This is a genomic window from Actinokineospora pegani, from assembly GCF_009745975.1.
GTDB lineage: Bacteria > Actinomycetota > Actinomycetes > Mycobacteriales > Pseudonocardiaceae > Actinokineospora > Actinokineospora pegani.
On the sequence record NZ_WHOL01000126.1, the window covers coordinates 92,423 to 146,608 of the forward strand.

The window sequence follows — 54,186 nt, forward strand, 5'->3', positions numbered from 1 at the left end:
GATCGGCGCGGGCCCTCGACCTGCCGCAAGCCCGTGGCCGGTCAGGACTTCTCGGCGCTGTCCGACTGCTCGGCGTTCCCCGCGCCGCCCGCGGGATCGGCTTCCCGCGCGGGCTCGTGCTCCTCGATGGCGGGCAGGGTGAAGCGGATCGTGGTGCCGCCGCGCTCGCTCTCGGCGTGCTCGGTGTCCAGCCAGATCCGCCCGCCGTGGAATTCGATGATCTTGCGGCACATGGCCAGGCCGATGCCGGTCCCCGGGTAGGCGTCCTTGCCGTGCAGGCGCTGGAAGATGACGAAGACCCGCTCGGCGAACTGCGGCTCGACACCGATCCCGTTGTCGGACACGGCGAACACCCAGTCGGCGCCGTCGCGCTCGACGCCGACGCGCACCACCGGCGGCGCCTCGCCGCGGAACTTCACCGCGTTGCCGATGAGGTTCTGGAACACCGCCGTCAGCAGCGGCACCTCGCCGCGCACCGTGGGCAGGCCGTCCGGGCGCTCGACGACCGCGCCGGTCTCCTCCAGCACCGCGGTCAGGTTGTGCTCGGCGGACTCGATCAGCACGGCCACCTCGACGTCGGCGTGCTTGCCGGTGTGCCTGCCGACGCGGCTGAACGCCAGCAGGTCGTTGATGAGCACCTGCATGCGGCGCGCGCCGTCGACGGCGAACGAGATGTACTGGCGGGCGTTGTCGTCGAGCTTGTCGGCGTAGCGGCGCTCGAGGAGCTGGCAGAAGCTGGCGACCTTGCGCAGCGGCTCCTGCAGGTCGTGCGAGGCGACGTAGGCGAACTGCTCCAGCTCGGCGTTGGACCGCTTGAGGTCCTCGGTGCGCACGTCCAGCTCGACGTTGGTCCGGCGCAGCACCTCCAGTTCGTGCAGGATGCGCGCCCGCATCACGTCCACGTCGTCGGCCAGGTCGGTGATCTCCGACGGCCCCTGCACCTCGACCTTGTGCTCGAAGTCGCCGTCGGCGACCAGCCGCACCTGCCCGGTCAGCCGCGACAGCGGCACGACGACGGCCGAGCGCAGCAGCACCGCGGCGAACACCACGAGCAGCAGCAGCGCGCCCAGCGTGACCACGGTGGTGAGCACGAGCGACGCCGAGGAGTCGTTGAGCGCCGTGCGGCTGGCGAGGCGGTCGGCCTCCAGGGCGGCGCGCAGGGTGGTCAGCGACTGCCTGGCCTGGTCGAAGAGCACCTTGCCCGCCTCGGCGTCGGTGGTCACCGCGCCGTCGCGCGCCCCCTCGACGGCGGGCAGGGCGAACTGCGTGCGCCACGCCTCGATCCGCCGGATCGACTCGTCGAACTCGGCCTGCGCGCGCGGGGTGGTGCCGTCGGCGAGCAGTTGGGACAGCGTCGCGCGCGCCTGCTCGAAGCGCTCCTGCCCGCCCGCGAACGGCGTGAGGAACTCCGACCTGCCGGTGAGCGCGAACCCGCGCACCCCGGTCTCCTGGTCGACCAGGGCCGTCGTGAGCTGCTCGGCGGCCACCACGGTGGGCCCGGCGCGGTCGAGCAGCCGCAGCCGGGCGTCGGAGAGGCCGCCGATGGCCACGGCGACCGCCCCGATGGCCACCGCGAAGATGCCGACGACGATGACCGAGGCGATGGCCGACCGGCGGCGCAGCGACCACCGGCCCGCCCGTTTCCGTCGCCGTCTCGGGGGCTGCTGGCTCATGGGCGGTCCTCGCCTCGGGTTGGCGCGGGCCGGGGCCCGCCTGGTCGCAGGCGAGCTTACGGCCGGAGCGGGCGGGCGCCTTGATCGCCTCCGGGGGGCGGCTCGGCGGGCGGCGCGGTGCCCGGCGCCCGAGCCGCCACCCGGGGGCGGGGGACGGTCGCCGGGGTGGGGGCATCACGCCGGTTCCGTCCGTATTCGGGTGGTCTTGTGCGGTAGTCCGAATGGGGTAAGCGATCCAAGAGGCGCCTACCGTACATCGGGGCACAAGGGCTCGCTTTCCCTTCGCCGCAAGGGAAAGGGCCGAGCGGACGGGTACCGTGGAGTAGGAACCGCGTTATTCACCCGAACGTGTAAGGCGATGCCGGTAACCCCCGGTTGGCCGATGACGCAGCCTGCCCGGGTCCGGCCGGGGCGCGGCCGTTCGGGGGAAATAAGCCCGGCCGGCCCTCTCGCGGTCCGAGGTGGACTGTCAAGGGCCGACCGGGCGAGTCGAGCACGGCGGGCGACAACGGTGCGTGACGGGTCAGGCGCGTGCCGCAGCCGGGCGCGGCAGGCGTCGCGTCAGTAGCTGTCGCCCCCGAAGAACATCTCCTCGATGGAGTCGGCCGTGCCCGCCAGCAGCGCCAGCGGGTCCTCGAACTCGTGGATGTCCAGGTCGCGCAGCGGCAGCGAGTGCCGCAGCACGACGTGCTCGCCCATGATCGCCGCGCCGCAGGCGACCGAGCCGTGGCCGACCTCGCGCAGCAGGGCCGCCAGGTCGACCTGGGCCGCCAGGCCGACGGGGCTGGCGATCTGCACCCACTCGTGCTGGTTGTCGAGCACCTCGCGCAGCAGGACGATGACCTGGCTGCGCTCGTCCTCCTCGTCGTACTGCTCGAACTTGAACTCGATGCGGATCTCGTCCTCGTGCTCTTCGAGGACCGTGTGCTGCTCGCGGACGTATCGGACGAGGTCCGCCCAGTGCGACTCCATGCGACCAGCCTACGCCGAGTCGATCACCGGCAGGGACCGCAGGCGGGCTTGTGCGCGGTGTGCCGATCGTGTTGAGTCGGAGGGGGAAAGGACCTCGACGTGGGCGGACCGTCCACTGGGGAGGCTCGATGTCGAACGCGCCCGGACTGCCCGACCGGCTGGACCACCCCTCGACGCACACCGCCGCCGTCGTCCTCGGCGCGGCCCGCCGCTGGGGCGCCAGGACGGCCTTCGCCAGGGGTGCGGACTCGATCACCTTCGCCGAGCTCGGCGCCGCCGCCGCCCGCACCGCCAACGGCCTGCGCGCCCGCGGCCTGCGCCCCGGTGACCGGGTGGCGCTGCGGATGCCCAACTGCCTGGAGTTCCCGGTCGCCTACTACGGCGTGCTGCTGGCCGGGGCGACGTTCGTGCCGGTCAACCCGCTGCTGCCGGAGCGGGCGGCGCGCGCCCAGGTCGAGGACGCGGGCGCGGCCATGGAGCTGACCGCCGCCGAGGTGCCCGGCCTGGGCGTGGACATGCCGGACGCCCCGCCCCCGCTGGCCGTCGACCCGGCGGCCGACCTGGCCCACATCGCCTACACCGGCGGCACGACCGGGGTGTCCAAGGGCGTGCGGCTGCCGCACGCCGCCGTCGTGGCGAACCTGCTGCAGTACGCGTGCTGGACGACCGGGTCGGTGCCCCGGCTCGACGGCGACGGCGGGCTCACCCTGGACCAGGTGGGTGATCCGGCGGAGTGGCCGGTGCGGCTCGGCTCCGGCATCGCGATCAACCTCACCCCGTGGTTCCACGCCATGGGCACGATCGCGGGCCTCAACGCCCCCGTGCTCACCGGGACCACCGTGGTCCTGCACGACCGCCTCGACCCGGCGGCCTACCTGGCCGAGGCCGAGCGGCTGCGGGTCACCTCGATCGGCGGGGCACCCGCGCTGTTCGCCGCGCTGCTGGCCTGCCCGGACATCGCCGGGCGCGACCTGTCCTCGGTGCGCGCCATCGGCTCCGGCGCGGCCCCCATGCCGGTGGCCATGGCCAGGCGGCTGGCGGAGCTGATGCCCGCGGCGGTCATCGTCGAGGGCTACGGGCTCACCGAGGTGACCATGTGCGCCACCTCGGCGCCCGCGCACCGATCGGGCCTGCGCAAGACCGGCTCGGTCGGTGTCCCCCTCCCCGGCACGCAGGTGCGCGTCGTCCCCGTCGAGGGCGGCGCCCCGCTGCCCGCGGGCGAGCGCGGCGAGGTCTGCGTCCGCGGGCCCCAGGTCATGCGCGGGTACCACGGGCGCCCGGACGCGACCGCCGAGACGATCGTCGACGGCTGGCTGCACACCGGCGACATCGGTGTCCTCGACGAGGACGGCCACCTGTGGATCGTCGACCGCAAGAAGGACATGCTGCTGTACAAGGGGTACAACGTCTACCCGCGCGAGCTGGAGGAGCTGCTGGCCGCCCACCCGGACGTGGTCGCCGCCGCGGTCGTCGGCAGGCCCGACCCGGACGTGGGCGAGCTGCCGGTGGCCTTCGTCGTCCCCCGCTCCCCCGACGTCGCCGCCGAGGCGATCCAGGAGGCGGTCAACGCGCGAGTGGTCCCGTACAAGCGGCTGCGCGAGGTCCGCCTGGTGCCGTCGATCCCGGTGTCGGCGGCGGGCAAGGTCCTCAAGCGCGAGCTGCGCGACCAGCTCTCGGCGGGGTGACCGCGAGGAAGCCGCGCAGCGAGTCGACCAGGGCGGCCACGAACGCCTCGCGGGTCGGCCCGGGGACCCGGTCGAGGGACAGGTACGGGTTGTGGTCCTCCAGTTCGACCAGCAGCAGGTCCCCGTCCCGGGTGCGGCAGGCGTCGACCCGCTGGACCCCGTGGGCGAGCGTGTTCCACTCGATGAACCGCTGCCCGAACCCCAGGTCGGCCGCGCTGGCCTGGTAGGGCTCCAGCACCCAGCGCCTGGCGGGGTCCGGCGCGTGCAGGGCGTACTGGAACCGGTGGTCGACGTAGTAGAAGGACACCTCGTACCGGAAGTCGACCTCGGGCTGGATCAGGACACCCCGGCCGACCCGCTCGAGTTCCGCCCGGGGCAGGAACTCCAGGCCGATCGAGTCCGCCCCCGCCTTCGGCTTCACCGCGTACGACGGGCTCTCCGGCAGGCGGTCGACGTCCTCGACGCGGTCCACGGTGGGGATGACCGGGTGGCCCGCGGCGGTCAGGTCGACGAGGTACTGCTTGCCCGCCATGTCCCCCCGCCCCGTCAGCGGGTTGTAGACCTTCACCCCGGCGGCCAGGGCGGCGTCGCGGAACGCCTGGTGCTCCTCGCGGTGGTGCAGGGAGGGGCCGCTGTTGCGGACGACCACGGCGTCGAAGCGGTCCATCATGGCCCGTGCGTCCAGCGGGTGGCACAGGGCGAGGGTGAAGTGCTCGCGCAGCCGGGCGGTCAGGAAGACGTCCTCGTCGCCGTAGCGGCGGCCGCGGGCGGGGTAGGCGAGGTCGGTGACGTACAACAGCTCCGCCATTCCGGCTCCCTCTACTGTGGATGATCCAACACGATGACCTCGGCCGCGCCGACGGTCAGCACGCCGTCGTCGAGGGGGACGCAGCGCACGCCGCCGCGGTGGCGCAGCGCGCGGAAAGCGCCTTCGGCGAGGCGGGTGTCCATCCAGCGGCAGGGGCTGGCGGGGCGGTGGGCGCGGAAGCGGACGGGCCCGGCTCCGGTGTCCACGCTGAACACCGCGCCCGGGCGGTCGCGGGTGGCGGCGAGGGCGTCCACGGCGACGCCGCGCAGGATCACGTTGCGGCGGGTCAGGAGCGGGTCGAACGCGGGCACGCCGAGTTCGGCCGCCACCTCGTCGAGGGCGTCCGCGTCGAGCAGCGACACGGCGGCGAGCCGGTGCGCCCGCTGGTTGAAGTACCGGTCGCCGACCAGGCCGAGGCCCGCGCGGACCTCGCCCCGGTCGACCGAGATCGGGCACGGGTCAGGCGCGGGCGGCTCGGTGGGCCTGCCCGCGTAGGCGTGCACGGGGGTGACTGCCAGCGCCACCACCCGTGCCGCTAGTCGCCGAGCCAGCCGTGGCCCTCGGCGAGCTTGACCATCGCCCGGCGCACGCCGAGGATCTGCTCGCCGGTCAGGCTGCCCACCGAGTTCAGCAGGGCCTCGGTCACCTCGGCGGAGAACTCGCCCGCCGGGATGAAGTCGCAGAGCACGTCGTCCTCGCCGCCCGCGGCCGAGACGCGCTGCGGCGCCGCGGTCGAGCGGCCCACGAGGCTGACCCCGAAGGCCTTGGGCCCGCGCGGGCTGTCCTCCACCTCGAACTCCACCAGCGAGCCCGCGTTCAGCAGGTGCTTGTCGAACTCGAGGTCGTTCACGTGCAGGAAGATGTCGTCCCCACCAGCGTCGTTCGCCACGAAGCCGTACCCGCGAACCTGGTCGAACTTCACCACTGTGCCTGTCGCCACGTCACCCACCACATCACATCGCTCGGGCGCGGCCGCTCACCGGGGCCGCGCGCCACCTCTGGTCGCCTCCCTGACCCCGGCACGTCGAACACCCGCCGGGACGGCGCCTGCGCTCATTGTGCCACCCCCCGCGTGCGCCGCCACGCGACGGCCAGGAACGCCACCAACCCGACCAGCGGCAGCGTGCTCACCGACCAGCTCAGCGCCATCGGCGGGCCGGGCTGCTCGAGCACCCGCAGCCCGGTGAGGGCGCCCTCGCCGGGCCCCTGCGGGCCCTCGACTCGGAAGCGCACCGTCCAGTCCCCCGGGCTGTCGACGGACTTGATGTCCAGGCCCCACACCTCCAGCTTGCGCGGGTGCTTGGCCAGCGGCCGCTGCCTGCCCTCCTTCGCCTGGCCGGGGGCGGTCATCGTGAGCGTCCCCGACTTGTCCGCGATGCCGCCCTCGGGGGCGAACGTCCAGTCCAGCGACTGCATCGCCCGCAGCGGCCACGTGCTGAACCCGATGGTGAGGGCGTACGGGCCCGCCTGCACCTTCTCGGTGTGGACGATGTTGACCGGCTCGTAGGCGCCCGCCTGCGGGGCGGACGCGACCAGCAGGCCGACTGCGGCGGCGAGTGCGGTGAGCGCGCGACGCATCACGCCTCCTTGCTCGTTGACGTGGTCCGGGCGGGGTTGACCAGGCGCAGCATCCGGCCGAAGCGCCAGCCGAGGACGCCCGCGAGGGCGCCGAGCAGCAGCCCGGCCGCGGCGGTGGGGGCGATCGCGGCCAGGCCGGGCACGGCGTAGCCGTAGACGAGCGCGTCCTGCACGCCCTGCAGCCCGGCGACGAGCGCGCCGGCGAGCGCCCCGGTCGCGGCGGGCAGCCACCGGGCCCCGGTCCGGCGCGCCCGCCCGACGAGGACCTCGACGAGCGCGGCGATGGGCAGCAGCGCCATCGGCATCAGCGCGGGCATCACCGGCACGCCCCGGATGTAGTCGCGGATCGGCAGCCCGACCGCCTCGGCGTAGACGTGCGTCGCCCACGGGGAGAACCACCAGCCGACGAGCTGGATGACCGCGAGCGCGCCCGCCACGGCGACCGCGATCCCCGGCCGGGTGGCGAAGCCCGCCGCGGTGAGGACCAGCAGCACGATCAACCAGGCCAGTCCGGCGCTGACGGCGTCGACCGCGCCGCCGACCCCGGTCAGCCCCAGGACCACGATCGTGGAGAACGCGGCGAGCACGCCGAGCGAGACCACCGTGCCGACCTGGCCCCAGCGCCGGTCCTTGGCGGCGGCGAAGACCATGACGGTGCCGACCATTGTCGCCATGACCGACAGCAGCAGCCCGATGTGCGGCGGCGAGTCGATCACCGCGTCGAAGCCGTAGAGCCCGTGCCACCACTGGTCCCACAGGCCGTAGAGCAGGAACGAGGCCGCCCCCGAGCCCGCCACGAGGTGCCCGATGGGCGCGGCGAACACCCCGCGCAGCACCGCCACCGCGCGCCCGCCCACGGCCGGGTCCAGTTCGCGCCCGGCCCGCTGCGCCACGGTCGCGGCCAGCACCACGCCCAGGCTGGACAGCCCGGCGAGGGCGCTGCCCGCGTAGAGGAACAGATGCGGCAGCGTGAAGAACGTGTCCGGGCCGACGTCGGTGTGCCACTGCACGTCCCACGTCAACCCGATGAGCGTCAACAGCGACCCGCTGAGCAGCGCCAGCGCGCTGGGCAGCCCCTTGGCCACCACCAGCCCGGCGCTCGCGGCGCGCGGCGGGGCGAACCCCGCCGCCGCGTCCCCTGCCGTCATCTTGGCTCCTCTCTCACGGGTCGACCCGCACCGGGAACACGGCCGTCCGCTCGGCCCCGTCCTTGCGCACGGTCACGGTGAACTCCCAGCCGCCCGGCATGCTCAGCCCGGCCGCGGCCGCGCGGTAGCGGCCCGGCCCGTCGGCGCCCGCGCGGACGGACCGCGTGGCGTGGCCCATCTCCGGCATGACCGCGGTGAGGCTGACCTCCGCGCCGTCGACCGGCGCGCCGCCCGCGCCGGTGACCGAGACGGTCACTGCCGGGTCTCGTGTGGACAGCCCGGCGGAGTCCAGCGAGATCGCGAACCCGGCGGCCGTCGACGTGCGCTCGCCCACCTGGATGTCGGTGGCGGCGGTCAGGACCCGGTAGTCGCGCTCGGCCTGGAACCAGGCGCGGTAGCGGCCGGGCTGGGGGAAGGTGAAGGTGAAGTCGACGACGGGCTCGTAGGCGGCCACCGACTCGTCCGGCGTCCCCCCGACCGCGCCCGGCGTCGGGTCGACCATCGCGTGCCCGTGCGCCCAGACCGGGGCCTCCAGCGCGGCGGCGCCGACCGGGCCCGCGCGCAGCGGGCCGACGACGACCAGGTGCCCGCGCATCCCCAGCCAGGGCTGCAGGTCCGCCGCGCCGCCGAAGTCGGCCGTGAGCCGGGCGGGCTGCCCGGCGACCGGTTCGCCCACGTCCAGGTCGGCGGCCGCGGGGGCGGGCCTGGGCGAGCGCCCGGCCAGCTCGACCGAGGAGCGGACCTGCTGGACCCCGGCGCCCGCCCGGGACAGCTCCGCGGCCAGGGCGTGGCGGCCCGGCGTGGTCGCGGGGATGGTCGCGGCGTAGGCGCCCGGCGCGGTGCGGACCGGGTGCAGGTGCAGCAGGTCCCCGTCCGGGGTCACGACGGTGAGGTGGATGAGGGCGGCGTGCTCGACCCGGAGGTCGTCGACGGGCAGGCCGGTCGAGCCGTCGGTGAGCCGGAGCACGACCCCGTTGTCCGCGGTCTGCTCGACGGCCATGTTCACCGGCGGGCGGACACCGTCCAGCGGCGGGGCGGCGACCGGGATCGTGGCCGAGAGCAGCGCCGAGGTGACCCCGACCGTCAGGCACACCACGACGCCCGCGACGGAGACCGCCGCCGCGGGCCCCGCGCCCCGGCGCACCGCGAGTCCCAGCGACAGCAGGAGGAACCCGCCCGCGCCGACGAAGCCGCCGTAGGTGAAGCGCTCCCACGCGGGGGTGATCCGCTCCGGCACGGTGAACGGGATCAGCCCGGTGTGCTCACCGTCGCTGATCTCCAGTTCCCAGGCCCCGAAGGAGTCAACGTCCAACCGGGTGGAGGCAGGACCGTCGCTGACGGTGAGCGCTGCCCGGGAGTGCTCCCGCCCGGCCGACAGCGTCCGCAACCGCAGGTCGGTCGAGGCCTCCGAGTGGCCGAACACATCGACCACGACCGGCGCGGGCGCCCCGTCGACCCGGCGGACGACCACTGTGAACTCTTGGGCCCCAAGCGTTTGCGCGATGTGCAGGTCCGCCCCGACCGGGCCGCCGTCGGCCACCGCCACGGTCCCGGCCCCGCAGAGGAGGAGCACCCCGAGGAGGAGGGTCGCGGTCAGCGCGCGTCGCAGCACACCGCCGACCATAGCGACGGCCGGTGTGGGTCTCGTCCCGGCGGCAGGGGATCTTGGGTCCCTCGTGCGAGGGATGCGGGGGGCTCCGCGGCGCACCCGGTCCGTGCCGGTGCCCGCCACCGGCGAGCGGGGCGCCGTGACCGAACCAGGACGCTCAGCGGCGCACCAGCCCGCGCCGGTGGGCGTAGACGACCGCGTGCACCCGGTCGCGCAGCCCCAGCTTGGCCAGCACCCGCGACACGTGGGTCTTCACCGTCTCCTCGCCGATGTGCAACCGCGCGGCGATCTCGGCGTTGCTCAGCGCGTCGGCGACGAGCAGCAGCACCTCGTGCTCGCGCGAGGTCAGCCGGTCCGGGACGTCCGGGAACGGGGCCGGGGCCAGGGTGGCGGTGAACCTGGCCACCAGCCGCCGGGTCACCGAGGGGTCGATCAGCGCGTCGCCGCGGGCGGCGACGCGGACCGCGGAGGCCAGTTCCTCCGGGGGCAGGCTCTTGAGCAGGAACCCGCTGGCGCCCAGGCTCAGCGCCTTGTACAGGTACTCGTCGAGGTCGTAGGTGGTCAGCACGAGCACCCGGGTCCGGTTGCCCGGCGCGGACAGGATGGCCTCGAGGGCGGCGAGCCCGTCGAGCCGGGGCATGCGCACGTCGAGCACGGCCACGTCGGGCTTGAGCCGCGCGGTCTCGCGGACGGCGGCGATGCCGTCGGAGACCTCGGCGACGCACTCGAGGTCGGGTTGGGTGTCGAGCACGGCGCGCATGCCGGAGCGGAACATGGCGTGGTCGTCGGCGAGCAGGACGCTCGTGGTCACCTGGCCTCCAAGGGAACCGTCACGCGGACGACCCAGTCAGGCCCGTCGGGGCCGCAGGTGACCGCGCCGCCGAACAGGGCGACGCGGTGGCGGATGCCGGTCAGGCCGCGGTGGACGCCTGCCTGGTCGGCGCGGGGGACCCGGCTCATGTCGTTGGCGACGGTGAGCACGACAGTGGTCTCCTCCCTGGCGAGGGTGACTTGCGCGGACTCGCCGCCGCCGTGGCGCAGCGCGTTGGTGAGCGCCTCCTGGGCTATGCGGTACAGGGCGACGTCCACCGACTGGGGCACGGGGGTGGCCGGTCCCTCGGTGGTGAGGCGGGTGCGCAGTCCCGCGGCGGTCGTGCCCGCCACCAGGCCGTCGAGGTCGTCGAGGCCGGGTTGGCGGGTGGCGTCGTCGCCGTGGTGCAGGACGTCGAGCAGGCGGCGCAGGTCGGCCATGGCCGAGCGGCTGGCGGTCTCCACCGCGACCAGCGAACGGCCGACCGGTTCCGCCGCCGCGCCCAGGCCGAGCCGGGCGGCGCCCGCGTGCACGCCGATCGCGCTGACGTGGTGGGAGATCACGTCGTGCAGGTCGCGGGCGATGGCCGTGCGCTCGTCGGCGACGGCGCGGCGCACGGCGGCCTGCTCCTCCCTGGCCCGGGTGGCCGCCCGCTGCTCGAGTTCGGCGAGGTGGCCGCGGCGGGCGGTGGTGTTGCGGCCCACCAGCCACGGCAGGCAGACGGTCGTCAGCGCGTGCAGGGCGATCAACCGCCAGTCCGCCGCGGTCTCCGACTGCGGGTAGGCCCACCGCCCGACGACCGACCCGGCGAGCAGCACCGCGAGCACGGTGGCGGCTTGGCCCAGGCCGAGCCACGCGCCCGCCCGGTACCCGGCGACGAGCAGCCCGGTCTCGTTGCCGCCGCGGTACCAGCCCACCGGGGACAGCAGCATCGGTCCGAGCACCAGCAGCGCGGCGTGCGCGGCGGCGACCCAGCCGGAGAACCGGTCCGGGGTGGCCAGCGCGAGATCGGCCAGCACCACCGCCGCGACGACCGCGGGCCCCCAGCCCTGTCCCAGATCTGGACACAGCAGCAAGAGCACGCCCGTGTCGGCGACAGCGCAGAGCACCGCGACAACCAGCGATTCCCGCCGCAGCACAACAGCCGTATCCGTCACGGTCTCAGCTTGGCACCCCGCGGCGGTGCGCGGGTTCAGAACACCTCTTCCCCACCCGGCGCCCCCGCCGACAGCAACGGCCCGCCCCCCGATATCGACCGTCGAAGCCACGCACCGGCATCTGAGATCAGAACAGCTCCTCGCCCCACGCGACGCGACCGCCGACAACGGTGGCGCGGACCCCGATGTCGGCGGGCGGGGCCACGTGCGGGTCGGCGGAGAGCACCACCAGGTCGGCCAGGCCGCCCGGGGTCAGCGCGCCCAGGTCGCGTTCCCAGTGGCAGGCCCAGGCTGCCTCGGTGGTGTAGGCGCGCACGGCGGTGGCCGGGGAGACCGCCTCCGCCGGGCCGACCCGGTGCCCGCCGCCGGTGGTGCGGTCGAGCATGAACTGCATGGCCCGCAGCGGGGCCCCGGTGGTCACCGGCCGGTCGGAACTGCCGACCAGACGCACTCCTTCCTCCACAAAGGATTGTCCTCTGTAGAGCCAGGGGGCCCGGTCGGGCCCCATGACCGCGGCGTAGTCGTCGCCGAAGGACCACAGGAACGCGGGCTGCACGACCGGGGTGACCCCGAGCGCGGCGAACCGGGCCAGTTGGTCGGGCCGCACCAGGCCCGCGTGCTCGACCCGGTGCCTGGCCTCGGGCCGGGGGTGGGCGGTCTGCGCCGCCTCCACCGCGTCCAGCGCCACGTCGACGGCGCGGTCGCCGATGGCGTGCACGGCCAGCTGCCACCCGGCCCGGTGGCCGTCGACGACGACCGCGCGCAGGTCGGCCTCCGGCGCGTACAGCTCCCCCGCCCCGTCGCCGCCGACGTACGGGGCGGTGAGGGCGGCGGTGCGGGCCATCATGCCGCCGTCGGTGAAGACCTTGAGCGCGCCGATGGACAGCCGGTCGCCGCCGAAGCCGGTGCGCAGGCCCAGGTCCATCGCGCGGGCGACGCCGTCGCCCGCGTGCGCGCCGACCGGGCGCAGCAGGGCGCCCGCGACCATCAGCCGCACCCGCACCGGCAGCCGGTCGCGCTCCTCGGCGCGCTGGTAGGCGGCCAGCTCGACCGGGCTGTGGGTGATCAGGCCGCCACCGATCCCCGCCTCGGAGACCGCGGTGACGCCCTCGGACAGGCACTGGCGGCCCGCCCGCTCGATCGCGTCGACCAGCTCGGTCACGGCGTAGGGCTGGCGCAGCGCGCGCACGGCCCCGGCGGCGGCCTCGACGAGCAGGCCGTCGCGGTGCGGGGTGCCCGCGGGCAGCCGGGCCAGCACCGCGGAGTCGACGACGCAGGCGTGCCCGGAGTCGTGCACCAGGTTGACCCACCGACCGGCGGCGACGGTGTCGAGTTCGGCGGCGGTGACGTGCCTGCCCAGCCTGCGCTGGTCGTAGCCCGCGACGTCGACCCACTCCCCCGGAGCCCTGGTCGCCGCGGCGGCGCGCACGGCGGCCAGCAGGCCCGCGACGGTGGTCTCGGCGGCGACCGAGGCCGACCCGGCGGCCAGGCCGGTCCAGGCCAGGTGCACGTGCGGGTCGAGGAAGGCGGGCAGGACGACGGCGCCGCGCAGGTCGACCGTGCGCCGGGCCGGCAGGCCCGCCACCTGCTCGTCGAGCCCCACGACCCGGCCGCGCCAGATCCCCAGGCTGCGCGCGTGCGGCCTGCCCGGGTCCAGGGTCGCGAACCGGCCGCCCACCAGCAGCAGATCCAGCATGGCGGGCAGCCTAGCGGTGGATTCCCGGCGGAAATCAGGGGTGCGGCGAAACCGGCGGACCGGCGTATTCCATGCTGAATCGGCCCGGGAAAAGCCCGTTGCCGACCGCGGTCGGGCGCCGCCGCACTGGCCGCGGCGGCGCGGTCGGGCGTCGGTTTCGTCTGGCGCCGGTCGCCGTTACCCCCGGCATCGGAGCGGCCCGGCATAGCGCGCGGGCATAGCCGATGATGACCCGACCGGCCCATGAGCGGTCGCGGGAACAAGCCACGGGGAACAGCGGTCGATCCGAGTCGACCCCGGAAGCGGCAGCGGATGGCGCAGTGCTATAAGCAGGGCCGCCGTGAACAGAATTCCGGCCGGACCCGATGGCTGCCGAGGGTCCGGCCGGAAAGCCGAGCGATGTCCGCGCCCGGGTCAGGAGGCCCGGCGCTGCTGCTTGGCGTGCGCGGCCTCGAAGGCCTCGACGACGGCGGACGGGATGCGACCGCGCTCGGAGATGTCGTGGCCGTTCTGCCTGGCCCAGTCCCGAATGGCCCTGGTCTGCTCCTTGCTGCGCGCCTCGCCGACGCCCTTGGCGGGCGCCCCGCCCCGGCGCACCCGGCCACCCGTGCGGCGCGCGGCGTTGACGAACTCCGCCAACTCCTCCCGCAGCCGGGAGGCGTTGCGCTCGCTGAGGTCGATTTCATAATGCACGCCGTCGAGGCTGAACTCGATCGGGCGAATGTCCTCACCCGGCGAACCGTCCAAGTCGTCGAACAGCTGCACGATCGTCTTCTGCGCCATGACACACCCTATTGCGGAAACGGTCGGATCTCTTCGGAATATTGGAGCACATCTCAGCGCAAAGCGCCATGCGCGGATCGGTCGACTTCCGCACCGACCGACTTCGACACCGACTCGGCGTAATCCCGATCACGCTTAGTCGAACCGGGCGGTCTAACACGCGGGAATAAGCGAAACGGATTGGCTCACGCCCTGGCCGCGACCCAGGAGAGCTGTCCCATCGCCCAGACCGCGCCGATCGCCAGCGTCGCGGACCCGGCCGCGCCGCCGCTCATCGCCCACAGATCACCTGCCGCGAGCGCGATCCCGGCCACCGCGCAGGCCACCGCCCGCCGCTGGTCGCCGCCGCGGCGGAAGTGCCGCGCGAGCACGAGGCAGGCGGCGGCGAGGGCCAGGAACGAGACCGATCCCGCGGCCATGTGCCCCACGCTGTGCCACGACATCGCGGTGGGCGCGCCCGCGCCGACCGGGAAGCCGTTCCCGGGGTCCATCGGCAGCAGGCCCGCGGCGACGAAACCGAGGCCAGCGACCAAGACCAGCCGCGCCGTCCACCGGCTGCCGACGGCGGCGCGCAGGCCGACCGCGCCGAAGGCCATGAGCGCGCCCGCCGCGACGAAGTTGGCCACCTGCAGCCAGCCGAGCGAGCCGGTGGCGAGCTGGCTGAGCGGGTGCCGGGTGAGGTCGAAGCCCTCGCGGGTGGCGGCCTGGGCGAGCGAGACACCCGCCCAGAGCGGGGCGGCGGCGGCGAGACCGGCCAGCGAACGGGTGGTCGTGCCGCGGGTGGCGGGCCGAGCTGCGGGAACGGCGGTCTGAGTGGTCATCGTGGTGCCTTCCTGTCCGGGGATCTGCACCACCGTCGTCCGGGTCCTATGACAGGGAACGCACGGCGTTCCCTGTCATAGGCTTCGTTCGACGTGTGGGTGTTCGGCGGAGATGCCGCCGGTTGGCGAGAGGCACATGCGATGCGGTTCCTGATGATGTCGATGGCGGACGACTCCACCCCCGACGAGGCGCTGATGGTGGAGATGGGCAGGTTCGTCGAGGAGCTGTCGGCGGCGGGCGTGCTGCTGGCCACCGGCGGGCTGGACCCGGCGGCGATCGAGGTGCGCTCGGTCGGCGACGAGATCACCGTGACCGACGGCCCGTTCACCGAGGCCAAGGAGGCGGTGGGCGGGTTCGCGCTGGTCGAGGTGGGCTCGGTGGCCGAGGCCGTGGAGCTGACCAGGCGGTTCCGGCGGATCGTGGGTGACGGCAAGAGCGTCATCCAGCAGGTCTTCGGGCCGTGACCGACGCCCGCCGGGCGGTCGAGGCGGTCTGGCGGCTGGAGTCCGCGGCGGTGGTCGGCGCGCTCACCCGGGTGGTGCGCGACGTCGGCCTCGCCGAGGAGCTGGCCCAGGACGCCCTGGTCGCGGCGCTGGCGCAGTGGCCGCGCGCGGGCGTGCCGGACAACCCGGCCGCCTGGTTGGTCACCACCGCCAAGCGCCGCGCCGTCGACCACCTCCGGCGGTCCCAGCGGTTCGAGCGGGCCAAGGAGCACCTGGTCCGACCCGACCAGGTGGCCGGGTCGGACCAGGACGAGCGGGACGGGCCCGAGCAGGACGACGCGCTGCGCCTCGTCCTGCTCACCTGCCACCCGGTGCTGCCCACCGAGCAGCGGGTGGCGCTGACCCTGCGGCTGGCCGCGGGCCTGTCCACCGCCGAGATCGCCCGCGCCTTCCTCACCACCGAGCAGCGCGTCGCGCAGCGCGTGGCGGCGGCCAAGGAGGCGCTGGCCGGGGTGCCGGTCGAGGTGCCGCGGGACGCCTCGGACCGGGTCGCCGCCGCCCTGGAGGTCGTCTACCTGACCTTCAACGAGGGCTACTCGGCCACTGCGGGCGACGACCTGGTGCGCCTGGACCTGGTCCGGGAGGCGCTGCGGCTGGGCAGGCTGCTCGCCGCGCTCGCCCCGCGCGAGCCGGAGGCGCACGGGCTGGTGGCGCTGATGGAGGTCCAGGCGTCGCGGTCGGCGGCGCGCACCGACGCGACCGGGGCGCCGGTGGCGCTGCACGAGCAGAACCGGGGCCGGTGGGACCGGCTGCTGATCCGGCGCGGGTTCGCCGCGCTGCTGCGCGCCCGCGACCTCGGCCGACCACCGGGCCCGTACGTGCTGCAGGCGGCGATCGCGGTCTGCCACGCGCAGGCGGCCACGGCCGAGGACACCGACTGGGCCAGGATCGCCGGGCTCTACGACGCGCTGGCGCGGCTGCTGCCCACCCCGGTCGTGCGGCTCAACCAGGCCGTCGCGGTGGGCATGGCGCGGGGCCCCGCCGCCGGGCTGGACCTCGTCGACCGGCTGCGCGCCGAGCCGTCGCTGCGCGACTACCACCCGCTGCCCGTCGTGCGCGCGGACCTGCTGGCCCGGCTGGACCGGCCCGCCGAGGCCCGCGTCGAGTTCGAGCGCGCCGCGGCGCTGACCGACAACGCCGCCGAGCGCGAGTTCCTGCTGCGCCGCGCCGCCGACCTCCCGGCCCAGGACCGCCCCACCCTGGGCGCCAGCGCCGAGGCCTTCCTGGCGCGCACGGACCTGGACCCGACGACGTTGCGCTCCTACGGCCAGACGCTGGGCCGGGTGCGCCGCGCGCTCGGCGACGCCCACGCCGTCGACGCGATCACCGCCGGGGACCTCGCCCGGGTGTTCGACCTCGCGTGGTCGGGCGCGGCGGCCAAGACCTGGAACCGGCACCGCTCGGCGGTGCGCACGTTCTGCGCGTGGGCGCGGCTGCCCGACCTGGCCGCCGACATCGACCGCAGACCCGAGACGCGCCACCGGGTCCCGCCGCTGCCACCGGAGCAGGTGGCTCTGTTGTGGACGTTGGACGTCCCGGTGCGGGAGCTGGCGCTGTGGCGGATGCTGCACGAGTCCGGGGCGCCGGTGCGCACGGTGCTCGCGCTCGACGTCGAGCAGCTCGACCTCGACGACCGCAGGGCCCGCGTCGGCGCGGGGTGGGTGTCCTGGCGCGCGGCGACCGCGCGGCTGCTGGCGGAGCTGTTGGCGGGCAGGGAGACCGGGCCGGTCTTCCGCTCCAGGCGCGGGGCGGGGCGGTTGTCCTACGAGCGGGCGGAGTCGCTGTTCAAGCAGGCGACCAAGGCGCTGGACCCGGCGGGGCTCACGCTGGGCCTGCTGCGCCGGTGACCGCGCCGGGGGCGTGCTCGAAGAACAGCATCGCCGTGTCGGTGAACATCGGCTCGAGGTCCGGCAGCGCCTGCGCCCCCTTGGTGTGCAGGCAGTCGCGGATGCGTTCGGCGGTGCCGCCGATGTAGAGGTCGAACGTCGCGGGGGTCACCTGCCGCACCCTCGGGTCGCTCTCGCGGGCGCGGCGGTGCAGCTCGCGGAAGACGTCGGCGAAGGCCCGGTTGACCGCCGTGGTGCGCTTGACCAGCTCCGGGCCCGCGCACAGCGTCTCGATGTAGAGCGACCACGCGGCGTCGGGGTCCTCGGCCAGCGCGGCCAGGAAAGCCCGCCAGGACAGGCTGACCCGGGCGGGCCAGTCGTCGCGGGCGACGGGGTCGAGCACGTCGCGCAGGGAGACGCTGACATCGGCGACAGCGGTGTCGAACGCGGCCAGGAAGCACGCCTCTTTGTCGTGGAAGTGCTCGTAGAAGGTGCGGCGCGACACCTCGGCCCCGCCGACGATGTCGTTGACCGTGGAGTTGGCGTAGCCCTTGGCGGCCACGACCCGCAGCACGGCCCCGATCAACCTGCCCCGCTGGGAGGCGGCGATGTCCTCCCGGCTGAGCCCGTGCCTGCCCCTGGGTAACTGGCGCGGGCTGCGCCCAGCCTGGCTGGAATTCACGCTGCGCACTTTATCACCGCCCCACAGCGGCCGTCCCGCATGTTTTCACCATGGGACAACTAAATTTCTCACATTTGCGCCCACGTCGCACGACATGCTTTCCTCTCTTGGAAACATGGATGTTTCCAAGACGACAGGAGCAACGAGAATGCGCGTGCGTAGTGTGCGATCGGCGGGCGTAGCGGTCGCCAGCGTGGCCGCCGTCGGGGCGTTGTTCGCCACGGCCACCCCCTCGAGCGCCGCGCCGGTGGAGATCAGCTACGACGCCACCGGCTCGACCGACCTGACCGGCCTCGGCGCCACGCTGCCGCTGGGCCCCGGCACCGCCACCGTCGAGACGGACCTGCAGCAGGGCAACATCACCGGCTCGATCGACCTGCCGGAGACCAAGACCAAGTTCCTGCTGGCGGGCATCCTGGACACCCACGCCAAGGTCAAGGTCACCCAGAACGGCCCGCTCTCCGGCACGATCAACGCGGGCGTCGTGGACGTGTCCGGCGACTTCACCGTGCAGATCACCGAGGTCGGCCACTTCGACATCGGCATCCCGCTGCCGAACTGCAAGGCCACCGAGCCGGTGCGGATCTCGCTCACGTCGGGCCCCGGCTTCAACCCGGCCGTGGGCGGGACGCTGACCGGCAGCTACACGCTGCCCAAGTTCGCGGACTGCTTCGTCGACACCGAGATCATCAACTTTCTCGTCGTCGGCAAGGACAACCCCATCTCGATCGACCTCAAGGCCAAGTAGCACGCCCGCTGCCCCGGGGCAGGGAAAACGGGTTCAGGCCCCGGGGCGCGGCCCGGTCCCCCACCACCGACGGGGGGCCGGGCCGACCCGTTTCCGCATTCGATTACCGCCGGGACGACAAAGCGGCCAACAATCAACCGCGCCCTTTTCCCGCCTCGATCAGGGTTCGATGGGCGGCAGTGGCCGCGGGTCGGTGATGAGGATCGGCGTGCGGTGCCTGCGGCACACCACGACCCGGGTGAACGGCCCCCGGGGAATGGCGATCCGTGGCGCGGGGCGCCGGGTGAGGGGCGTCAGGACGAGCGAGGTCGGTGTCGCCGCGAGGTGCAGGTGGCGCCACAGGACGTGCCAGTGCGCGCACGCCGGGAACCGCGCGGCGATCGGCCCGAGGACCGGGTCGTGCAGGGTGGCCATGCTGCCGTGGTGGTCGTGCGCCTCGGCCGTCGACAGCCGCAGGATCACCGGTCCCCGGTGCGCCAACCGGTCGACGAGGTCGGCCACCTCGCTCGGGTGCGCCAGCAGCACCGGCCGCGCGTCGGCGCACAACCGCCGCGCGGGCCCGTCCAGGGCCGCGTCGGCGGGCACGACCGAGGTGTAGCGGGGCCCCAGCGGCCCCAACCGGTGCCACCCCGACCACTGCCCCCGCGCCTCGACGACCGGGGTGAACCAGGGGGTCCGCGAGGCGGCCAGGACCGCGGCCCGCAGCCTCCGCCGGGACGGTCGCGGGCGCCGGGCCAACCGGTCGACGCAGAGCGGTTCGCCGCCGTCGACGACCCGCGCGGCGGTCGCGTGCCAGCGGTGCGCGGCGAACCCCAGCACGGCTCGTCCCCTCGTTGTCGATCGACCGGCACAGTGTGCCCACCTGGTACGCGACGGCGGCCGCCCGCGACCGGGCAGCCGCCTCCGCGCGGGACCTCAGCCCACCGAGACCGGCGGCGCCAACCGGGCGGCCGACGTGCCCAGCCCCGTCGGCAGCCGCCACGACGCGACGGCGGCCCCAGCGCCGACCGCGCCCGGCGACTCGTGGCCGAACTGGCGCAGCAGGTGCTCCTCCTCGTACCGGCGGCAGTCCTCGTGCCAGATGAGGATGCCCGCGATCCAGTGCTTGAGCTCCTGGGCGTACTGCTCCAGGGTCAGCCTGGCCTGCTGGTCGAGCGAGTAGTCCTCGAACAGGGCGGGCAGTTCCACCTCGATCACGTGCAGGAACTGGTCGAGGCGGGCGGCGAGGAGGTCGCCGACCACCGCGATGGCGCGGTCCAGCGGGGCGTCGAGGAAGTGCTCGACGACGCGGATGAGGTTGTGCACCTCGCCCTCGAACTGGATCTCCTTCTGGTAGGAGTAGATGTCGTTGATCATCCAGGCGACGTCGGCGGCGGAGTTCTCCAGGGCCTGGATGGGGCGGGTGCGGTAGATCTCCGGCGGGACCTGCTTGCCGTGGCCGATGCGGGACAGGGACATGGTCATGTCGGAGCCGAAGGTCCTGCGGCGCATCTCGATGTAGTCGACCGGGTCGGGGATGCGGTTGAGGTGCATGTTCTCCAGCTCCCACACCCAGCTGTCGACCATGACGTCGACCGCGGAGCGGAAGGCGGCGCGGTTCTCCCTGGTCATCGGACCCGCGGTGCGGACCCACAGGTCGGCGAGGGCGCGTTCGAGCGGCGAGGCGGGGACCGCGGTGGCCGGGCCGTCGACGGGCATGAGCTGCTTGAGGCGGGCGGTGGTGACCTTGGCCGCGGCCATGTCCGGGGTGCGGCCGAACACGACCGGGTACAGGTCGTCGCCGTAGGTGCCCCAGGCCAGCCAGCCGGAGGTGAGGTCGAGCTCCTCGGGCGAGGCGTCGGGGTGGATGCCCGCCGAGCACAGCGGCAGGTCGTAGTCGCGCATCTTGGCCTCGGTCCACACGCCCTCGTGCGGCGGGCCGCCGGGCACCGGCTCGAACAGGCCCATCCTGGCGCCCCACTCGACGACGTTCTCCCTGGCCTGGTCCAGGTGCGGGCTCAGGGTGGTGCCGAACGGCAGGTCGATGGGCGGCTTGGTGATCGGGCCGATCGGCCGGAAGGGGACGTTGGCGTGCCTGCGGGCGCGCTCGGCCAGGGAGCTCAGCAGCGCGGGGACCAGCCGGGCGGCGGAGGTGCCCAGGCCGGAGGGCCCGAGCGGGAACGACTCCTGGGCCGCGTCCTTGTTCATGTACCGGCTCGACCGCATGTGCCACTCGTGCCCGCCGGACTGCCAGTCCTGCAGGCCCTTGACGTAGGCGAGGACCTTGAGCCGCCCTTCCGGGTCGACCGCGTGCTCGTCGAACAGCGGCTCCAACTCGGTCAACGTGGTGTGCTCGAACTGGTGCAGCCGGGAGGTGAGCAGGTCGTTGACCGCCTCGGCGGCCTCCTGGGTGCCGACGTCGAGGAACTTCTCGAAGACCAGCACACCGTTGCTCAGCTCGCCCTCGTCGTGCACCTCGCGCTCGTAGGAGAACAGGTCGTTGCGCAGGTGCACGGCGTCGGAGAAGGTGTCGCGCAGCACGTGCATCGGCCGCGAGGCGGCGATGACCGCGGGCACCTCGGCCCTGGCCGCGTGCTCGACGAGGTTGGCCGACCACGGCGCGCCGCCGACCTTGCGCCGCATCTCGATGTACTCGATGGGGTTGGACAGGCGGCCCTCGTTGATGTTGGCCAGCTCCCACAGCGACTCGTCGAGCAGCGCCTTGGTGCTGTCGACGAACCGGCGCCGCCAGTCGGCGGTCATCGCGGGCACGGTGCGGGCCCACAGGTCGGCCAGCCCGGCCTCGACCGGGTTGGTGGGCTGCTCGGTGATCGGGCCGTCGACGGGCATGAACAGCCGCAGCCGGTCGAGGTAGGCGCGCGCGTTGTCCCAGTCGTTGGTGCGCTTGTACAGCTCGAGGAAGTGGTCGTCGAAGTAGAAGACCCAGACGTACCAGTCGGTGATCAGGTCGAGCTCGGGACCATCGCAGTCGGGGTGGGTGTAGGCGCACAGCAGCGCGTAGTCGTGCGAGTCGAGGTCGTGCTCGTCCCAGATGACCGTGCCGTTCTGCGGCACGTCGATCATGTCCATCTCGTAGGCCCACGCCTTGCTGTGCACCCGCGCCCCGTCCAGGTTGGGGTTCAGGCGGGCGGGGTAGGGCATGTAGAACTCCGGCAGCTCGAACGGCTGCATGCTGCGACACCCGGCCTCTCGTGAGCGGTCTGCGATCCCGGCTCTGTCACCGGTTTTCCGGGGCAAGACAACCAACTCCGCCAGGTCTGGCCAAGATCCACGCCCGCTTTCCACCCGATCGGGAAGCACGGCGGGCGGGCCGGTGACGCACCGTTGATCACCGGCCCGCCCATCGCGGGCGCGGGCGGGCGCGCGTGGACTGGGTAGTGTGCCCCGAGTCCCCTCCCCCGGTCCGGAAAGCGCCATGAGCACCGACACCGTCGCGCCCCAGGCGCGGGCCGCCCGCGCCGGGGTGGCCGCCGTCTTCCTGACCAACGGCGCCCTCTACGCCAACCTCGTCCCGCGCTTCCCGCAGGTGAAGGCCGACCTGGGGCTGTCGAACGCCGAGCTGGGGGCCGCGATCGCGGCGATGCCCGCCGGGGCGCTGGTGGCGGGGCTGTTCGCCTCGGCGGTGATCACCAGGCTGCGGTCGGGCCGGGTGGCCGCCCACGGGATCGTGCTGCTGGCCCTGGCGGTGCTGTCGGTGGCGGTGGCGCCGAACTGGTTCGCGTTCGCGGGGGCGATGTTCCTGGCCGGGGCGCTGGACGCCGTCGTCGACGTGGCGCAGAACGCGCACGGGCTGCGGGTGCAGCGGCTCTACGGGCGGTCGATCGTGAACTCGTTCCACGGCCTGTGGAGCGTGGGGGCGGTGCTCGGCGGGCTGATGGGCTCGGCGGCGGCCGGTCTCGGCACCTCCCTGCTGGCGCACCTGGGTGTCTCGGCGGCGCTGTTCTGCGTGGTCGCGCTGGTGGCCGCGCGGTTCCTGCTGCCCGGTGACGACCAGGCCGAGCGCGCCGCGACCGCCGACGGGCCGGGCCGGTGGACCGCGCCCGCGCTGCGGGTGGTGCTGGTGCTGGGCGTGCTGGCCTGCTGCGGGGCGGTCATCGAGGACGCGGGCGCGTCCTGGGGAGCGCTCTACCTCGGTGGCGAGCTGGGCGCGGGCGCCGCCGCGGCGGGGCTGGCGTTCGTGGCGCTGCAGACGGCGATGACCGCGGGGCGGCTGCTCGGCGACCGGGTGGTCGACCGGTTCGGGCAGCGGCGGGTGGTCCGCTGCGGCGGGGCGCTGGCCGCGGTGGGCATGGGCGCGGCGCTGGCGTTGCCGTCGACGGGGCTGACGCTGGCCGGGTTCGCCCTCGCGGGCCTGGGCACGGCGGTGCTGGTGCCCGCGGCGATGCACTCGGCCGACGAGGTGCCGGGGCTGGCGCCGGGGGCCGGGCTGACGGTGGTGAGCTGGGTGCTGCGGATCGGTTTCCTGGCCTCGGCGCCGCTGGTCGGGCTGGTGGCCGACGCGGCGAGCCTGCGGGTGGGCCTGCTCGGCGTGGTGCTGGCCGGGGTGCTCACGCTCGTGCTGGGGCGGGTGCTGGCCACCCGCGTTTTGCCGCCTCGGCAAGAAGGTTTGCGCGCTTCCTGACCCCGGGGCAGGCTGGCGCCATGGGACACCAGCGGAGCCACGAACATCAGCACGGACACGGGCACGGACATGGGCACGGGCACATGGACTTCGGGGCCGAGGACATGGTCGAGGTCCTGATCGCCGAGGGCGAGTTGCACGAGGGGCACACCAGGCAGACCGCGGCGTGGCTGCGCGACCTGGTCGACGGGCCGGTGGCGCGGGTGGTCGACGTGGGCAGCGGGCCGGGCGTGGCCGCCTGCCTGCTCGCCGAGGAGTTCCCCGGCGCGGAGGTCGTCGCGCTCGACCCGGAGGAGTCGCTGCTGGCGCTGGCCGCCGAGCGCGCGGCCGGGTTGGGCGTCGGCGACCGGTTCCGCACCCAGCGCGCGGTGCTGCCCGACGAGCTGGGCGACCCGGGGCCTGCCGACCTGGTCTGGGCGAGCCGGTCGCTGCACCACGTCGGCGACCAGCAGGCCGCGGTGACCGCGGTGGCGGGCCTGCTGCGGCCCGGCGGCGTGCTGGCCGTCGTGGAGGGCGGGCTCAGCGCCCGGCACCTGCCGCGCGACATCGGCATCGGCGCGCCGGACCTGGAGACGCGGTTGGAGGCGCTGGGCTCGGCGGCGTACGGGTCGATGCGCGCGGAGCTGCCCGGGGCGGCGCGGACCGTCGAGGACTGGCCGGGGATGCTGTCGGCGGCGGGCCTGGCCCACACCGGCACCCGGACGTTCCTGGTGGACCTGCCCCCGCCGCTGGCCCCCGGGGACCGGCAGCGCGTGCTGGCCCGCTGGCGGCTGCGCCACGGGCAGACCTCCGAGGCCGTCGGCGCCGAGGACCGCGCGACGCTGGACGTGCTGCTCGACCCCGACTCCCCCCACGGCATCCAGCACCGCCCGGACGTGTTCTTCCTGCACGCCTTGACCGTCCACACTGGACGACGCTGACGCGGCCGCCCGGCGTCAGGCCAGGCAGAACTCGTTGCCCTCCGGGTCGGCCATGACGATGTGGTGCTCGTCGACCTCGCGCAGCACCGACCCGCCCGCGGCGACCAGCCGCTGGGCGGACTCGGTGACCGCGGCCCACCGGCGCTCCGGCTCGACCCCGCGCGAGACCCGGATGTCCAGGTGCAGGCGAATCTTGCCGGTCTTGGGCTCGGCCACCTGCTGCAGGCACAGACGCGGCCCCGCGCCGTCCGGGTCGCGCAGCCAGGCGCCGTCGTCAGCGGTGTCGTCCGGGTCGGGCGGGAAGCTGGCGACCCACTCCGCCCGGGTGGCGAACGGCGGCGGGGGCGGCTCGTCCTCGTAGCCGAGGGCGAGCTTGTAGAACGCGGCGAGCGCGGTGGGGTGCGCGCAGTCGAGCGTCAGATCGATGTCGAAGGCCATGCGGCGACGGTAGCGCCGGGCACCGACAGCGACGCCCCGCCCGGCGCGCGCGACAGCCCTAGAACCAGTACCGGATCGGGCCCGCGCCCAGCATCAGCGTCGCCGCCGCCCCGGCGATCAACCCCCACCCGCGCGCGGCGTGCGACAGCGCGAACGTGTGCGTGAACGGCCGCTGCGCCACCGCGATCAGGCCCCACGCCGGAATCCACGCCAGCATCGCGAACGTGCTCGCGTACAGCCCCGCGAAGTACCCGACGAACAACTCCGCCTCGAACATCGGCAGCGTGATCAGCCCGAGGCACCACAGCGTGATCGCGATAGCCGTCTGCCGGTCCCGCGAGGGCTTCGGCAGCCCCTCCCAGACCATCAGCAGCACGCCGGTGTAGACGGCCGCGAGGCCGCCGGGGAGCCAGCCCGCGATGGTGTTGACGACGGGGACCTCCCCGATGCCCGCGCTGATGAGGGGGGCCAGGACGTACCAGAAGAGCGGGAACAGGCAGAACCAGCCGATGACCGCGGCGGTGATGAGGCCCGCCCGGGCGGGCGGCTGGGTCTGGGCCATCGGCGGGGTGTACGGCGCCGCCGCGGCGGGGGCCTTGCCCCGGTTTCGCTTGCGGTTCTTGCGCTTCTTCGGTCTCGCCATGCGGGAACCATACAAACCGGACCGGCGCGGGTGATCAGCCGTCCCCGGTGCGCAGCCCGTCCAGGACGTAGCCGAGCAGCCTGCGCCAGGAGTCGGGGGCCTCGCGCAGGACCTGGGAGACGGCGGTGGTCAGCGCGGCCAGGTCGGCGGGGCCGAAGTCGGGGCGCAGCGCGCCCGCGTCCTGGGCCCTGGCGACGATCGCCAGCGACGCCCGGTGGCACCGGTGGCAGATCTCGGCGATCTCGTCGGAGAGGGCGACCCGGTTGGCGAGGGCGTCGCGCAGGACCGGGTCGTCGGCCTGCATGGCGAACAGGCCCTCGAGGAACCCGGCGAAGGCGGCCCACGGGTCCTCGGTGGACAGCGCGCGCTCGACAAGGTGGTCGGTGCGGGCGAGCCGGTCCGGGACGACGGCGTTGAGCAGGTCGGCGCGGCCGGGGAAGTGGGCGTAGAGGGTCGCGATGCCGACCCCGGCGCGCTCGGCGACGTGCTCGAGCGGCACGTCGAGCCCGCGCGCGCCGAACAGCTCGGCGGGGGCGGCCACCAGCTTCGCACGGTTGCGCACCGCGTCCGCTCGCATGCCCCCACACTAACAATCCGAGGCAGTCCTCGGTTTCGTGTTGGGTCGAGCCCGACCGAGGGTGGCCTCGGAATGACCTGGTGGAGGAACACCATGCCCACCGCTGTCGTGCTCGGGGTCGGCCCGGGACTCGGCCTGTCGATGGCCAAGAGGCTCGCCGCTGAGGGCTTCGACCTGGCCCTGGTCTCCCGCTCCGCCGACCGCCACGCGGGCTACGTCGAGGCGCTCGGCGGCGCGCGGGCGAGCACCCACGCCTGCGACGTCCGCGACCGCGCGGCGCTGGCAGCGACGCTGGCCGACATCGGCGAGGTGGACGTGCTCTACCACGGCCCCGGCGGGGGCGGGACGCCGCCGGGGCCGATCACCGAGGTGGACTCGGCCGCCGTGCGCGACGCCATGGACCACTGGGTCCACCCCGCCGTCGACGCCGTCGGGCTCGTGCTGCCGGGCTTGGTGGCGCGCGGGTCCGGGGTGCTGCTGTTCGCGGGCGGCCTGAGCTCGGTGGGGGCGCTGCCCCGCTGGGCGCGCTGGCCCTGTCGACGGCCGCGCCGCGCAACTACGCGGTGACCCTCAACGCCGCCCTGGCCGACAAGGGCGCCTACGCGGGCACCCTCACCATCGGCGGGCTCGTCCGCGGCGGCGACATCCACGCGATGGTCACCGCCGACCCGGGCCGCTACGGCGAGGTCGGCACGCTCGACCCGGAGGAGATCGCGGCCACCGCCTGGGCGATGGCAACGACCCGGGACCGGGCCGAGTCGGTGTTCACCCCCACGTGCGGCACACCGGCGCTGAGCTGGCGTTATCCCCGCAGTCAAGGATTCCTCATACCCGGCGCGCGAGAGTGGGCGCGGTGGCGCGCCGGGACGGGAGGGTCGGCGATGTGCGAGTCGGCGGTGCCCGATCCGAGCGGGCCCACCCAGGTTGGTGCGCGGGAAGGCCACCGGAACGGCCGTGGCCGGGAGCGGACAGCGCCGCCGGGACCGCCGTGGGGGCGGCCCCGGCGGCGTGCTCGCCCGGCGGCCCGCGCGGGCACGCACCGGACAGGACACCGGAGGGGATCTCTATGACCGCACTGCTGGAACCCGCGCCGCGCCACACCGACACGGCCGTCTCCCGGAACCTGGGTCTGGACGCCCTGCTCGCCGAGGCCGCCGAGGAGGTCCTCGTGCTCAGCGGGCAGGCCGCCGCCTGCCCGACCGGTCCGGCCCGGCGCATCGACCACCACAACCTGCGCCGCGGCGTGGCCTACCGGGTCGTGGTGCCCGACCTCGCCCGCACCGCCCCCGGCCTGGGTCCGCGCCTGGTCGGCCTGGCCGCGGCCGGGGCCGACACCCGCACCGTGTCCGAGGTGCCCACCGACGTGGTCGTGGTCGACCGCGATACGGTCATCCTGCCGAGCGAGGCGTCCGGGATCGCGGTCCTGCGCCTGCCTGGTGTCGTCGACGGCATGGTCGGCCTGTTCGACCGCGTCTGGGCCACCGCGGTCCCCCTGGTCGCCACCGGCGTGCCCGGGCGGTCGGAGCTGACCGGCCGGGAGCGCGCCCTGCTCGAGCTGCTCGCTGCGGGCTGCACCGACGACGCGGCCGCGCTCAGGCTGGGGGTCTCCGTGCGGACCGTGCGGCGGATGGTCGCCGACATCACCAACCGGCTGGGCGCGCGCAGCCGCTTCCAGGCGGGCGCGAAGGCCGCGGTCCGGGGTTGGCTGCCGACCTGAGCCCTGCCCACCACCACGCGCCCCGGCGGGGCCGAACACCCGTCCCAGCAGGTCGCGGACCAGATGACCTCGTGCGCGCAGGCGGGTTTGGCCCCGCAGGAGATGGGTACCCCGATCTCGCCCGGTACACGCCGGGCTCTTGATGTTGCCGAGGGGATGGGGACGAGTGACGAGTCCGCTACTGACTGTGCACCGCGAGCACATCGGGTCGACGGTCGTGGTGCACGCGGTCGGGGACGTCGACCTGGCCACGGTGGAGCAGTTGTCGGACGCGCTCACCGAAGCCACCGAGGTCCCGGGGGCCACCCTCGTGGTGGCGAACCTGGGCGGCGTCGGCTTCCTCGGGTCGGCTGGCCTGTCCGCGCTGGTCGTGGGCAGGAACGAGGCGGAGAAAGCGGCCTGTCCCTTCCGCGTCGTGGCCTCCGGGCCCGCCCGGCGGGCACTGTCGCTGACGATGCTGGACTCCACGCTCGACGTGGTGGACTCGCTGGAGACGGCGCTGGCGGCCAGCCGCTCCTCCTGAGCGCGCTCAGCGCGACTGCCAGGTCTCCTCGTCGCCGTCGGAGATCGGGCGGACGGTGCGCAGCGCCAACGGGTCGGTCAGCGACAGGCTGGTCTGCAACTGGTGCAGCATGATGCCCTCCCGTAACGCCCACGGGCAGACGTCGACACTCCGCACGCCCAGCGCGACCATCATCGTGCGCGCCACCACGGCCCCGGCCACGATCTGACCCGCCCTCGCGGCCGACACCCCGCGCAGCCCGGCGCGGTCGTCCCTGGTCCGGCTCGCCAGCTCCGGGATCCAGCGGTCCAGGTCGTCCACCGACAGCGAACGCCGCGCGAACGGTCCCTCGCTCTGCGGCGGCGCGCCCGCCAGCCGGGCGAGCTGCTTGAACGTCTTCGACGTGGCGATGGCACGGTCGAACGCCCCCTCCCAGCGCAGCCGTTCGACGGCCTCGCGCAGGCCCTCGCGCACGTGCTTGGCCACCCGCCGCATTTGCTTGTCCGTCGGCGGGTCCGTGTGCAGGAAGTTCCTGGTCATCCGGCCCGCGCCCAGCGGCAGCGACATGGTCAGCTCCGGCTCGGCGTCACGGCCGAGGACGATCTCCAGCGTGCCCCCGCCGATGTCGAGCAGCAGCAGGCGACCGGCCGACCAGCCGTACCAGCGGTGCACGGCGTGGTAGGTCAGCCTGGCCTCGTCCTCGCCGGTGAGGAACTGCGGGCGCAGGCCGGTGGCGGCGCGGATGGCGTCGACGACCTCGTCGCGGTTGGCCGCGTCGCGCACCGCCGAGGTCGCGAACACGAACAGCTCCGCGACCTCCAGCGAACGCGCCCGCGCGACCACCGCCGAGGTCGCGTGGACCACCCGGCGGACGCCCTCGGCCGACAGCGTGCCGTCCGCCTCGATCTCGTCGGAGAGGCCGGTGGGGCGCTTCATCGAGTAGGAGGCCAGCGGGGCCGAGCCCGACCGGCCGTCCACCACCAGCAGTTGGGCGGCGTTGGACCCGACGTCGACGACCCCGAGCCGGGTTCCGTTGCGCATGCCGTCCTTATACCCGCCGTCTCCCGCGACCGCCTCCTTCGGCGCCCCAGGGGCGGGCGCCCGGCTGGGCCGTGTCGTGGAGGTCTCGTTCGACGAGAGCCGTGAACGGGGTGGTTCCGGGCGGTGCGGGGCGGGAGTGCCCGCACCGGGGTCGCACCGGCGCCTTCGTCCCGTTCCGCCAGGGGCCGCCCCGGCGCGGCCATCGCGGACACGGACCTCCACACCGCGGCCTAGCGGTCGGAGTGGGTGGCGTAGGCGACCAGGCGCTCGGCCAGGTCGTCGCGCTGACCCCGGTCGCGCATGGCGGGCGGGTAGGGCGAACCCGGGTCGCCGCCCGCGAGCAGGTCCTTGAGGAACCAGGCGACCACGCGCGGGGTGGGCAGCGCGTCGACGCCCAGGTAGGACACGGGCAGGCTGTGGTGGCCGTGGTCGGCCTCGAGCTGGGCGGACCAGCCGTGCTCCTCGTCCCAGCCCAGCGACAGCGGGCGCTCGGGGAACCACGACAGCCGCTGCGGCAGCGGCAGGCTGGCGGAGGCGGCGGAGCCCGCGTCGCCCTCGGCGACCTCGACGTCGGACAGGCCCCGGCCGCCCACCTCGGCCGCGCCCGCCCGGTGGTTGGCCCCGACGAGGTCGGCGACCTGCTGGAGGTAGCCGCGCAGCCCGGCGGCGAGGTCGTCGTGCGAGGGGCGACGATCCCCGTGGTCGGAAGTCATGCCCGGTAGTTACCCCCGATCGGGGAATTTCACGCGCTCCGTGTTCGACTTGCTGCGCTGCGTGCCCGCTAAGCTGCCCGGCGGCGAAGGGGGATGTCGACGTGACCGAGCTGCCGTTGGGGAAGAACCAAGAGCGCAGGGTGATCAGCAATGTGATTCGCGGGTCCGTCGGCAACCTCATCGAGTGGTACGACTGGTACGCCTACACCGCGTTCAGCATCTACTTCTCCAGCGTCTTCTTCCCGGCGGGCGACCAGACCGCGCAACTGCTCAACACCGCGGGGATCTTCGCGGTCGGGTTCCTGATGCGCCCGCTCGGCGGCTGGCTGATGGGGCAGTACGCCGACAGGCGCGGGCGCCGGGCGGCGCTGACGCTGTCGGTGCTGATGATGGGCTTCGGCTCGCTGATCATCGCGCTGACCCCCGGCTACGCCACGATCGGCGTCGCCGCGCCGGTCATGCTGCTGCTGGCCCGGCTGCTGCAGGGCCTGTCCGTGGGCGGCGAGTACGCCACCTCGGCGACCTACCTGTCCGAGGTCGCGACGTCGAACAGGCGCGGCTACTACTCCAGCTTCCAGTACGTCACGCTCACCGCCGGGCAACTGGTCGCGCTGGGCGTGCAGATCGTGTTGCAGCAGGTCCTCACCGCCGAGCAGATGGGCGACTGGGGCTGGCGCGTCGCGTTCGTCATCGGCGCGGTGGGCGCGGTCACCGTGATGTACCTGCGCTCGACGATGGACGAGTCGACCAGCTACCTGGCGGCCGCGAAGGACAGCGCCGCCGAGCGCGGCACCCTGCGGGTGCTGCTGCGCTACCCGAAGGAGTGCCTGCTGGTCTGCGGGCTCACCCTCGGCGGCACGGTCGCGTTCTACACCTACACGACCTACCTGAAGAACTTCATGGTCAACACCAGCGGCATCGACAAGTCGACGGCGGCCTGGGTGAACTTCACCGCGCTGCTGGTCTTCGTGGTGATCCAGCCGCTGGCCGGGGGGCTGTCGGACCGGATCGGCCGCCGCCCGCTGCTGATGTTCTTCGGTGTCGGGGCCACGGTGCTGACCGTGCCGCTGATGACGCTGCTGTCGACCACGTCCGCGCCGGTCCCGGCGTTCCTGATCATGATGGCCGCCCTGGTCGTGGTGACCGGCTACACCTCGGTCAACGCGATCGTGAAGGCCGAGCTGTTCCCGGTGCGCATCCGGGCGCTGGGCGTCGGCCTGCCCTACGCGCTGACCGTGGCGGTCTTCGGCGGGACGGCGGAGTACATCGGCCTGTGGCTCAAGCGGGCGGGCGTGGAGTCGCTGTTCTTCTACTACGTCGCGGGCTGCGCGCTGGTGTCGCTGCTCGTCTACTGGTCGATGCGCGAGACCTCGCGCGAATCGGCGCTCAGCGCCGACGGGCAGACCGCCGAGCGCTGAGCGGTGTGACACCCGGGCCGGTCCGGGGTACCTCCGTCCACGTGGGCGCCCGGGGCTGGTGACCATCCGGGACAGTGCGGGGAGAAGGTGGCGGGGTTGCGGGAGGCCGACGGGACGCGGTCGGTGGTAGGGAGGCCGGACGAACCGCGCCCGGCCACCGAGGCGCACCCCGCCACCGAGGTGGTCCTGACCGTCGAGCAGCCGGACATCCCGCTGGCCGCCGAGCTGCGCCGGACGCTGACCGAGCGGCTGGCCGACCTGGGCCAGGGCACGCTCGACGTGCTGCACCTGGTGTGCGGCGAGTTCCTGGCCAACGCCCGCGAGCACGGCGGCGGCCTGCGCGGGCTGCGGGTCTGGCGCACGAACACGGCCTCGGTGCTGCTGGTCGAGGTCGACGACCACAACCCGGGTGACCCGGTGGTCAAGCCCAAGGACGTCGAGGCCGTCACCGGCCGGGGCATGTTCCTGGTGCAGACACTGGCCCTGGCCTGGGGCGCGGTCCCCAACGCGGGTGGCAAGACGGTCTGGGCGCTGGTGCCCTGCGAGCAGGCCTGACCGGGGCCGGCCGCGCGGCCGGACCGGCAGGCCCGTGCTCACACCCCCTCGGGGACCTCGGCGCCCGCCTCGATCCACAGCGGGGTCCACGCGTCGAGCTCGACGAGCCTGCGCAGCTCGGCGAACCCGGACAGCCAGCCGAGCCAGCCCGCCCAGGGCATGTCGGCGGTGTCGAAGCCGCTGTTGGAGAAGACCAGCTTGGTCTTGCCGCCGCTGCCCTCCAGCTCCCACGTGGAGGTGCCGACGCCGCTGCCGAAGTCGATGGACATCCTGCGGTTGGGCTCCAGCTCGACGATGCGGGCCGGGTCGGGGTTGTTGTCGAACCCGCCCATCGCCCACCGGCCGCCGACCTCGAGCTCCAGCTCGACCGGGAAGTTGAACCACCGCGCGAACTGGGCCGGGTCGGTCAGCGCGGTGAAGACCCGCTCCGGGCTGGCGTCGACGAGGTATTCGGCGCGCAGGTCGGTGGTGGCGAAGTCGGGCAGCGGGCCGACCTCGCGGCCCGCGACGTGGTCGGCGAGGTTGGCCAGCGCCAGCGCCCAGTAGGTGCCGATCAGGCCGATCGTGCCGCCGCCGCCCGAGGCGACGACACCCCAGCCGGGGAACCCGTCCTGGGTCAGCGACAGGACGGTGGTGTCGTCGTCCTCGGCCTCGAGGGCGATGTCGACGGTGGTCTCGGTGCCCTCGATGGTCCAGGTGAACCGGAGGGTGGTGTCGTCGGCGGCGAGCAGCCTCTGCGCGGGGCCGTCAGCGCCGTCAGCGCCGTCGATGGTGTTGCGGCCCCAGAACCGGTAGGTGTCGGGCAGCTCGACCTCGGCGTGCTCGGCGAACCAGACGCGGAGCTGGGCCGGGTCGGTCAGCGCCGCGCGCACCCGGTCCACCCCGGCGGGCAGGCGCAGGCTGTACTCGACGTTCTCGGTCATGTCTGGCTCTCCTTCGGGTAACACGCCACGACCAGGGCGAAGGGGTCCCCCTCCGCGCCGCCGTGGCGGGTGAACAGGTCTTGCAACGTCGTGCGCAGGTCGGCGAGGAACGCCTCCCTGTTCTCCGGGGGCACGCGGATCTCCCCCGCGACCCCCAGCGAGGGCAGCTCGGGCCGGGCCCGGTCGAGCGCGGCGATGTCCACCTGGACCTGTTCGACCAGGTCCAGCAGGTGCCCCAGGTTCAACTCGTCGCGCTCCCGCCTGCCGCCGATGCGGCCGACGAGCGCGGGTGAGAGCCAGTACGACCGCGCGGTCGCCTGGTACACGGCCTCGGTCACCGCGCGCACCCGCCGGTCGGACACCTGGGCGACGAGCCCGGCCTCCACCAGCTTCTTCACGTGGTAGTGCACCCGCTGCGGCGTCTGCCCCAGCGCGGCGGCGACCTCGGCGCAGGACCGGGGCTCGGCGAGTTGGCGCAGCACGTCGACGCGGTGCGGCTTGAGCAGGGCCTCGGCCTGGTCCAGGCGGTCGAGGTAGTGGATGTCTCTCATGGCAAGAACTATTTTTTACGTTCAAAGAAGTTTTTGTCAAGTCCCCGTGCCGAACTCCTCCGTCATGCCGCCGGGAGCTAGGCGAGGCCCGCCTCGTAGGCGATCAGCGCCGCCTGCACCCGGTTCTCCGCGTCGAGGCGGGTGAGGATGGCGCTGACGTGCGCCTTGACCGTGGACTCGACCAGCCGCAGGTCGCGGGCGATCCGCCGGTTCGGCTTGCCCGCCGCCACCCCGGCGAGGACGTCGCGCTCCCTCGGGGTGAGCGCGGCGACCAGCTCCCGCGCCCGCGCGGCCCGCGTCGCCCTGGCCGGGTCGAGGCGGGCGATGACCCGGCGGGCGACCGGCGGCGACAGGAACGCCGCCCCCTCCGCGACCGCCCGCACCCCGGCGATGAGGTCGCGCGGGTCGCCGCCCTTGAGCAGGAAGCCGGAGGCGCCCGCGGCCAGGGCGCGGGCGATGTTCTCGTCCTCGCCGAAGGTGGTGAGCACGGCGATCCCGGGGCCCTGGATGCGCTCGGCGGCCGTGAGCCCGTCCAGCACGGGCATCCGGATGTCGAGCAGGACGACGTCGGGCCGGTGCGCCCGCGCCAGCTCCACCGCCCGCTGCCCGTCGGCGGCCTCGGCGACCACCTCGATGCCGGGGTCGGTCGCCAGCACCGCGCGCACCCCGGCCCGGATCAGCGGCTCGTCGTCGGCGAGCAGCACCCGGATCACGCCAGCACGTCCAACCCGGAGACGACCGCCACGAGCACCAGCCCCAGCACCGCGCTGACGGCCAGCGGCCTGACCAGGACGCGCAGCCTGCGCCGCGCCAGCTCCCGTTCGGCGGTGGGCGCCGCGGGCGGGGCGTGCGGGAGGCCGGCGCGGATCTCGAACCCGCCCGCCACCGGTCCCGCGACGCACTCGCCGCCCGCCAGCCGGGCCCGCTCCCGCAACCCGTCGAGCCCCCGTCCGCCGCCGACAGCCCCGTCAGCCGGGCTCACACCGGTGAACACCCGCACCGCGCTCTCCCCCTCGCCGTGCTCCACCTCGACCTCCACCGCCGCTCCCGGCGCGTGCTTGGCCGCGTTCGTCAACCCCTCCTGCACCACCCGGAACACCACCTCCTCCACCGCGGACGGCGCGTCCCCCCGCTCCGACAGGGTGACCGGCAAGCCGGACGCCGACACCAGGTCCGCCAGCGCCGGGAACGGCGCGTCGGCCAGGGAGATGATGTCGCGCAGGCGTTCGGTGGCCGCGCCCGCGGCGGCGCGCAGGGCCCGCGCCTCGGCGCGGTGGCGGTCGGGCAGGTCGGGGGCCAGCTCTAGGGCCCCGGCGCGCAGGGCGACGACAGCGAGGTCGTGCCCGAGGGAGTCGTGCATGTCGCGGGCGGTGCGGGCGCGCTCGGCGGCGGTCACGCGCTCCTGTTCCCGGGCCCAGGTCGTCTCGACCGCCCGGTGGTAGAGCGCGCGCTCCCGGCCGGCCAGCAACGGCAACACCCCCGCGGCGACCAGCGTCGCCACCATCAGCGACCACGTCCACGCGCTGTCCAGCCCCAGCACGACACCGACCGCGCCCGCGACCGTGACGCCGACCCACGCCCACGCCTCCCGCCCCGCGACGAAGCACCCGACCACCACCAGGGGCAGCAGCGCCGAGTCGTACAGCCCGACACCGTCCACCAGGGCCACCGCCACCGCCGCCCCACCGGCCACGACCGGCAGCCACTCCCCCGCCACCGCCACGACCGCGACGCCCAGGACCCACCACCACTCGAACCGCCCCCACAGCGCGCCGACGCCGTGGACCGCGGCGAGCACCCCGATCCACTTCACCGACCCCACCGTCCTCTCAGGCGCGCGCCCAGCACAACCACACCACACGACGCCGCGACGGCCGCGAACACCACCAGCGCGGGCCAGGACAGCATCAACCGGTCGAACGAGATCCGCCGCCCCCCGAACACGAAGCCCACGGCGTCGGTCAGGAACACCAGGCCCAGCACGGGGGTCGCCAGCCACAGCGACCGCCACCACGCCCGCGGCCGACGCGACCGGACCACGCCGACGACCCCCGCGCCCACCGCCGCGAGCGTCAGCCCTCCCAGCACCCAGTCGCCGACGACGCCCGCGGGCCAGCGCGGCTCGGCCCCGCCGAAGAGCACTTGCGCGAGCAGTGTGGCGTCGCTCTCCAAGGCGACGCCCGTCGGCGCGACGACGGCGACGCCGAGGTCCGCGGACAGGATCTGGTGGCTGGTGTAGGTGAACAGGTCGCCGCTGTGGCTGACCCGGTCGCCCTCGGCGCGCCAGCCCATCTCCTCCCGGTGCGTGCGCTCCACCGCCTCGCCGCCGCGCGCCTGGAACACCAGCCACCGCGCCAGGTCCGCGGCCGTCGAGGCCATCCCGTGGCTGCCGCCGAGGAACCAGTCCGGCTCGTCGGCGGGCACGGGCACCCCGTACGCGCGGACGTGCCCGTGCAAGTCCAGTTCGGCGGCCATGTCCACGGTGCGGGTCGAGTCCATGCCCGCGGGGACCAACACGTTGTCCCGCAACACATCGGCGAACGGCCGGCCGGTGACGACCTCGACCAGTCGGGCGGCCACCTGGTAGTTCGGGTTGTGGTAGCGGAACCGCCCGCCCGGTTCACCCGCCAGCGGCGCGTCGCGCAGGCGGGTGACCAGTTCGGACAGCGTGCGCGGGGAGTCGAGGGCGAGCTCCGGGTAGGCGCTGTCGGCCATGCCGGAGGTGTGGGTGAGCAACTGCCGGGTGGTGATCCGCTCGGCCGCGGGGTCGGCCATCCGGAAGTCGAGGTACTGGCTGACGGGGCGGTCCAGGTCGACGCCCGCGGACAGGACGGCGAGGGCGGTGAAGGACTTGCTCAGCGACGCGATGGGCACCTCCGAGGCCCCGGTGAGCGGCGCGCCGGTGGCGTCGTGGCCGAACCCGCGGGCGAGCAGGACCTCGGTCCCCCGGGTGACGGCGACGACGGCGCCGGGCAGGCCGGTGTGGTCGAGGTAGCGCTCGACCGAGCCCGCCAGGTCCGCCGGGGCGGCGACCGGGGAGAGGGCCAGGGCGAGTGCGATGGCGGTCGACTTCATGGTGGCGACGCTAGGGAGCTCCCGGCCCCCGGCACGACCGGCGGACGCACGGCCTCACCCCCTACCAAGGAAGGGGGTCGTGACCAGCGTCAATCCACTCGAAAGCGGCCAGGGTCACCTCGACGCGGACCCGGTGCGGTGTGGCAGACTCCGAGCACGTGACCATGCTTCGAATCGCCGTGCCCAACAAGGGGTCGCTCAGCGTCCCCTCCGAGCAGTTGCTCACCGCCGCGGGGTACCGGGTGCATCGGTCCAACCGCGAGCTGATGATCGACGACGCCCGCAACGACGTGCAGTTCTACTTCCTGCGTCCCCGCGACATCGCGGTGTACGTCGGCTCCGGCACCCTCGACGCCGGGTTCACCGGCCGCGACCTGCTCATCGACGCCGACGCGGGCGCCAGGGAGGTCATGGAGCTGGGCTACTCGGCCTCGACCTTCCGGTTCGCCGCCCGCCCGGACACGCTGACCGGCGCGACCGACCTGGAGGGCCTGCGGGTCGCCACCTCGTACCCGACGCTGGTGCAGAAGTACCTGGCCGAGCTGGGGGTGACCGTGCGGCTGGTGAAGCTCGACGGCGCCGTGGAGACCTCGGTCCGGCTGGGCATCGCCGACGCGGTGGCCGACGTGGTGGAGACCGGCACCAGCCTGCGCAACTCCGGCCTGGCCGTGTTCGGCGACCCGATCCTGCGCTCGGAGGCTGTGCTCGTCGAGCGCCCCGACCTCGGCGCCGACGAGCGGATCGCGTTCGAGCGGCTGTGCCGCAGGCTCAAGGGCGTGCTCATCGCCCGCCAGTACGTCATGGTCGACTTCGACTGCCCGGTCGAGGCCCAGGACGCCGCGTGCGCGCTGACCCCGGGCATCGAGGCGCCGACGGTGTCACCGCTGGCCCGCGCAGGCTGGGTGGCCGTGCGCTCGCTGGTGCCGCGCGAGCGGGCGCCGTTCGTGATGGACGAGCTGTGGGAGGTCGGCGCCAGGGCGATCCTGGTGACCCCCTTGGAGTCCAGCCGCATCTGATGCGCCCGCTGGCCTACGGCGGGCACCCGGCGCAGGTCGTCGAGCTGACCGAGCCCGACACCCGCGCCGACGCGGTCGTCCTGCTGGTGCACGGCGGCTACTGGCGGGCCCGGCACGGCCTGGAGCTGAGCAGGCCGCTGGTGCCGTCGCTGGTGGCCGCCGGGTTCGCCGTGGCCAACACCGGGTACCGACGGGTCGGCGACGGCGGCGGCTGGCCGACCAGCCTCGACGACGTGGCCGCCGCGCGCGCCGCGCTGGGCGGGGACCGGCCGGTGTTCGCCGTCGGCCACTCCGCGGGCGGGCAGCTCGCGGTGTGCCTGGCCAAGCGCGGCGCGGTGGCGGGCGTGGTCTGCCTGGCGGGCGTGCTCGACGTCGTCGCCGCGGCACGGCAAGACCTGGGCGAGGGCGCGACCCGGCAGTTCCTCGGCGGCCACCCCGACGACCTGCCCGACACCTACGCCGCCGCGTCACCCCTCGCCCTCGCCCCGATCGGCGTGCCGGTGACCTGCGTGCACGCCGCCGACGACGACCGGGTGCCGATCGCGCAGAGCACCGCGTTCACCGAACTGACCGGCGACCGGCTGGTCACCCTCGCCACGGGCGGGCACTTCGCGTTCCTCGACCCCGACTCGCAGGCGTGGGCGGTCGCGATCGAGGAGATCAGCCGGTTGGCAGGGTCCAGCCCATCGTGACCGTGGGCGCGGCGGGTGGCCGCTGACCGGGGGTGGTCGACGTCATCGCCACAGCACGGCGAGATATGGACGCAGACCTCCTCAGCGGCCTGCTCGATGCCTACGCCGCCGCATGTTGGTGATCCGGGGTTCCCCGAGCGGACTTTGGCCGGGTCAGAAGTTGTCCACAGGCATGATCAACTTTGGGGTGCGGTGAGGGGTGGGCCGATAGAATGGGCATCGGGACGCCCCCAGTGGTCAATGCCACTTACTTAGTGTTTTGCCCGGTGGGACGGGTGTGGTGGTGGAGGGTTCGGGTGAAGGGGGTCCGGTCGGTGTCGGCTTGCTCGGTCGCCTCGCGCACGGGGTTGGTGGATGCGCAACAGCGCCCGGGTCTGTTGCCGCGCTGTTTCGGGGTGTGGGGAACACGGTTGGAGGGTGGTGAGCAACCGGATGGGCTCGGTTGTGCCACCCTTGCTCGGGACCTCGTGCTCGGGGACCCGAACCAGGGTGTGGTCGACAGGCACGGTCGTGCGGTGTCCTCGCGTTCGGAACGCTTCCACGCCTCGATCTCCGCGGCCACCATCACCACGCACGCCCCCACAGCCCACACGTCGGGCTAAGTAAGTGGCATTGCCCAGTGGTGTGGTGGGGTTTGGTGTCGCGCGGGTGGTCGTGAAAGTGGTGGTGAGAGTGATCGGGTCGTGCGGCCACTGTGCCTCATCGTCGCCGATCGGCGTTCCGGTGATCTGCGTGCACGACGTCGGTCGCGGCGAGCGGGTGCGGTCACCGAGCTGACTGGCTGATCACCCTCGCCACGGGCGGGCATCTCGCGTGCCTTGGTCCCGGCGTCGGGGAGGTCAGCCGGTTGGCAGGGTCCAGCCCATCGTGACCGTGGTGCCGTCGGCGCGGCGGGTGGTGGTGCTGGTGTGCGCGAGCGTGTCGATCATCGGCAGGCCCCGGCCCCTGGTGGTGTCCAGCGGGTCGGGTCGCTTCCACGCGCCGTGGTCGGTGACGGTGAGTTCCAGTTCGGCGCCGCGGCGCACGGCCAGGACGTCGAGCACGCCGTCCGGGTTGTCGCGGTACCCGTGCTCGACGGAGTTCGCCATCGCCTCGTAGCCCGCCAGCACGATGTCGTCGGTCAGCATCGGCGACACGCCCTGCCCGTCCAGCCACCGCGCGAGGTCGAGCCGCACGGCGACGAGGTGGTCCGGGTCGGCGGGCACCGAGCGGTGGAAGCGCGCCCGCGCCCCGGCGTGGTGGACGTGGATGAGGGCGATGTCGTCGTCGTGGGCCCCACCGGTCAGGTCGGCGATGAGCTGGTCGCAGGCGGTGCCGGTGTCGAGCGCCGCGCGGACGCCGGACAGGCCGCGCACCAGCCACTCGATGCCCACGGCCAGGTCCCGGGAGCGGCTCTCGACCAGGCCGTCGGTGTAGAGCACCAGGTCGCAGCCCGCCGCGAAGCCGGTGTGCGCCGTGGGGAACTCGCGCCCGACGCCCAGCGGCTGGGCCATCGCCTCGCCGATCTGCTCCACGGCGCCGTCCGGGCGCACCAGCACGGCGGGCAGGTGCCCGGCGTTGGCGTAGACGAGCCGCTCGGCCACCGGGTCGTGCACGGCGTAGAAGCAGGTGACGAAGGTGGCCTCGGGCAGCGCCGAGACCAACTGGGAGACGTTGCGCAGCAGCTCCGGGGGGTTCATCTCCAGCAGCGCGTAGGAGCGGATCGCGGTGCGCACCTGCCCCATCACCGCCGCCGCGGCCACCCCGTGCCCGACCACGTCGCCGATGACGAACGCGGTGGCCCCCGAGGGCAGGGCGAGCACGTCGAACCAGTCGCCGCCGATCTTGCCGCCGGTGGCCGCGGGCAGGTACCGGGTGACGATGTCCAGGCCGGGCACCCGGGGCGCCTCGGGCAGCATCGCCCGGGACAGCTCCCTGGCCATGTTCGCCTCCCGGTTGAACAGCCGCGCGTTGTCCAGCGCGATCGCGGCGTAGCCTGCGATGCCCTCGGCCAGGTACTCGTGCCGGGCGGTGAACCGGCCGGGGTCGGAGTGGCCGAAGAAGAACCCGCCGAGCACCTCGCCGGTGGTCGGGCTGATCGCCGAGACGGCCAGGTAGCTGCGCACCGGCAGGTGGCCGGAGGGCATGCCGAAGTAGGGCTTGTTGTGCCCGAAGCGCGGGTCGGCGGTGATGTCCTCGCTGCGCACCGTGCCGTCGCCGTCGAAGGTCGGGGCGAAGACCTGGGTGTTGCGCGGCATCGGGAAGCGGGAGAACGCCTCGCGCGGGACGCCGGAGAGGGTGTAGAGGGTGTAGGACTCGCCGTACTCGTTGATCAGGTTGTAGAAGAACGCGCCGAACTGCGCCCCGGTCGAGGTCGTCGCCGCGTTGGTGGCGTCCTGCACCAGCAGGTCGATGTCGAGCTGCGCGGTCAGCCGCCGCCCGATGGAGTGCAGCGCGTCGACCACTGCCGCCTCCGCGCGCATCGCCGCGGCCAGCTCGGCCGTCGCCGCCCCGACGACCGTCGCCACCACCTCGTGCCGGTCGCCGACGGGCACATCGGTGGTCAGCAGGACCGCGCGCTCGCCGTTGGCCACCGCCAGCGCCCCGGTCACCACCTCCCCCGGCGCCGCGGCCGCGAGCAGCGCCGCGTCCGCCACGACCAGCGCCAGCCCGTCGACCGGGGCCAGCAGCGCGGGATCCAGCTCCCTGGTCCGCACCGCCACCTGCCCGCCGTCCGGCCCGCGGAAGGCGGCCCGGGCCGCGGCGATCAACCCCTCGAACCCGGCGGCGACAGGAGCGCTCACCGTCCCGCCACGGCCGCGTCGAGCGAGGGGTAGATGTCGAGCACATCGGTCAGCCTGGTCATCTGCAGCGGACGCAGCACCACCCGCCCCTCGGCGACCACCCGCAGGGTCGGCCACTGCTGGTGGGCGCGCACGAGGACGGACATCCCCGCCGAGGCCAGGAAGTCCACCGAGGTCAAGTCGATGACCAGCGGCGTGCTCTCCGCCGCCCGCTCGGCGCGGTCGACGAGCTGCTGCAGCTTGGGGGCCAGGGCGAGGTCGAGCGCGCCGCTGACCCGCAGGACGGTCACCGCGTCCCCGGGCACCAGCTCGACCGAACCTGCCGAACTCTCCACCCGACCCGCGGGCGACATGGGGCTGTCGGACTCGCTCATGCCGCACATCCTGCCTTCTGCGGTCGACGATGTCGCCCCCGGGCAGCCCGGATCGCCCCTCCCCCAACCCAGCCCCCGGACAGCGGGCGCACCCCCGCCCCCTGGCACGAGCCGACACCACCGATCAGCCCCCCGACCACGCCACCGCACCACCGGCTGACCTGGACCGTGACCAGGCGTGTCCCCCCAGCAAGCCGGCGCCGCGCCCGGGCCAGGCGCCCCCGCCGGTCGACCCGAGCCGGATATCCAGTGGCGGCGGCGCGCCACCACGGTCAGTCCCGGGGAGCCAGTTCCCCACCGTCCGCGTCGGTGATCGTGATGGCCGCGGCCGGGCACGAGTCGGCGATGTCGAGCAGCGACTCGTCGGGGTCGGCCGTGGGGGTGAGCGGCCTGGCCTTGGGGCCGTCGAGGGTGAAGGCGTCGGGGCGGGCGCCCGCGCACATGCCCGAGCCCAGGCAGGCGGCGGCGTCGACGTTGATCGTCCAGGTCATGGTCACCACCGCACCATCATCCGGCGCGGCCCGCGCACCAGCATCTGGGTCTTCCACCGCGGGGCCTCGGCCTCGCGCAGGCCGGGCAGGCGGGCGGCGAGGCCGCGCAGGGCCTCCTGCAGCTCGAGCCGGGCCAGCGGCGCGCCGAGGCAGTGGTGCACGCCGTGGCCGAAGCCCAGGTGGGAGGTCTCCTCGCGGTCGAAGCGCAACTCGTCGGCGCAGGCGAAGCGGGCGTCGTCGTGGTTTGCCGAGGCGATCGAGACCAGGACGGGCTCGCCCGCGCGGACGGTGACCGAGCCGACCTCGACGTCCTCGGTGGCGTAGCGGGGGAAGGCGCCGCCCGCGCCGAGCGCCACGAAGCGCATCAGCTCCTCGACGGCGGGGACCACCTCCTCCTGGTCGGCCACCAGCGCGGCCCACCGCTCGGGGTGGGCGAGCAGCACGTGCACGAAGTTGGGGATCTGGGTCGCGGTCGTCTCGTGGCCCGCGACGAGCACGCCGACGCACAGGTCGACCAGCTCCAGCTCGGTGAGCCGCTCGGTGTTCTCGGCGCGCGCGGCGATCAGCGCGCTCATCAGGTCGTCGCGCGGCTCGGCGCGGCGCAGGCGGACCAGGTCGCCCATGTACTCGCGCAGCTCCCCGTGGTTGGCGCCGAACTCCTCCTCGGTCAGCGACGAGGTCGACAGCAGCGCGTCGCTCCACACCCGGAAGCGGTGGCGGTCCTCGGCGGGGACGCCGAGCAGCTCGCAGATGACCTGGACCGGCAGCGGCAGCGCGAAGGCGTCGACGAGGTCGACCGGCCCGCCCGCGGCCCGCATGGCGTCGATGAGCCCGCCGGTGATCTCGCGCACCCACGGGCGCAGCTTCTCCACCCGCCGCACGGTGAACGCGCCCGCCACGAGCACCCGCAGCCGGGTGTGGTCCGGCGGGTCCATCGCGAGGATGCCGCCGGGACGGCGGTAGGGGCTGCTGCGGGGCTCGTCCCGCGCCGCGGCCATGGCCCGGCTGAACCGGCGGTCGCCCAGCACCAGCCGCACGTCCTCGTACCGGGTGGCCAGCCAGGCGGGCTCGCCGAAGGGCAGCCGCACCCGGAGCATCCCGGGCGCCTCCCGCGCCTCGCGGTAGCGCGGGGACAGCTCGATGCCCTCCGCCTCGTTGAACGGGTAGGTCTGCACGCTCGTCAACGCAAGTCCCCTCGGCAGCGTCCGGCGTCGGTGGGGCGCCTGCCGACAAAGGTAGGACGAAGGATGCTCAGCGTCAACGCCCGAACACGGCAAGTGACAGTGTGGACGGTGCGGCAGGATGGCCCGGGTGAAGTGGAACCGCGCAGTGCACCACGTCGAACACCTGGCCTCGGCGTGCGCCGGGATGGCCGCCAAGCCCGCGACGATCTTCCCGCTGCGGGTGGTCGGGCTGTGGGTGGCGGGCGGGCTGCTGGGCCCGGCCGCCGACGACGTGGACTCCGCGCTGGTGGCCCTCGAGGTCGACCTGCCCGCCGAGGAGGTGCCGTGGCTGGTGGAGCCCGCGGGCGCCACGCACTGGGGCAACGCGGTGAAGCTGGCCCAGTCGCCGCTGGCGGTCCGCTGGCGCTCCGCGCACGCCCCGGTCTGGAACCACATCCTGGAACGGCCCGCTCGTGTGTGGACTGTCACCGACGGCCTGGACGAGGACGCGCTCGCCGCGCTGCGGGCAGGCGACGGCGAGCGCGTCCGCGCGCCCGCCCCGGCCGACCGGGACGCGCGCATGGCCGCTGAGCTGCGGATCAGCCACGCCGCGCTGGTCGAGCGCACCGCCGCCTACCAGGACCGGAGGTGGCGGCCGGGCAAGCTGGAGCCGGTCGCCGACGCCCTCTGGCAGGCGTCCGCCGGGTACCTCGATGTGCTGAGCGTGACCAAAACCGGAGAAAGTTGGGCCAAACAGGTGTAAACCCTGGTCAGAGCGGCTATCCGCGCCGGTCAAGACCACCCCGAGGAGGACCCGTGCCCAAGACCGCCGATCCGAACCCGATCTACACCGCGCTCGCCCGGGAGCAGGGCGTGACCCCGGTGCCCGAGCAGCAGCCCAAGACCGAGGACAAGCCCGCCTCCACGTCCGAGTAGCGGGCAGCGGGGCTACCGCCCCCGGAACACCTCCACCGCTCGCCGCACGGCCGGGTGCCCGAACACACCCGCGACGTCCAGCGGCAGCGGGATGCGCCAGTTGGGGTACTGGTCGACAGTGCCCGGCAGGTTGGGCTGGCGCTCCTCCCCGATGAGGTCCTGCGGCGCGGCGAACACCAGCGCGCAGGGCGTCCTGGCGAGCAGCACGTGCAGCGCGTCGACCACGTCGGGCAGCGGCGCGTCCGCCGCGACCAGTCCCTCGGAGACCAGCAGCGCCACGATCTCGTCCCGCTCGGCGGCGGCGCGCGCCCGCTCCCCCTCCGGGTCCGACAGCAGTCCCCGCTCGGCGCGGACGCGGACGTGGTCGCCGGTGAGGAAGCCCAGGGCGGTGGGCAGGTCGTGGGTGGACACGCTCGCGGCGGCCTGGGCCGACCACCGCGCGGGCGGGCGCGGGCTGCCGTCGTCGTCGCGCTCGAACCAGGCCACCGAGCAGCTCAGCACGCCGCGCTCGCGCAGGGTCGCGGTGACCGCGTCGGGCACCGTCCCCAGGTCCTCGCCGATCACGACCGCCCCGGCCCGGTGCGCCTCCAGCAGCAGCACGCCCAGCATCGCCTCGGCGTCGTAGTGCACGTAGGTGCCCTTGTCCGCCGCGCCGCCCGGCGGGATCCACCACAGCCGCCACAGCCCGGCCACGTGGTCGACCCGGATGCCGTCGCCGTGGGCGAGCACGGCGCGGATCATGTCGCGGAAGGGCAGGTAGCCCGCGGCGGCGAGCCGGTCCGGGCGGAACGGCGGCAGCACCCAGTCCTGGCCCAGCGGGCTGAACGCGTCCGGCGGCGCGCCCACGGTGACCTCGGTGGCCAGCACGTCGCGCAGCGACCACGCGTCGGCGCCGCTGGGGGTCACTCCGACCGGCAGGTCGTGCACCACGCCGACGGCCAGGTCGGCCGCGGCCGCGTGCACCCCGTCGAGCTGGCACGCGCACAGCCCCTGCACCCAGACGTGGAACGCGACCCGGTCGGCCAGCTCGCCGCGGGCGGCGCGGACCTCGGCGGAACCGGGGTGGCGCAGCGGTGCGGGCCAGTCGCGCCAGTCGGGCCCGTGCACCTCGGCGAGCGCGGCGAAGGTGGCGTAGTCCAGCAGGCCGGGCTCGACGGCGGCCAGGTCGACCGGCGGGGCCAGCAGCGCCAGCGCGGCGGACTTGGCCCGCCACACCGCGTCGTGGTCGATCAGCTCGGTCGCGTCCGGGCGCAGGGCCAGCACCTCGGCGCGGGTGGCCTCGTCGGCGGTGGCGAACTCGGGCGTCGCGGTGACGGACAGGTGCACCGGGTTCAGGAAGCGCCTGCTCGAGGGCGAGTAGGGCGAGCGCTGCACCGGGTGCACCAGGTTGGGCGCGGCGACCGGGCTGACCAGCACCGCCCCGCCCGCGTCGGCGGCGGTGCCCTCGACGAAGGCGCGCAGGTCGGCGTAGTCGCCGATGCCCCAGGAGTCGGGGGTGTGCAGGGCGTAGAGCTGGGTCATCCAGCCCCAGGTCCGCGGGGCGGGCGGCAGCGCGGCGGGGGCGACCGCCAGCGGCGTCTCCCGGTCGCCGACGCGCAGCGTGTGCCAGCCCAGCGGCAGGTCGGCGGGCAGCGCCCCGTCGACGGCGACCTCACCGCCGTCCTCCAGCAGCACCGTGCCCGCCCCGACCCGCACCCGGTCGCCTCGCCGCACCACCGTGGGCACCGGCCGCTCGCATGGAGCAGCCAGTGCGGCGGCGACGGCCTCCGGCGTGCTCGCGTCCACGCCCAACTGCGCCAGGACCGCCACGACCACCTCGGCGCTGACCTCGACCTGCTCGCGGTCGCCGTTCTCGTACTCCGTCGCCACGCCGTGCGCGGCGGCCAACGCCGCCAGTTGCCCGTCCACCAGAGCCCTCTCGTGCCTATCCGAGCGGTGCGCGCTCGGCCGCGTGCGCGATGCCGCGCGCCATCAGCCCGAACACGACGTCGTGCGCGGGTTTGTTCGCGTACCAGTACAGCGTGCCCGCCACCCCGTCCGGCTGGTAGGTGACCGTCTGCTCCAGCACGCTCTCGTCCGCGGCGGGACCGGGCCGGGCGCGCAGGGTCAGCCACGCCTTGCCGGGCAGCCGCATGTCCGCGCGCAGCACCAGCACCCGCCGCTCGTCGTCGCGCTCGACCACGGTCCAGGAGTCGACGCTGTCGCCCTCGGCCAGCCGCTCGGGCCTGCCCCGGTGCAGGCCGACGCCGCCGATGACGTGGTCGATGGCACCGCGCAGGGCCCACGCGCCGGGGATGGTGTGCCACCCGGCGGCGCCGCCGATGTCGGTGATGACCCGCCACAGCCCGGTGTCGGTGCTGGCGCTGGCGACCTCGCGGTGGTCGGTGCGCAGACCGGGCGCGATGCTCGGCGGGGCCTCCGGCGCGGGCAGCCCGAGCGCCGCGCGCAGCGCCTGGTCGACGCTGGTCGCCCCACCGGGTGGCGGCGCGGCGACGGCGGCCGGGTCGGGGACCAGGTCGTGGCGCAGCGACTCCAGCAGCGCCCGCACCAGCGGCGCGGGCAGCGGGCTGAACACCGAGACGGCGGTGGCGGTGGGCCCGTCGGGCAGCGGCGGGATGGGGACCGGCACCCGCCTGCGCAGGCGGGCCACCCTGGCGTAGCGCTGCACCAGGTCCAGGTAGGTCACCGTCTCCGGCCCCGCCAGCTCGACGGTCTCGTTCCTCGGCGCGGCGCCCGCCGCGGCCACGAGGTGGTGCAGCACGTCGTCCAGCGCCACCGGCCTGCTCCGGTTGTCCATCCACGGCGGCGCCAACAGCACCGGCGCCGCCCGGCTGGCCCGGGCGAGCAGGTCCAGGCTGGCCGACCCGGCCCCGATGATCATCGATGCCTGGAGCACGAGCGCGGGCACCGGCGCGCGCAGGAACACATCGCCCACCCCCGCCCGGGAGGCCAGGTGCGCGGAGACGTCGTCACCGCCGGGCCGCGGCCCGCCCAGGTACACGACCTGCCGCACCCCCGCCTCGACGGCGGCCTTGGCGACCACCCTGGCGATCTCGTCGTCCACCGAGACGAAGTCGTCGCCCGCCATCGAGTGCACCAGGTGGTAGACCACGTCGACACCGGCCACCGCCGCCGCGACCGCCACCGGGACGCGCGCGTCGCCGCGCAGGACGGTCACACCGCCCGGCACGTCCTCGGGGTCCAGCGAGCGCCCCATCGCCCTGACCCCGTGTCCCGCTCCCACCAGCGCCGCCACCAGCGGCCGTCCGATGTAGCCGCCCGCGCCGATGACCAGACAGGTGCTCACCACGCCCACTATCCCAGTGCCGCACCGGATCCGCTGAGTTCGCTCGACCCGCGACGAGGCGCGACGTCCACACGCCCCCACCACCCGCGAGTCACCGAACCCCACCGCGACACGCCGTCCGACACCAGGTCACCGACCGAGCGGTGTCAAGAAAGGTGTCACGCGGGTTCCGGGTGTCCCGCGGCCAGCCAGCGCGCGACCAGTTCCGGGTCGCGCCGCTCCAACTCGGCCAGGCACGACGCGCGCACGCGCAGCGCGGCCGCCGCCTCGGCCGCGTCGTGGGCCCGCTCGAGCCGGGCGGCGGCATCGTCCCAGCGACCGCGCAGTTGATCGGTGTCGAGGAAGCGGTCACGCAGCCACAGCAGGGGCGCGCCGGTGAAGGCCAGGGCGGCGAGGACGTGCATGGCGGCGGAGTCGAGCAGCAGCACCAGCCCGACCACGGCGACGATCACCGCGAGCAGCCCCGCCAGCACCGGCAGCGGCGGCAGCCGCACGCCGGTCAGGTCCGCGCAGCCCAGGCACAGCGCGACCGCCAGGCAGGAGGCCGTCACCGCGATCATCGCCAGCGACGCCGTGCCCAGCAGCACCACGCCCGCGCCGAGTCCGATCGACCCGACCAGGGCGGCCACGCCCAGCCAGGCGCGCCGGTACCACCGGCGCGAGATCCTCACCATCACCAGGGCCTCTCCTTCCACAAAGTCCTGCTCGACACTGTGAGCTTCCACCGGGCGGCGTCGGCAAACCGCTGGCGTGGTGCGCTCATCGGGGGAAACCGGGCGGCCGGTTGCTTGCTGTGGGGCAAACGTGCTTTATGCTGCCGGTAACCGCCGCTCCACCGTCCCAGGAACCGAGGCCGTCATGGCTGCTGCCGCCCGTCCGGTCGGGCTCCCCGGTCCCCGGGGGCCCGGGTCGGCAGGGGTGACCGTGGGGGTGAGCGCGGTCAGCCGCTGGGCGGTGCTGGTGCGCGTCGAGGGTGAGGTCGACCTCGGGTCCGCGCGGACGCTCGAGGCCCGGCTCGGCCAGGCCCTGGAGACCCCCGACGTGCTCGCCGTGGTCGTCGACCTGTCCGGGGTCGGGTTCCTGGCCGCCGCGGGGTTGTCGGCGCTCGTGCGGGTGGCCGAGCGGGCGGAGTCGATGGCGGTGCGGCTGCACCTGGTCGCCGAGCACCGGGCCGTGCTGCGGCCGCTGGAGGTCACCGGCCTGCGCCCGAGGTTCCGGCTGCACGCCGACGCGGCGGACGCGCTGACGCGCTACGAGTCGGCCAGCTCCCGGTAGGGCGTCCGGAACCCGTCCACCACCAGCGCCTTGAGGTGCGCGCGCTTGCGCACGGCGATGACGATGGCGGCGAGGACGTACACACCGGACAGCACCAGCAGCTCGATCCCCTTGATCGAGGCGGGCAGCACCGCGGCGAGGACGAACTGGGCGACGAACATCCCGAAGAGCACCACCGCGGCGCGGACGGTGATCGTCAGGCTCAGCAGCAGGGTCACCGCGAACAGCGATTGCGCGGCGGTGAGCAGCAGCTCCTCGCGCTGCGGGCCGTCCAGCGGCAGCCCGGACAGCCTCCCGGCGGAGATCGCGAACACGATCGGCAGCGTGCCGACCAGCAGCGTCCACTGGTTGACCTTGGACGAGACCAGGGTGGCCAGCGCGTCGGTGGTCTTGAGCCGCCACGCGTACAGGCTCGCCACCAGCAGCTCGGGGGCCTCGGAGGCCAGCGGGGCCACCCACTGCACCAGGAAGAACTGGCTGACGCCCAGCTCGGTCCCCGTCTCCACCAACGCGTGCGCGAAGTTCTCCGCGACCAGGAGGATCACCGCGGCGGCGAAGGCGAACAGGCCCACGCACCACCAGCGGCGGCGGCGCTTGGCCTGGTTGCCCAGCACCGCGGACACGCCCTGCAGGTCCGGGTCGCCCGCGGGGGCCCGGGCCACGCGCACCGCGTAGAGCAGGAAGATGCCGACGAGCACGGCCGTGTCGACCAGGGTGACCGAGTTCCGCAGCGGCAGGGTCAGCGAGTAGAGGGTCGCCAGGGCCAGGAAGGCCAGCGGGACGGCGTCGGTCCGGGCCAGGGTGATCGCGGTGGGTCCTTTGTGGCCGCTGCCGCGCAGCCGCCAGGCGGCGATGAACACGACCACGGCCCAGCCGACGCCGACGAGTATCCGGTTCGCCCCGGTCATGTTCGCCAGCGCCAGCCCGCACGAGGACTCCGTGCCGGGGGCGGCGTCCGGGGGCAGGCAGGCGGGCCCGTGCTCGGCGAACGCGGCGCCGCCCTCGGCGGTGAACACGAAGTCCACCGCGTACTCCGGCAGCACCGCGATCAGCGCCAGGGCGGTGATCGCCAGTCCCGGGGAGATGTCGAGCTGGATGGCCTCGGCCACCCAGCTCAGCACGAACGCCGCGCCGACGACCGCGACGCCGAACAGCGCCGCGTCGACCGGGGGCGAGGTGTGGGACCCGGCGACGCCCAGCACGACGCCGGGCACGGTGACGGCGATGGCCGCCCACAGCGCGATCGCGGCCCGGGTGAACACCACGGGCCGCGATCGCGTAGGCGCGCTCAGCGCTTCTCCGGCAGGATCGGTCGCTCGACCGCGCCGCGCTTCTCCTGCACGGGCACGGGGATCTGGTCGTCACCCGGCTGGACCGCCTTGAACCGCGCCGGGGTCGTGGGGTCGTTGGTGATCACCGGCTCGTGCCGCACCGGCACGTCCGGGTTGGGCGCCACGACGGCGTCGGGGACGGGCTGGTTCTCCTCGCGGCTCTCGTAGCGCTGCTTGGTCAGGCTCTCCGCGTCGATGCGGTCGCGCATCCGGTTGAGCACCCGGATGGTGACCGCGTGCGCGATCGCCAGGAGCACCAGCACGACGCCCAGCTTGAGCACCACGGCCTGCAGCGGCGCGGACCCGCCGAGGTCGATCACCGACACCAGCGCCAGCAGGCCGAGCACCGCGAAGTGGAACAGCACCGACACCAGCCGGGCCATCGACTGCGCCGATTCCTTGTCGTCACCGTAGGAGTCCGTGAGGTAGCGCAAACCGCTGCGGTAGATGATCTGCCCATCCACCACCACCAGCGCCACTCCGAGGATCAGGAACATCACATACGCGCCGTCGTCCACCACCCGCTCCTTCCGCCCGGCCGTTCGTATCCACGTGTGGGGTACCCCCCGTGACGGAAGCGAAACGGGGTGTCACCCGAGCCAGCGGGGCCGCTTGGCCTCCCGGAGCCCGTCCCACGCCTCGACGAAGTCGGCCTCGGCGGCGTGCGCGCGGGCGTCCTCGCGGGCCCAGAGCAGGCCGTAGGTGAAGGCGTTGTCGCCGTCGAGGTGCACGCGGACGCCCAGGTCGCGCAGGGCGTCGCGGGCCACGACGGCGTCCTGGTGCACGCCGAGCGCGGTCTGCACCGCCTTGGCCCCCTTGCGCCAAGCCTTGATCTCCTTGCCGAGCACGGGCTCGACCGCGTCGACGGTGTAGCGGGCCTTCTTGGCGTCCTTGCGGGCCTGGTGCAGGGCAAGGTCGCGGTCGGCCGCGGTGGTCGCGGCGTCGGCCTCGGCGACCGAGCCCGCCAGCCGGTCGGCGGCCTTGCGCACGACCTTGCGCAGCTCGGTGGCCGCGGGCCGGGTCGCCTTGGCGGTCAGCGGCGGGTCGGCCAACAGCGCGCCGAACGCCTCCAGCGCGGCCTTGTACCGGTCGCCGTCGAGCACCGCCAGCGCCGCGCCCCTGGCGTCGGCGCCCGCCCTGGCGAACTCGGCGGTCAGCCGGGCCGCGACCCCGCCGAGGACCATCTCGTCGGGCAGGGCGGCGACCTCGGACCGCAGGTGCGCCTCCAGGACCTCGGCGTCGCGCGCCGGGGACATCTCGGCGCCGAGCCAGCGGAACTCCGCGCGCAGCGACTCCACGGTCTCGCGGTCGAACAGCGCGCGGAAGGCGCGCAGCGCGCTGCGCAGCCGCCTGCAGGTCACCCGGAACTGGTGGATGGAGTCCTCGGCGTCCAGGCGCACCCCGGTGTCGTGGGCGCGCAGGTCGTCGTGGCGCTCGCGCAGGTAGTGCAGCGCCACCCCGCCCGCGGTCGGGTCCGAGGGCAGCGGCGGCCGCTTCTCGCGGCGGGCGCGCTTGCCCAGGGTGCGGGCCAGCTTGGAGGTGGAGTCCGACGGGCGCGCGCCCAGGGCGGCGCCGATCGCGTCGATGGTCGCGCGGTCGGCCGCCTCGACCTCCAACTCCCGCCACGCGCTGGCCTTGCCCTCGATCGGCACGGCGGTGACGTGGTCGTCGGCGAGCAGGGCCACGGTGGCGCCGTCGGCGGCGCGCAGCGTCCACTCGTCGCGGCGGGTGACGATCCTGGCGACCTCGACCAGCGGCGCGTCCAGGGTGTAGGCCCGGACGAGGGCGGCCAGCTCGGTGGGCACGCGCGCGCGCTTGTCGCCCAGCTCGTCGCCCAGCTCATGGTGCACCTCGTCGCGGGTGTCCGGGCCGACGGGGAGCTTGGCGTGCCAGCCCGCGTCGCCGCCGCCGGTGCGCCGCCGCAGCGTGATGCCCGCCTTGGCCAGTCTCAGGTCGGCGGTGTCGAAATAGGTCGCGTCCAGGTCGCTGCGGCGGGGTGCGCCGCTCTCGGTCACCAGCCCCACGCCTGCCAGGTCCGGCAGCGCGAAGTCGGCGTCGGCCTCGAACTTGCGCTCGGTCTCACGAATCGTCTTGGCGCCCATCTGACCACTATGACACCGAAACCGGGCAGTCGACACGAAAGCGCCAGGGGTGTGCTGCCACACCCCCCGGGTGGGTCAGTCCGCGCGGGCACGCGCCCGCGTCCCGGTCAGCCGAACAGCTTCCCACCGGTCACCGCCAGCACCTCGCCGGTGATGTAGGAGGCCGCCGCCGAGGCCAGGAACACGTAGGCGGGGGCCAGCTCCGCGGGTTGCCCGGCGCGGCCCAGCGGGGTCTGCCCACCGAAGCCCTCGACGTGGTCGCCGTCGATGGTGGCCGGGATGAGCGGTGTCCACACCGGACCGGGGGCCACGGAGTTGACCCGGATGCCCCGGTCCGCGACGTCCTGGGCCAGCGCCCGGGTGAAGGTGGTGATCGCCCCCTTGCTGGTGGCGTAGTCCATCAGGTGCGGCGAGGGCTGGGTGGCCTGGATGGACGAGGTGTTGATGATGGACGAACCGGGGCCCAGCACCGGCACGGCCAGCTTGCACAGCCAGAACATCGCGTACACGTTGGTCTTGAGCACCCGGTCGAACTGCTCCGTCGTGATGCCCAGCAGCCCGTCGGGCTGCGACATCTGGAACGCGGCGTTGTTCACCAGCAGGTCGATGCCCCCGAGGTCGGCCACAGCGCGGGCGACGATCGCGCGGCAGTGCTCCTCCTCGCGCACGTCGCCGGGCACCAGCACGGCGTCGCGGCCCGCCTCGCGGACCCAGCCCGCGGTGGTCTCCGCGTCCTCCTGCTCCTCGGGCAGGTAGGACAGCAGCACGTCCGCGCCCTCCCTGGCGAACGCGATCGCGACCGCCCGCCCGATCCCGGAATCACCCCCGGTGATCACCGCGCGGTGGCCCTCGAGGCGCCCTGAGCCCCGGTAGGACTGCTCGCCGTGGTCGGGCTCCGGCGTCATCTCGCCGGTGGTCCCCGGGTGCGGCTGCTCCTGCGCGGGCAGGTCTGTGGGCCGGTTCTGCTGGTCCATCGGTGTCCCTCCTTCGGTCACAGGCCCGACTACCACCGACGGGGCCACCCCAACCCGCATATGTCCCCGGTGAACGGGTAGCTCGCGAGCGGCACACCACGGCCGGCGAGACCGGTCACGGCCACCTCCGTCACCCCGGGGTGGCCCGACAGCACTGGAGAAGGCGATGAGCGACGAGTTCGACGAGGCTGTGAACATGTCGGCCAGCGAGTTGTCCCGATGGCTGGAGACCGAGGAGTCGAAGTCGGTCGGGCAGTCCGACGGCGGGGAGTCGGTGGGGCACCGCTCCGGCAGGCGCATCGTGGACCTGCTGGGGAAGAAGGCGGGCGACCGGACGGACGCCGACCGCGAGCACATGAAGAAGGTGGTCGGGTACGTGCACCGCCACCTCGCGCAGCGGCCGTCCGGGGACGTCGAGAACACGAAGTGGCGCCACTCCTTGATGAACTGGGGCCACGACCCGCTCAAGTCCTCCTGACGGTCCGGTCGCGCCCGTCGGCGCCATCCGGTTCGTGCGCATCGCGCGACACCAACAACCTCTTGCCCCGGGCGGGCACTGCGGTGGCGTAATCACCGATTTATGACCCACAGTCGCGTCCAGCGTGGTCCATAAGTTTCAAATACCCTTTCGATATGGGCTTCGATGGCACAAATCAGGAAGAATCCACCACGAAGCGTCATGCTTCGAGTAAGGATGAGTCCCTCACCATCGGGGTTGAGGAGGAGTTCTTCCTCGTCGACCGCGACGGCAAGCTCATCGACCAGGGGCCGGAGACGGCCGAGCACGGTGTGGCCCAGAGCGACGGCGACCCCGACCTGAAGCCGGAGCTGCTGCGGGCGATGGTGGAGTCGGCGACCGGGATCTGCCGGACCGGGCCCGAGGTGGTCGACGAGCTGACTGGGCTGCGCGCCGCGCTGGCGAGCGGGGCGGGCGAGCACGGGGCACTGCTGATCGCCTCCGGGACGCTGCCGAACGTGCAGGACCGGTCCGCCCCCGTGGGGCCCGGGGCGCGCTACCGGCGCATCACCGAGCATGTCGGGGAGTTCCTGTTCTCGGGGATGACCTGCGGGTGCCACGTGCACGTCGGCGTCGACGACCCGGCGACGGCGGTGCGGGTGACCAACCACCTGCGGTTGTGGCTGCCCACGCTGATGACCGTCTGCGCCAACTCCCCGTTCCACGACGGCCGCGACACCGGGTACGCCAGCAGCAGGCACCTGCTGTGGGAGCGCTGGCCCTCGGCGGGTCCGCCGCCGTACCTGGACTCGGTCGACCAGTACGAGCAGTTGGTCGCGGACATGCTGGAGACCGGCGCGATCCTGGACCGCAAGATGGTCTACTTCGACGTGCGCCCCTCCGACACCCACCCCACCGTGGAGATCCGCATCTCCGACGTGGCGCCGACCCCGCGCGAGGCCGGGCTGCTCGCGGTGCTGACCCGGATCGCGGTCGCCGAGGCGCTGGACTCGGCCACCCCGGCCGAGCGGGTGCCCACCCAGGTGGTGCGCGCCGCCGAGTGGCGCGCGGCCAAGGACGGCTGGGGCGC

Annotated in this window: 55 protein-coding genes (1 of these 55 running past the window's edge); 18 read left to right on the forward strand and 37 right to left on the reverse strand. The window is 74.2% G+C overall.

The window, feature by feature from the left end:
- Positions 1 to 41: 41 nt before the first annotated feature.
- Positions 42 to 1,673: a sensor histidine kinase gene (locus GCL84_RS28305; RefSeq protein ID WP_156758625.1), complete on the reverse strand. Its 1,632-nt coding sequence runs from the start codon at positions 1,671 to 1,673 to the stop codon at positions 42 to 44.
- 561 nt (positions 1,674 to 2,234) lie between these two features.
- Complete coding sequence (locus GCL84_RS28310) at positions 2,235 to 2,645, reverse strand: type III secretion system chaperone family protein (RefSeq protein ID WP_156758626.1); 411 nt, start codon at positions 2,643 to 2,645, stop codon at positions 2,235 to 2,237.
- Positions 2,646 to 2,773: 128 nt separating this feature from the next.
- Between GCL84_RS28310 and GCL84_RS28315 the strand changes: the two genes are divergently transcribed.
- Positions 2,774 to 4,330, forward strand: a complete 1,557-nt coding sequence (locus tag GCL84_RS28315; protein WP_156758627.1) for a class I adenylate-forming enzyme family protein — start codon at positions 2,774 to 2,776, stop codon at positions 4,328 to 4,330.
- Here the strand turns inward: GCL84_RS28315 and GCL84_RS28320 are convergent.
- The 11 genes from GCL84_RS28320 to GCL84_RS28370 all read right to left on the reverse strand — a co-directional run bounded on the left by GCL84_RS28320 (position 4,293) and on the right by GCL84_RS28370 (position 14,741).
- A complete protein-coding gene (locus tag GCL84_RS28320; RefSeq protein WP_156758628.1) occupies positions 4,293 to 5,138 on the reverse strand; it encodes a hypothetical protein in 846 nt (281 codons plus the stop codon). The genes GCL84_RS28315 and GCL84_RS28320 overlap by 38 nt on opposite strands.
- Before the next feature lie 11 nt (positions 5,139 to 5,149).
- Positions 5,150 to 5,662: an MOSC domain-containing protein gene (locus tag GCL84_RS28325; RefSeq protein WP_235926812.1), complete on the reverse strand. Its 513-nt coding sequence runs from the start codon at positions 5,660 to 5,662 to the stop codon at positions 5,150 to 5,152.
- Positions 5,663 to 5,673: 11 nt separating this feature from the next.
- Positions 5,674 to 6,078 carry a cold-shock protein gene (locus GCL84_RS28330; RefSeq protein ID WP_156758630.1) on the reverse strand — a complete coding sequence of 135 codons (405 nt, stop codon included), beginning with the start codon at positions 6,076 to 6,078 and terminating at the stop codon, positions 5,674 to 5,676.
- A gap of 113 nt (positions 6,079 to 6,191) precedes the next feature.
- Positions 6,192 to 6,716 carry a hypothetical protein gene (locus tag GCL84_RS28335; RefSeq protein ID WP_156758631.1) on the reverse strand — a complete coding sequence of 175 codons (525 nt, stop codon included), beginning with the start codon at positions 6,714 to 6,716 and terminating at the stop codon, positions 6,192 to 6,194.
- Positions 6,716 to 7,864 carry a hypothetical protein gene (locus GCL84_RS28340; RefSeq protein ID WP_235926813.1) on the reverse strand — a complete coding sequence of 383 codons (1,149 nt, stop codon included), beginning with the start codon at positions 7,862 to 7,864 and terminating at the stop codon, positions 6,716 to 6,718. The genes GCL84_RS28335 and GCL84_RS28340 overlap by 1 nt, the downstream gene beginning before the upstream one ends.
- Before the next feature lie 13 nt (positions 7,865 to 7,877).
- Positions 7,878 to 9,476 (reverse strand): FixH family protein, encoded by a 1,599-nt coding sequence (locus GCL84_RS28345; protein ID WP_156758632.1) that lies wholly within the window; start codon positions 9,474 to 9,476, stop codon positions 7,878 to 7,880.
- A 154-nt stretch (positions 9,477 to 9,630) separates the two neighbouring features.
- Complete coding sequence (locus GCL84_RS28350) at positions 9,631 to 10,284, reverse strand: response regulator (protein ID WP_156758633.1); 654 nt, start codon at positions 10,282 to 10,284, stop codon at positions 9,631 to 9,633.
- The gene (locus GCL84_RS28355) at positions 10,281 to 11,441 is read right to left on the reverse strand and encodes a sensor histidine kinase (protein ID WP_156758634.1); all 1,161 of its coding nucleotides are present in this window, start codon (positions 11,439 to 11,441) and stop codon (positions 10,281 to 10,283) included. The genes GCL84_RS28350 and GCL84_RS28355 overlap by 4 nt, the downstream gene beginning before the upstream one ends.
- A 127-nt stretch (positions 11,442 to 11,568) precedes the next feature.
- Positions 11,569 to 13,137, reverse strand: coding sequence for an amidohydrolase (locus GCL84_RS28360; protein ID WP_156758635.1), 1,569 nt, complete (start codon positions 13,135 to 13,137; stop codon positions 11,569 to 11,571).
- Between the two features lie 414 nt (positions 13,138 to 13,551).
- Positions 13,552 to 13,920, reverse strand: coding sequence for a histone-like nucleoid-structuring protein Lsr2 (locus tag GCL84_RS28365; RefSeq protein WP_156758636.1), 369 nt, complete (start codon positions 13,918 to 13,920; stop codon positions 13,552 to 13,554).
- A gap of 185 nt (positions 13,921 to 14,105) precedes the next feature.
- Complete coding sequence (locus tag GCL84_RS28370) at positions 14,106 to 14,741, reverse strand: DUF998 domain-containing protein (RefSeq protein ID WP_156758637.1); 636 nt, start codon at positions 14,739 to 14,741, stop codon at positions 14,106 to 14,108.
- 141 nt (positions 14,742 to 14,882) lie between these two features.
- On the opposite strand from GCL84_RS28370, the gene GCL84_RS28375 reads away from it, so the two are divergent.
- The gene (locus tag GCL84_RS28375) at positions 14,883 to 15,206 is read left to right on the forward strand and encodes a YciI family protein (RefSeq protein WP_156758638.1); all 324 of its coding nucleotides are present in this window, start codon (positions 14,883 to 14,885) and stop codon (positions 15,204 to 15,206) included.
- A complete protein-coding gene (locus GCL84_RS30865) occupies positions 15,203 to 17,092 on the forward strand; it encodes a sigma-70 family RNA polymerase sigma factor (RefSeq protein ID WP_156758639.1) in 1,890 nt (629 codons plus the stop codon). Before GCL84_RS28375 ends, GCL84_RS30865 begins: the two co-directional genes overlap by 4 nt.
- Here the strand turns inward: GCL84_RS30865 and GCL84_RS28385 are convergent.
- Positions 17,067 to 17,753 (reverse strand): TetR/AcrR family transcriptional regulator, encoded by a 687-nt coding sequence (locus GCL84_RS28385; protein ID WP_197523571.1) that lies wholly within the window; start codon positions 17,751 to 17,753, stop codon positions 17,067 to 17,069. The two genes, GCL84_RS30865 and GCL84_RS28385, sit on opposite strands and share 26 nt — an antisense overlap.
- A gap of 154 nt (positions 17,754 to 17,907) precedes the next feature.
- On the opposite strand from GCL84_RS28385, the gene GCL84_RS28390 reads away from it, so the two are divergent.
- Positions 17,908 to 18,501 carry a hypothetical protein gene (locus GCL84_RS28390; RefSeq protein ID WP_156758641.1) on the forward strand — a complete coding sequence of 198 codons (594 nt, stop codon included), beginning with the start codon at positions 17,908 to 17,910 and terminating at the stop codon, positions 18,499 to 18,501.
- 159 nt (positions 18,502 to 18,660) lie between these two features.
- On the opposite strand, the gene GCL84_RS28395 is transcribed toward GCL84_RS28390, so the two are convergent.
- On the reverse strand, positions 18,661 to 19,320 hold the full coding sequence (locus GCL84_RS28395; RefSeq protein WP_156758642.1) for a hypothetical protein: 660 nt from the start codon (positions 19,318 to 19,320) through the stop codon (positions 18,661 to 18,663).
- Between the two features lie 96 nt (positions 19,321 to 19,416).
- Positions 19,417 to 21,672 carry a terpene synthase family protein gene (locus tag GCL84_RS28400; protein ID WP_156758643.1) on the reverse strand — a complete coding sequence of 752 codons (2,256 nt, stop codon included), beginning with the start codon at positions 21,670 to 21,672 and terminating at the stop codon, positions 19,417 to 19,419.
- 244 nt (positions 21,673 to 21,916) lie between these two features.
- On the opposite strand from GCL84_RS28400, the gene GCL84_RS28405 reads away from it, so the two are divergent.
- Together GCL84_RS28405 and GCL84_RS28410 are read left to right on the forward strand one after the other, a co-directional pair.
- Positions 21,917 to 23,122, forward strand: coding sequence for an MFS transporter (locus GCL84_RS28405; RefSeq protein ID WP_156758644.1), 1,206 nt, complete (start codon positions 21,917 to 21,919; stop codon positions 23,120 to 23,122).
- A gap of 83 nt (positions 23,123 to 23,205) precedes the next feature.
- Positions 23,206 to 24,042, forward strand: coding sequence for a class I SAM-dependent methyltransferase (locus GCL84_RS28410; RefSeq protein ID WP_197523572.1), 837 nt, complete (start codon positions 23,206 to 23,208; stop codon positions 24,040 to 24,042).
- 15 nt (positions 24,043 to 24,057) lie between these two features.
- On the opposite strand, the gene GCL84_RS28415 is transcribed toward GCL84_RS28410, so the two are convergent.
- The 3 genes from GCL84_RS28415 to GCL84_RS28425 are packed head-to-tail and all read right to left on the reverse strand — an operon-like array spanning position 24,058 to position 25,700.
- Positions 24,058 to 24,480 carry a VOC family protein gene (locus GCL84_RS28415; RefSeq protein ID WP_156758646.1) on the reverse strand — a complete coding sequence of 141 codons (423 nt, stop codon included), beginning with the start codon at positions 24,478 to 24,480 and terminating at the stop codon, positions 24,058 to 24,060.
- 58 nt (positions 24,481 to 24,538) lie between these two features.
- Positions 24,539 to 25,123, reverse strand: a complete 585-nt coding sequence (locus GCL84_RS28420) for a hypothetical protein (protein WP_156758647.1) — start codon at positions 25,121 to 25,123, stop codon at positions 24,539 to 24,541.
- Positions 25,124 to 25,157: 34 nt separating this feature from the next.
- Entirely contained in the window at positions 25,158 to 25,700 is a 543-nt protein-coding gene (locus GCL84_RS28425; protein ID WP_156758648.1) for a TetR/AcrR family transcriptional regulator, read from the reverse strand.
- Between the two features lie 93 nt (positions 25,701 to 25,793).
- Between GCL84_RS28425 and GCL84_RS30460 the strand changes: the two genes are divergently transcribed.
- From GCL84_RS30460 to GCL84_RS28440, 4 genes are all read left to right on the forward strand, one after another.
- A complete protein-coding gene (locus GCL84_RS30460) occupies positions 25,794 to 26,267 on the forward strand; it encodes an SDR family NAD(P)-dependent oxidoreductase (protein WP_235926814.1) in 474 nt (157 codons plus the stop codon).
- Positions 26,264 to 26,770, forward strand: a complete 507-nt coding sequence (locus tag GCL84_RS30465) for a hypothetical protein (RefSeq protein ID WP_235926815.1) — start codon at positions 26,264 to 26,266, stop codon at positions 26,768 to 26,770. The genes GCL84_RS30460 and GCL84_RS30465 overlap by 4 nt, the downstream gene beginning before the upstream one ends.
- Positions 26,767 to 27,417: a helix-turn-helix transcriptional regulator gene (locus GCL84_RS28435; protein WP_156758649.1), complete on the forward strand. Its 651-nt coding sequence runs from the start codon at positions 26,767 to 26,769 to the stop codon at positions 27,415 to 27,417. Before GCL84_RS30465 ends, GCL84_RS28435 begins: the two co-directional genes overlap by 4 nt.
- A 166-nt stretch (positions 27,418 to 27,583) precedes the next feature.
- Positions 27,584 to 27,940 carry an STAS domain-containing protein gene (locus tag GCL84_RS28440; protein ID WP_197523573.1) on the forward strand — a complete coding sequence of 119 codons (357 nt, stop codon included), beginning with the start codon at positions 27,584 to 27,586 and terminating at the stop codon, positions 27,938 to 27,940.
- A gap of 6 nt (positions 27,941 to 27,946) precedes the next feature.
- Here GCL84_RS28440 and GCL84_RS28445 read toward each other — a convergent pair whose 3' ends face one another.
- Both GCL84_RS28445 and GCL84_RS28450 read right to left on the reverse strand, forming a co-directional pair.
- A complete protein-coding gene (locus GCL84_RS28445; protein ID WP_156758651.1) occupies positions 27,947 to 28,960 on the reverse strand; it encodes a Ppx/GppA phosphatase family protein in 1,014 nt (337 codons plus the stop codon).
- Between the two features lie 230 nt (positions 28,961 to 29,190).
- Positions 29,191 to 29,673, reverse strand: a complete 483-nt coding sequence (locus GCL84_RS28450) for a DUF6292 family protein (RefSeq protein WP_156758652.1) — start codon at positions 29,671 to 29,673, stop codon at positions 29,191 to 29,193.
- Positions 29,674 to 29,774: 101 nt separating this feature from the next.
- Between GCL84_RS28450 and GCL84_RS28455 the strand changes: the two genes are divergently transcribed.
- Entirely contained in the window at positions 29,775 to 31,091 is a 1,317-nt protein-coding gene (locus GCL84_RS28455; RefSeq protein WP_197523574.1) for an MFS transporter, read from the forward strand.
- Positions 31,092 to 31,178: 87 nt separating this feature from the next.
- Positions 31,179 to 31,646 carry an ATP-binding protein gene (locus GCL84_RS28460; protein WP_156758653.1) on the forward strand — a complete coding sequence of 156 codons (468 nt, stop codon included), beginning with the start codon at positions 31,179 to 31,181 and terminating at the stop codon, positions 31,644 to 31,646.
- A gap of 38 nt (positions 31,647 to 31,684) precedes the next feature.
- Here the strand turns inward: GCL84_RS28460 and GCL84_RS28465 are convergent, their stop codons facing one another.
- From GCL84_RS28465 to GCL84_RS28485, 5 genes are all read right to left on the reverse strand, one after another.
- Entirely contained in the window at positions 31,685 to 32,569 is an 885-nt protein-coding gene (locus GCL84_RS28465) for an SRPBCC family protein (protein ID WP_156758654.1), read from the reverse strand.
- The gene (locus tag GCL84_RS28470) at positions 32,566 to 33,120 is read right to left on the reverse strand and encodes an ArsR/SmtB family transcription factor (RefSeq protein WP_156758655.1); all 555 of its coding nucleotides are present in this window, start codon (positions 33,118 to 33,120) and stop codon (positions 32,566 to 32,568) included. The genes GCL84_RS28465 and GCL84_RS28470 overlap by 4 nt, the downstream gene beginning before the upstream one ends.
- A 77-nt stretch (positions 33,121 to 33,197) precedes the next feature.
- Positions 33,198 to 33,833 carry a response regulator gene (locus tag GCL84_RS28475; RefSeq protein ID WP_156758656.1) on the reverse strand — a complete coding sequence of 212 codons (636 nt, stop codon included), beginning with the start codon at positions 33,831 to 33,833 and terminating at the stop codon, positions 33,198 to 33,200.
- On the reverse strand, positions 33,830 to 34,933 hold the full coding sequence (locus GCL84_RS28480; RefSeq protein WP_156758657.1) for a sensor histidine kinase: 1,104 nt from the start codon (positions 34,931 to 34,933) through the stop codon (positions 33,830 to 33,832). The genes GCL84_RS28475 and GCL84_RS28480 overlap by 4 nt, the downstream gene beginning before the upstream one ends.
- Positions 34,930 to 36,195, reverse strand: a complete 1,266-nt coding sequence (locus GCL84_RS28485; RefSeq protein WP_156758658.1) for a serine hydrolase domain-containing protein — start codon at positions 36,193 to 36,195, stop codon at positions 34,930 to 34,932. Before GCL84_RS28485 ends, GCL84_RS28480 begins: the two co-directional genes overlap by 4 nt.
- A 164-nt stretch (positions 36,196 to 36,359) precedes the next feature.
- Here GCL84_RS28485 and hisG point away from each other — a divergent pair, with 164 nt between their 5' ends.
- Together hisG and GCL84_RS28495 are read left to right on the forward strand one after the other, a co-directional pair.
- Entirely contained in the window at positions 36,360 to 37,211 is an 852-nt protein-coding gene (gene hisG, locus GCL84_RS28490; RefSeq protein ID WP_197523588.1) for an ATP phosphoribosyltransferase, read from the forward strand.
- A complete protein-coding gene (locus tag GCL84_RS28495; protein ID WP_156758660.1) occupies positions 37,211 to 37,903 on the forward strand; it encodes an alpha/beta hydrolase family protein in 693 nt (230 codons plus the stop codon). Before hisG ends, GCL84_RS28495 begins: the two co-directional genes overlap by 1 nt.
- A gap of 839 nt (positions 37,904 to 38,742) precedes the next feature.
- On the opposite strand, the gene GCL84_RS28500 is transcribed toward GCL84_RS28495, so the two are convergent.
- The 4 genes from GCL84_RS28500 to GCL84_RS28515 form a co-directional block, all read right to left on the reverse strand.
- Positions 38,743 to 40,686 (reverse strand): ATP-binding SpoIIE family protein phosphatase, encoded by a 1,944-nt coding sequence (locus tag GCL84_RS28500; RefSeq protein ID WP_156758661.1) that lies wholly within the window; start codon positions 40,684 to 40,686, stop codon positions 38,743 to 38,745.
- The gene (locus GCL84_RS28505; RefSeq protein WP_156758662.1) at positions 40,683 to 41,060 is read right to left on the reverse strand and encodes an STAS domain-containing protein; all 378 of its coding nucleotides are present in this window, start codon (positions 41,058 to 41,060) and stop codon (positions 40,683 to 40,685) included. Before GCL84_RS28505 ends, GCL84_RS28500 begins: the two co-directional genes overlap by 4 nt.
- A gap of 272 nt (positions 41,061 to 41,332) precedes the next feature.
- Complete coding sequence (locus GCL84_RS28510) at positions 41,333 to 41,551, reverse strand: ferredoxin (RefSeq protein ID WP_197523575.1); 219 nt, start codon at positions 41,549 to 41,551, stop codon at positions 41,333 to 41,335.
- Positions 41,552 to 41,553: 2 nt separating this feature from the next.
- Positions 41,554 to 42,735: a cytochrome P450 gene (locus GCL84_RS28515; RefSeq protein ID WP_235926817.1), complete on the reverse strand. Its 1,182-nt coding sequence runs from the start codon at positions 42,733 to 42,735 to the stop codon at positions 41,554 to 41,556.
- A gap of 127 nt (positions 42,736 to 42,862) precedes the next feature.
- Here GCL84_RS28515 and GCL84_RS28520 point away from each other — a divergent pair, with 127 nt between their 5' ends.
- A complete protein-coding gene (locus tag GCL84_RS28520) occupies positions 42,863 to 43,477 on the forward strand; it encodes a DUF7711 family protein (protein ID WP_156758664.1) in 615 nt (204 codons plus the stop codon).
- Positions 43,478 to 43,662: 185 nt separating this feature from the next.
- Here GCL84_RS28520 and malQ read toward each other — a convergent pair whose 3' ends face one another.
- The 3 genes from malQ to GCL84_RS28535 all read right to left on the reverse strand — a co-directional run bounded on the left by malQ (position 43,663) and on the right by GCL84_RS28535 (position 47,631).
- Complete coding sequence (gene malQ / locus GCL84_RS28525) at positions 43,663 to 45,558, reverse strand: 4-alpha-glucanotransferase (protein WP_156758665.1); 1,896 nt, start codon at positions 45,556 to 45,558, stop codon at positions 43,663 to 43,665.
- Between the two features lie 16 nt (positions 45,559 to 45,574).
- Positions 45,575 to 46,957 (reverse strand): DUF2867 domain-containing protein, encoded by a 1,383-nt coding sequence (locus tag GCL84_RS28530; RefSeq protein ID WP_197523576.1) that lies wholly within the window; start codon positions 46,955 to 46,957, stop codon positions 45,575 to 45,577.
- A 158-nt stretch (positions 46,958 to 47,115) separates the two neighbouring features.
- Positions 47,116 to 47,631 (reverse strand): hypothetical protein, encoded by a 516-nt coding sequence (locus GCL84_RS28535; protein ID WP_156758667.1) that lies wholly within the window; start codon positions 47,629 to 47,631, stop codon positions 47,116 to 47,118.
- Positions 47,632 to 47,887: 256 nt separating this feature from the next.
- On the opposite strand from GCL84_RS28535, the gene GCL84_RS28540 reads away from it, so the two are divergent.
- Positions 47,888 to 48,232: an STAS domain-containing protein gene (locus GCL84_RS28540; protein WP_197523577.1), complete on the forward strand. Its 345-nt coding sequence runs from the start codon at positions 47,888 to 47,890 to the stop codon at positions 48,230 to 48,232.
- On the opposite strand, the gene GCL84_RS28545 is transcribed toward GCL84_RS28540, so the two are convergent.
- The 4 genes from GCL84_RS28545 to GCL84_RS28560 form a co-directional block, all read right to left on the reverse strand.
- Entirely contained in the window at positions 48,208 to 49,497 is a 1,290-nt protein-coding gene (locus GCL84_RS28545) for a sodium:proton exchanger (protein WP_197523578.1), read from the reverse strand. The two genes, GCL84_RS28540 and GCL84_RS28545, sit on opposite strands and share 25 nt — an antisense overlap.
- A gap of 23 nt (positions 49,498 to 49,520) precedes the next feature.
- A complete protein-coding gene (locus GCL84_RS28550; protein ID WP_156758669.1) occupies positions 49,521 to 50,081 on the reverse strand; it encodes a hypothetical protein in 561 nt (186 codons plus the stop codon).
- A gap of 72 nt (positions 50,082 to 50,153) precedes the next feature.
- Entirely contained in the window at positions 50,154 to 51,665 is a 1,512-nt protein-coding gene (locus GCL84_RS28555) for a CYTH and CHAD domain-containing protein (RefSeq protein ID WP_156758670.1), read from the reverse strand.
- Positions 51,666 to 51,772: 107 nt separating this feature from the next.
- Positions 51,773 to 52,639, reverse strand: a complete 867-nt coding sequence (locus tag GCL84_RS28560) for an SDR family oxidoreductase (protein ID WP_156758671.1) — start codon at positions 52,637 to 52,639, stop codon at positions 51,773 to 51,775.
- Positions 52,640 to 52,805: 166 nt separating this feature from the next.
- Here GCL84_RS28560 and GCL84_RS28565 point away from each other — a divergent pair, with 166 nt between their 5' ends.
- Positions 52,806 to 53,117, forward strand: coding sequence for a DUF3140 domain-containing protein (locus tag GCL84_RS28565; RefSeq protein WP_156758672.1), 312 nt, complete (start codon positions 52,806 to 52,808; stop codon positions 53,115 to 53,117).
- Between the two features lie 155 nt (positions 53,118 to 53,272).
- Positions 53,273 to 54,186, forward strand: the 5' portion of a protein-coding gene (locus GCL84_RS28570; RefSeq protein WP_156758673.1) for a carboxylate-amine ligase. The gene runs 247 nt beyond the window's last position; 914 of the gene's 1,161 nt are visible here — the first part of the coding sequence; the start codon lies at positions 53,273 to 53,275; its stop codon lies off the right edge, out of view.

Bases quoted from the DNA above. Each gene is read 5' to 3' on its own strand.
- GCL84_RS28305 (WP_156758625.1), bottom strand. From the start codon at position 1,673: ATGAGCCAGCAGCCCCCGAGACGGCGACGGAAACGGGCGGGCCGGTGG.
- GCL84_RS28310 (WP_156758626.1), bottom strand. From the start codon at position 2,645: ATGGAGTCGCACTGGGCGGACCTCGTCCGATACGTCCGCGAGCAGCAC.
- GCL84_RS28315 (WP_156758627.1), top strand. From the start codon at position 2,774: ATGTCGAACGCGCCCGGACTGCCCGACCGGCTGGACCACCCCTCGACG.
- GCL84_RS28320 (WP_156758628.1), bottom strand. From the start codon at position 5,138: ATGGCGGAGCTGTTGTACGTCACCGACCTCGCCTACCCCGCCCGCGGC.
- GCL84_RS28335 (WP_156758631.1), bottom strand. From the start codon at position 6,716: ATGCGTCGCGCGCTCACCGCACTCGCCGCCGCAGTCGGCCTGCTGGTC.
- GCL84_RS28340 (WP_235926813.1), bottom strand. From the start codon at position 7,864: ATGACGGCAGGGGACGCGGCGGCGGGGTTCGCCCCGCCGCGCGCCGCG.
- GCL84_RS28360 (WP_156758635.1), bottom strand. From the start codon at position 13,137: ATGCTGGATCTGCTGCTGGTGGGCGGCCGGTTCGCGACCCTGGACCCG.
- GCL84_RS28365 (WP_156758636.1), bottom strand. From the start codon at position 13,920: ATGGCGCAGAAGACGATCGTGCAGCTGTTCGACGACTTGGACGGTTCG.
- GCL84_RS28370 (WP_156758637.1), bottom strand. From the start codon at position 14,741: ATGACCACTCAGACCGCCGTTCCCGCAGCTCGGCCCGCCACCCGCGGC.
- GCL84_RS28375 (WP_156758638.1), top strand. From the start codon at position 14,883: ATGCGGTTCCTGATGATGTCGATGGCGGACGACTCCACCCCCGACGAG.
- GCL84_RS28400 (WP_156758643.1), bottom strand. From the start codon at position 21,672: ATGCAGCCGTTCGAGCTGCCGGAGTTCTACATGCCCTACCCCGCCCGC.
- GCL84_RS28405 (WP_156758644.1), top strand. From the start codon at position 21,917: ATGAGCACCGACACCGTCGCGCCCCAGGCGCGGGCCGCCCGCGCCGGG.
- GCL84_RS28410 (WP_197523572.1), top strand. From the start codon at position 23,206: ATGGACTTCGGGGCCGAGGACATGGTCGAGGTCCTGATCGCCGAGGGC.
- GCL84_RS28415 (WP_156758646.1), bottom strand. From the start codon at position 24,480: ATGGCCTTCGACATCGATCTGACGCTCGACTGCGCGCACCCCACCGCG.
- GCL84_RS28420 (WP_156758647.1), bottom strand. From the start codon at position 25,123: ATGGCGAGACCGAAGAAGCGCAAGAACCGCAAGCGAAACCGGGGCAAG.
- GCL84_RS28425 (WP_156758648.1), bottom strand. From the start codon at position 25,700: ATGCGAGCGGACGCGGTGCGCAACCGTGCGAAGCTGGTGGCCGCCCCC.
- GCL84_RS30460 (WP_235926814.1), top strand. From the start codon at position 25,794: ATGCCCACCGCTGTCGTGCTCGGGGTCGGCCCGGGACTCGGCCTGTCG.
- GCL84_RS28435 (WP_156758649.1), top strand. From the start codon at position 26,767: ATGACCGCACTGCTGGAACCCGCGCCGCGCCACACCGACACGGCCGTC.
- GCL84_RS28445 (WP_156758651.1), bottom strand. From the start codon at position 28,960: ATGCGCAACGGAACCCGGCTCGGGGTCGTCGACGTCGGGTCCAACGCC.
- GCL84_RS28450 (WP_156758652.1), bottom strand. From the start codon at position 29,673: ATGACTTCCGACCACGGGGATCGTCGCCCCTCGCACGACGACCTCGCC.
- GCL84_RS28465 (WP_156758654.1), bottom strand. From the start codon at position 32,569: ATGACCGAGAACGTCGAGTACAGCCTGCGCCTGCCCGCCGGGGTGGAC.
- GCL84_RS28470 (WP_156758655.1), bottom strand. From the start codon at position 33,120: ATGAGAGACATCCACTACCTCGACCGCCTGGACCAGGCCGAGGCCCTG.
- GCL84_RS28485 (WP_156758658.1), bottom strand. From the start codon at position 36,195: ATGAAGTCGACCGCCATCGCACTCGCCCTGGCCCTCTCCCCGGTCGCC.
- hisG (WP_197523588.1), top strand. From the start codon at position 36,360: ATGCTTCGAATCGCCGTGCCCAACAAGGGGTCGCTCAGCGTCCCCTCC.
- GCL84_RS28495 (WP_156758660.1), top strand. From the start codon at position 37,211: ATGCGCCCGCTGGCCTACGGCGGGCACCCGGCGCAGGTCGTCGAGCTG.
- GCL84_RS28505 (WP_156758662.1), bottom strand. From the start codon at position 41,060: ATGAGCGAGTCCGACAGCCCCATGTCGCCCGCGGGTCGGGTGGAGAGT.
- GCL84_RS28510 (WP_197523575.1), bottom strand. From the start codon at position 41,551: ATGACCTGGACGATCAACGTCGACGCCGCCGCCTGCCTGGGCTCGGGC.
- GCL84_RS28535 (WP_156758667.1), bottom strand. From the start codon at position 47,631: ATGGTGAGGATCTCGCGCCGGTGGTACCGGCGCGCCTGGCTGGGCGTG.
- GCL84_RS28555 (WP_156758670.1), bottom strand. From the start codon at position 51,665: ATGGGCGCCAAGACGATTCGTGAGACCGAGCGCAAGTTCGAGGCCGAC.
- GCL84_RS28560 (WP_156758671.1), bottom strand. From the start codon at position 52,639: ATGGACCAGCAGAACCGGCCCACAGACCTGCCCGCGCAGGAGCAGCCG.
- GCL84_RS28565 (WP_156758672.1), top strand. From the start codon at position 52,806: ATGAGCGACGAGTTCGACGAGGCTGTGAACATGTCGGCCAGCGAGTTG.